The organism is Vibrio sp. Vb1554 (genome assembly GCF_033344235.1).
The window spans coordinates 1-57671 of sequence record NZ_JAWPOJ010000020.1 but is presented as its reverse complement, the minus strand read 5'-3'; the positions used below and the strand labels follow the sequence as shown (position 1 = coordinate 57671).

The 57671-nt window shown below is 45.4% G+C and carries 53 protein-coding genes (1 of these 53 running past the window's edge); 22 read left to right on the top strand and 31 right to left on the bottom strand.

Going from position 1 to position 57671, the window contains the following annotated elements; translation table 11 throughout:
- The 6 genes from R8N28_RS16565 to pgpA form a co-directional block, all read left to right on the top strand.
- Nucleotides 1–536, top strand: the 3' portion of a protein-coding gene (locus tag R8N28_RS16565; protein ID WP_005381574.1) for a riboflavin synthase. It extends 118 nt beyond the left edge of the window; the window shows 536 of its 654 coding nt (coding positions 119–654); the start codon falls outside the window, past its left edge; its stop codon occupies nt 534–536.
- Nucleotides 537–709: 173 nt separating this feature from the next.
- Entirely contained in the window at nt 710–1819 is a 1110-nt protein-coding gene (gene ribBA / locus R8N28_RS16560) for a bifunctional 3,4-dihydroxy-2-butanone-4-phosphate synthase/GTP cyclohydrolase II (protein ID WP_005381573.1), read from the top strand.
- 169 nt (nt 1820–1988) lie between these two features.
- Nucleotides 1989–2459: a 6,7-dimethyl-8-ribityllumazine synthase gene (gene ribE / locus R8N28_RS16555; RefSeq protein WP_005381572.1), complete on the top strand. Its 471-nt coding sequence runs from the start codon at nt 1989–1991 to the stop codon at nt 2457–2459.
- Nucleotides 2459–2926, top strand: a complete 468-nt coding sequence (gene nusB, locus R8N28_RS16550; RefSeq protein WP_005381571.1) for a transcription antitermination factor NusB — start codon at nt 2459–2461, stop codon at nt 2924–2926. Before ribE ends, nusB begins: the two co-directional genes overlap by 1 nt.
- A 78-nt stretch (nt 2927–3004) precedes the next feature.
- Nucleotides 3005–3970 carry a thiamine-phosphate kinase gene (gene thiL / locus R8N28_RS16545; protein ID WP_053350268.1) on the top strand — a complete coding sequence of 322 codons (966 nt, stop codon included), beginning with the start codon at nt 3005–3007 and terminating at the stop codon, nt 3968–3970.
- A 91-nt stretch (nt 3971–4061) separates the two neighbouring features.
- The gene (pgpA, locus tag R8N28_RS16540; protein ID WP_053350269.1) at nt 4062–4568 is read left to right on the top strand and encodes a phosphatidylglycerophosphatase A; all 507 of its coding nucleotides are present in this window, start codon (nt 4062–4064) and stop codon (nt 4566–4568) included.
- A gap of 47 nt (nt 4569–4615) precedes the next feature.
- Here pgpA and dxs read toward each other — a convergent pair whose 3' ends face one another.
- The 3 genes from dxs to xseB are packed head-to-tail and all read right to left on the bottom strand — an operon-like array spanning nt 4616 to nt 7650.
- Nucleotides 4616–6481 (bottom strand): 1-deoxy-D-xylulose-5-phosphate synthase, encoded by a 1866-nt coding sequence (gene dxs, locus R8N28_RS16535; RefSeq protein WP_005381568.1) that lies wholly within the window; start codon nt 6479–6481, stop codon nt 4616–4618.
- Between the two features lie 20 nt (nt 6482–6501).
- Nucleotides 6502–7386 (bottom strand): (2E,6E)-farnesyl diphosphate synthase, encoded by an 885-nt coding sequence (ispA, locus tag R8N28_RS16530; protein ID WP_065274231.1) that lies wholly within the window; start codon nt 7384–7386, stop codon nt 6502–6504.
- 21 nt (nt 7387–7407) lie between these two features.
- Nucleotides 7408–7650, bottom strand: coding sequence for an exodeoxyribonuclease VII small subunit (gene xseB / locus R8N28_RS16525; protein ID WP_005381566.1), 243 nt, complete (start codon nt 7648–7650; stop codon nt 7408–7410).
- Between the two features lie 263 nt (nt 7651–7913).
- Here xseB and pomA point away from each other — a divergent pair, with 263 nt between their 5' ends.
- The 7 genes from pomA to rlmM all read left to right on the top strand — a co-directional run bounded on the left by pomA (nt 7914) and on the right by rlmM (nt 14808).
- On the top strand, nt 7914–8675 hold the full coding sequence (gene pomA, locus R8N28_RS16520; protein ID WP_005381564.1) for a flagellar motor protein PomA: 762 nt from the start codon (nt 7914–7916) through the stop codon (nt 8673–8675).
- Nucleotides 8676–8689: 14 nt separating this feature from the next.
- Nucleotides 8690–9637, top strand: a complete 948-nt coding sequence (locus tag R8N28_RS16515) for a flagellar motor protein MotB (protein WP_042521210.1) — start codon at nt 8690–8692, stop codon at nt 9635–9637.
- A 211-nt stretch (nt 9638–9848) separates the two neighbouring features.
- Nucleotides 9849–11297 carry a tRNA uracil 4-sulfurtransferase ThiI gene (gene thiI / locus R8N28_RS16510; RefSeq protein WP_005383617.1) on the top strand — a complete coding sequence of 483 codons (1449 nt, stop codon included), beginning with the start codon at nt 9849–9851 and terminating at the stop codon, nt 11295–11297.
- Nucleotides 11298–11807: 510 nt separating this feature from the next.
- Complete coding sequence (locus tag R8N28_RS16505; protein ID WP_005383616.1) at nt 11808–12728, top strand: transcriptional regulator GcvA; 921 nt, start codon at nt 11808–11810, stop codon at nt 12726–12728.
- Nucleotides 12709–13332, top strand: a complete 624-nt coding sequence (locus R8N28_RS16500; protein WP_065274232.1) for an alpha/beta fold hydrolase — start codon at nt 12709–12711, stop codon at nt 13330–13332. The genes R8N28_RS16505 and R8N28_RS16500 overlap by 20 nt, the downstream gene beginning before the upstream one ends.
- Nucleotides 13322–13720, top strand: coding sequence for a DUF423 domain-containing protein (locus R8N28_RS16495; RefSeq protein WP_065274233.1), 399 nt, complete (start codon nt 13322–13324; stop codon nt 13718–13720). The genes R8N28_RS16500 and R8N28_RS16495 overlap by 11 nt, the downstream gene beginning before the upstream one ends.
- A complete protein-coding gene (rlmM, locus tag R8N28_RS16490) occupies nt 13717–14808 on the top strand; it encodes a 23S rRNA (cytidine(2498)-2'-O)-methyltransferase RlmM (protein WP_017820611.1) in 1092 nt (363 codons plus the stop codon). Before R8N28_RS16495 ends, rlmM begins: the two co-directional genes overlap by 4 nt.
- A gap of 109 nt (nt 14809–14917) precedes the next feature.
- Here the strand turns inward: rlmM and xni are convergent, their stop codons facing one another.
- The 5 genes from xni to queF form a co-directional block, all read right to left on the bottom strand.
- The gene (gene xni / locus R8N28_RS16485) at nt 14918–15700 is read right to left on the bottom strand and encodes a flap endonuclease Xni (RefSeq protein ID WP_005381982.1); all 783 of its coding nucleotides are present in this window, start codon (nt 15698–15700) and stop codon (nt 14918–14920) included.
- A 58-nt stretch (nt 15701–15758) separates the two neighbouring features.
- Nucleotides 15759–17135 carry a nucleotide 5'-monophosphate nucleosidase PpnN gene (gene ppnN / locus R8N28_RS16480; RefSeq protein WP_005383611.1) on the bottom strand — a complete coding sequence of 459 codons (1377 nt, stop codon included), beginning with the start codon at nt 17133–17135 and terminating at the stop codon, nt 15759–15761.
- A 291-nt stretch (nt 17136–17426) separates the two neighbouring features.
- The gene (locus tag R8N28_RS16475) at nt 17427–18992 is read right to left on the bottom strand and encodes a sensor domain-containing diguanylate cyclase (RefSeq protein ID WP_005381978.1); all 1566 of its coding nucleotides are present in this window, start codon (nt 18990–18992) and stop codon (nt 17427–17429) included.
- Nucleotides 18993–19090: 98 nt separating this feature from the next.
- Nucleotides 19091–21373 carry a tetratricopeptide repeat protein gene (locus R8N28_RS16470; protein ID WP_017635678.1) on the bottom strand — a complete coding sequence of 761 codons (2283 nt, stop codon included), beginning with the start codon at nt 21371–21373 and terminating at the stop codon, nt 19091–19093.
- A gap of 164 nt (nt 21374–21537) precedes the next feature.
- Entirely contained in the window at nt 21538–22383 is an 846-nt protein-coding gene (gene queF / locus R8N28_RS16465; protein ID WP_025768898.1) for an NADPH-dependent 7-cyano-7-deazaguanine reductase QueF, read from the bottom strand.
- Between the two features lie 108 nt (nt 22384–22491).
- Here queF and syd point away from each other — a divergent pair, with 108 nt between their 5' ends.
- Together syd and R8N28_RS16455 are read left to right on the top strand one after the other, a co-directional pair.
- Nucleotides 22492–23037: a SecY-interacting protein gene (gene syd / locus R8N28_RS16460; RefSeq protein ID WP_025768899.1), complete on the top strand. Its 546-nt coding sequence runs from the start codon at nt 22492–22494 to the stop codon at nt 23035–23037.
- 2 nt (nt 23038–23039) lie between these two features.
- The gene (locus R8N28_RS16455) at nt 23040–23816 is read left to right on the top strand and encodes a Zn-ribbon-containing protein (protein WP_065274234.1); all 777 of its coding nucleotides are present in this window, start codon (nt 23040–23042) and stop codon (nt 23814–23816) included.
- Nucleotides 23817–23927: 111 nt separating this feature from the next.
- Here R8N28_RS16455 and R8N28_RS16450 read toward each other — a convergent pair whose 3' ends face one another.
- The 3 genes from R8N28_RS16450 to metN are packed head-to-tail and all read right to left on the bottom strand — an operon-like array spanning nt 23928 to nt 26471.
- Nucleotides 23928–24737 carry a MetQ/NlpA family lipoprotein gene (locus R8N28_RS16450; protein ID WP_005381966.1) on the bottom strand — a complete coding sequence of 270 codons (810 nt, stop codon included), beginning with the start codon at nt 24735–24737 and terminating at the stop codon, nt 23928–23930.
- A gap of 32 nt (nt 24738–24769) precedes the next feature.
- Entirely contained in the window at nt 24770–25447 is a 678-nt protein-coding gene (locus R8N28_RS16445) for a methionine ABC transporter permease (protein WP_005383604.1), read from the bottom strand.
- Entirely contained in the window at nt 25437–26471 is a 1035-nt protein-coding gene (metN, locus tag R8N28_RS16440) for a methionine ABC transporter ATP-binding protein MetN (RefSeq protein ID WP_065274235.1), read from the bottom strand. Before metN ends, R8N28_RS16445 begins: the two co-directional genes overlap by 11 nt.
- 341 nt (nt 26472–26812) lie before the next feature.
- Here metN and gmhB point away from each other — a divergent pair, with 341 nt between their 5' ends.
- The 4 genes from gmhB (at nt 26813) to treC (ending at nt 31760) form a co-directional block, all read left to right on the top strand.
- Nucleotides 26813–27364, top strand: coding sequence for a D-glycero-beta-D-manno-heptose 1,7-bisphosphate 7-phosphatase (gene gmhB, locus R8N28_RS16435; protein WP_005381961.1), 552 nt, complete (start codon nt 26813–26815; stop codon nt 27362–27364).
- A 74-nt stretch (nt 27365–27438) separates the two neighbouring features.
- Complete coding sequence (gene treR / locus R8N28_RS16430; RefSeq protein WP_005381960.1) at nt 27439–28386, top strand: trehalose operon repressor TreR; 948 nt, start codon at nt 27439–27441, stop codon at nt 28384–28386.
- A gap of 176 nt (nt 28387–28562) precedes the next feature.
- The gene (treB, locus tag R8N28_RS16425) at nt 28563–29987 is read left to right on the top strand and encodes a PTS trehalose transporter subunit IIBC (protein WP_005383602.1); all 1425 of its coding nucleotides are present in this window, start codon (nt 28563–28565) and stop codon (nt 29985–29987) included.
- An 87-nt stretch (nt 29988–30074) separates the two neighbouring features.
- Nucleotides 30075–31760 carry an alpha,alpha-phosphotrehalase gene (treC, locus tag R8N28_RS16420; protein WP_065274236.1) on the top strand — a complete coding sequence of 562 codons (1686 nt, stop codon included), beginning with the start codon at nt 30075–30077 and terminating at the stop codon, nt 31758–31760.
- Between the two features lie 98 nt (nt 31761–31858).
- On the opposite strand, the gene R8N28_RS16415 is transcribed toward treC, so the two are convergent.
- The 3 genes from R8N28_RS16415 to R8N28_RS16405 form a co-directional block, all read right to left on the bottom strand.
- Nucleotides 31859–32758 (bottom strand): hypothetical protein, encoded by a 900-nt coding sequence (locus tag R8N28_RS16415; RefSeq protein WP_005381957.1) that lies wholly within the window; start codon nt 32756–32758, stop codon nt 31859–31861.
- Nucleotides 32759–32889: 131 nt separating this feature from the next.
- Nucleotides 32890–34410 (bottom strand): winged helix-turn-helix domain-containing protein, encoded by a 1521-nt coding sequence (locus tag R8N28_RS16410; RefSeq protein WP_065274237.1) that lies wholly within the window; start codon nt 34408–34410, stop codon nt 32890–32892.
- 90 nt (nt 34411–34500) lie between these two features.
- Nucleotides 34501–35103, bottom strand: a complete 603-nt coding sequence (locus R8N28_RS16405; protein ID WP_065274238.1) for a YitT family protein — start codon at nt 35101–35103, stop codon at nt 34501–34503.
- A 347-nt stretch (nt 35104–35450) separates the two neighbouring features.
- On the opposite strand from R8N28_RS16405, the gene glyA reads away from it, so the two are divergent.
- Entirely contained in the window at nt 35451–36701 is a 1251-nt protein-coding gene (gene glyA / locus R8N28_RS16400) for a serine hydroxymethyltransferase (protein ID WP_005381985.1), read from the top strand.
- Between the two features lie 461 nt (nt 36702–37162).
- Here glyA and lipA read toward each other — a convergent pair whose 3' ends face one another.
- From lipA to leuS, 12 genes are all read right to left on the bottom strand, one after another.
- Complete coding sequence (gene lipA, locus R8N28_RS16395; RefSeq protein WP_005391329.1) at nt 37163–38128, bottom strand: lipoyl synthase; 966 nt, start codon at nt 38126–38128, stop codon at nt 37163–37165.
- Nucleotides 38125–38787: a lipoyl(octanoyl) transferase LipB gene (gene lipB, locus R8N28_RS16390; protein ID WP_005384137.1), complete on the bottom strand. Its 663-nt coding sequence runs from the start codon at nt 38785–38787 to the stop codon at nt 38125–38127. Before lipB ends, lipA begins: the two co-directional genes overlap by 4 nt.
- Before the next feature lie 176 nt (nt 38788–38963).
- Complete coding sequence (gene ybeD, locus R8N28_RS16385; protein WP_005384135.1) at nt 38964–39242, bottom strand: DUF493 family protein YbeD; 279 nt, start codon at nt 39240–39242, stop codon at nt 38964–38966.
- Between the two features lie 139 nt (nt 39243–39381).
- Nucleotides 39382–40560 (bottom strand): serine hydrolase, encoded by a 1179-nt coding sequence (locus R8N28_RS16380; protein ID WP_005384132.1) that lies wholly within the window; start codon nt 40558–40560, stop codon nt 39382–39384.
- Nucleotides 40561–40651: 91 nt separating this feature from the next.
- Nucleotides 40652–41455, bottom strand: a complete 804-nt coding sequence (locus tag R8N28_RS16375) for a septal ring lytic transglycosylase RlpA family protein (RefSeq protein ID WP_017635670.1) — start codon at nt 41453–41455, stop codon at nt 40652–40654.
- A 2-nt stretch (nt 41456–41457) separates the two neighbouring features.
- Entirely contained in the window at nt 41458–42579 is a 1122-nt protein-coding gene (rodA, locus tag R8N28_RS16370; protein WP_005384128.1) for a rod shape-determining protein RodA, read from the bottom strand.
- Entirely contained in the window at nt 42579–44495 is a 1917-nt protein-coding gene (mrdA, locus tag R8N28_RS16365) for a penicillin-binding protein 2 (RefSeq protein WP_005384126.1), read from the bottom strand. The genes rodA and mrdA overlap by 1 nt, the downstream gene beginning before the upstream one ends.
- A gap of 29 nt (nt 44496–44524) precedes the next feature.
- Nucleotides 44525–44995 carry a 23S rRNA (pseudouridine(1915)-N(3))-methyltransferase RlmH gene (gene rlmH / locus R8N28_RS16360; RefSeq protein WP_017821762.1) on the bottom strand — a complete coding sequence of 157 codons (471 nt, stop codon included), beginning with the start codon at nt 44993–44995 and terminating at the stop codon, nt 44525–44527.
- Between the two features lie 4 nt (nt 44996–44999).
- Nucleotides 45000–45317, bottom strand: a complete 318-nt coding sequence (gene rsfS, locus R8N28_RS16355) for a ribosome silencing factor (RefSeq protein WP_005373015.1) — start codon at nt 45315–45317, stop codon at nt 45000–45002.
- 88 nt (nt 45318–45405) lie between these two features.
- On the bottom strand, nt 45406–46425 hold the full coding sequence (holA, locus tag R8N28_RS16350) for a DNA polymerase III subunit delta (RefSeq protein ID WP_065274240.1): 1020 nt from the start codon (nt 46423–46425) through the stop codon (nt 45406–45408).
- 5 nt (nt 46426–46430) lie between these two features.
- The gene (gene lptE, locus R8N28_RS16345) at nt 46431–46970 is read right to left on the bottom strand and encodes an LPS assembly lipoprotein LptE (protein WP_005384122.1); all 540 of its coding nucleotides are present in this window, start codon (nt 46968–46970) and stop codon (nt 46431–46433) included.
- Nucleotides 46971–47122: 152 nt separating this feature from the next.
- Nucleotides 47123–49696 (bottom strand): leucine--tRNA ligase, encoded by a 2574-nt coding sequence (gene leuS, locus R8N28_RS16340; protein WP_005384121.1) that lies wholly within the window; start codon nt 49694–49696, stop codon nt 47123–47125.
- Between the two features lie 153 nt (nt 49697–49849).
- On the opposite strand from leuS, the gene R8N28_RS16335 reads away from it, so the two are divergent.
- Nucleotides 49850–50320, top strand: a complete 471-nt coding sequence (locus tag R8N28_RS16335) for a zinc ribbon-containing protein (protein ID WP_005373024.1) — start codon at nt 49850–49852, stop codon at nt 50318–50320.
- An 84-nt stretch (nt 50321–50404) separates the two neighbouring features.
- On the opposite strand, the gene lnt is transcribed toward R8N28_RS16335, so the two are convergent.
- From lnt to miaB, 5 genes are all read right to left on the bottom strand, one after another.
- Entirely contained in the window at nt 50405–51922 is a 1518-nt protein-coding gene (gene lnt, locus R8N28_RS16330; protein ID WP_064376806.1) for an apolipoprotein N-acyltransferase, read from the bottom strand.
- A 33-nt stretch (nt 51923–51955) separates the two neighbouring features.
- Nucleotides 51956–52855, bottom strand: coding sequence for a CNNM family magnesium/cobalt transport protein CorC (corC, locus tag R8N28_RS16325; RefSeq protein ID WP_005384118.1), 900 nt, complete (start codon nt 52853–52855; stop codon nt 51956–51958).
- 105 nt (nt 52856–52960) lie between these two features.
- Nucleotides 52961–53425 carry an rRNA maturation RNase YbeY gene (ybeY, locus tag R8N28_RS16320; RefSeq protein ID WP_005373030.1) on the bottom strand — a complete coding sequence of 155 codons (465 nt, stop codon included), beginning with the start codon at nt 53423–53425 and terminating at the stop codon, nt 52961–52963.
- A gap of 2 nt (nt 53426–53427) precedes the next feature.
- Nucleotides 53428–54525 carry a PhoH family protein gene (locus R8N28_RS16315; protein WP_065274241.1) on the bottom strand — a complete coding sequence of 366 codons (1098 nt, stop codon included), beginning with the start codon at nt 54523–54525 and terminating at the stop codon, nt 53428–53430.
- 73 nt (nt 54526–54598) lie between these two features.
- Nucleotides 54599–56023: a tRNA (N6-isopentenyl adenosine(37)-C2)-methylthiotransferase MiaB gene (gene miaB / locus R8N28_RS16310; RefSeq protein ID WP_005373038.1), complete on the bottom strand. Its 1425-nt coding sequence runs from the start codon at nt 56021–56023 to the stop codon at nt 54599–54601.
- A 257-nt stretch (nt 56024–56280) separates the two neighbouring features.
- Between miaB and R8N28_RS16305 the strand changes: the two genes are divergently transcribed.
- Nucleotides 56281–57459, top strand: a complete 1179-nt coding sequence (locus R8N28_RS16305; protein ID WP_017821766.1) for a 2-octaprenyl-3-methyl-6-methoxy-1,4-benzoquinol hydroxylase — start codon at nt 56281–56283, stop codon at nt 57457–57459.
- Nucleotides 57460–57671: the final 212 nt, after the last annotated feature.

Sequence of the window (57671 nt, the reverse complement as noted above, 5' to 3'; positions counted from 1 at the left end):
ATAGCATTGCGACCAATGGTGTTTGCTTAACGGTAGTTGACTTCGGAAGCCACTATTACAGTGCTGATCTGTCATTAGAAACCTTGAAGAAAACGGGGTTTGCTGAATACCAAGTAGGCGATAAGGTGAATCTAGAAAAAGCCATGTTGCCAACAACGCGATTGGGTGGACATATCGTTTCTGGCCATGTCGATGGGGTTGGTGAAATTGTCGAACGCAATTCAGTTGGCCGTGCGATAGAGTTTTGGGTTGCAATGCCTGCGGAAATTAGCAAGTACGTTGCAGAGAAAGGCTCGATTACTGTTGATGGTATTAGCCTAACCGTCAACGACTTACGTAAAAATGCTTTTAAGCTGACGATCGTTCCTCATACGAGTGAAGAAACTACGATTGACCAGTTTCAAGTGGGGCGCAAAGTCAACTTGGAAGTTGATGTACTTGCGCGTTATATGGAGCGTTTACTGCAAGGACAACAAGAAGATAAGGCCGAGTCTCGTATCACGATGGACTTTTTACAGCAAAACGGTTTTGCATAAGTCTTGGGAGTGGCTGCGTGAGGCATGCGATAAAGAGCAGACTCACAGAACACCGCGAGATTCATTGACTTGCTTAATGCAAAGCTCAAACTATTGACCTAACTAGCATTCACTGCAACGTAATTTTTCATTGCTGTCGCAATAACAAATTTAGAATAACGGGATAACAGACTATGCCAATCAGTACGCCACAAGAAATTATTGATGATATTCGCGCAGGCAAAATGGTCATCCTAATGGATGATGAAGACCGCGAGAATGAAGGTGACTTGATCATGGCTGCCGAGCATATTACGCCGGAAGCCATCAACTTTATGGCAACCTATGGCCGTGGCCTGATTTGTTTAACCATGACCAAAGATCGTTGCGAAAGTCTAGGTCTGCCACCAATGGTGCAAGACAATAATGCGCAATACACCACCAACTTTACTGTTTCGATTGAGGCAGCAGAAGGGGTAACGACGGGTATTTCAGCCGCAGATCGCGCACGTACCGTTCAAGCAGCAGTCGCGCCAAACGCTAAAGCTGCGGATTTGGTGCAGCCTGGTCACATCTTCCCTCTCGCAGCTCAAGACGGCGGTGTACTGACTCGCGCAGGTCACACTGAAGCTGGCTGTGATTTGGCTCGTCTTGCTGGTTTAGAGCCAGCATCGGTGATTGTTGAGATCTTAAATGACGACGGCACCATGGCTCGTCGCCCAGATCTAGAGATCTTTGCAGAGAAGCACGGTATTAAATTGGGCACTATTGCCGACCTAATTGAGTACCGCAATAACACTGAGACAACGATTGAACGTGTGGCAGAGTGCAAGTTACCGACAGAGTTTGGCGAGTTCACGTTAGTCACGTACAAAGACACCATTGATAACCAAGTGCACTACGCAATGTGCAAGGGCGATTTGAAAGAAAAAGCGCCACTGGTTCGCGTTCATCTTCAAGACGTTTTTACCGACTTACTACGTAGCGATCGTAATGCAGAGCGCAGCTGGACACTAGATAAGGCAATGAAACGCATTGGTGAAGAGGGCGGTGTACTGGTTGTTCTTGGCCATGAAGAATCGACCGATCTACTTATTCATCGCGTGAAGATGTTCGAAGCGCAAGACAAAGGTGAAGCACCAACGCTTGCTAAAAAACAAGGCACGTCTCGCCGTGTTGGCGTTGGTTCACAGATTCTTGCGGATCTCGGTGTACATGATATGCGTCTTCTGTCATCGACCAACAAAAAGTACCACGCGTTAGGTGGTTTTGGTCTGAACGTTGTTGAGTACGTCTGCGAGTAACAACCGAACAATAAGTTCCTAGTCTTTGACGTGCTTAACTCGTCAATGGCTAGGAACCAGTGATTTGCCTCCAATTTCCATTAGATATTGCTCACAAATTTGTGCTAGAATCCGGCGATTCTCACTTGATGAACATATTTCACTTATAAATAGAGTTAAAGGAAAGCTTATGAAAGTGATCGAGGGTGGCTTCCCAGCGCCAAATGCAAAAATTGCTATCGTTATTTCTCGTTTCAACAGTTTTATTAACGAAAGCCTACTTTCTGGTGCGATCGATACACTAAAGCGTCACGGACAAGTAAGCGAAGACAACATCACGGTTGTGCGTTGTCCAGGTGCCGTAGAACTACCTCTAGTAGCTCAGCGTGTTGCTAAAACTGGCAAATTCGACGCTATTGTTTCTCTAGGGTCTGTTATTCGCGGTGGAACGCCTCACTTTGACTATGTTTGTAGTGAAATGAACAAAGGTCTAGCACAAGTGTCTATGGAATTCAGCATTCCAGTAGCATTTGGTGTTTTGACTGTTGATACGATCGATCAAGCGATTGAACGCGCAGGAACCAAGGCTGGTAATAAAGGTGCAGAGGCTGCACTAAGCGCACTTGAAATGATTAATGTACTATCTGAAATTGATTCCTAATGGGGGCCAGTGTGAAACCAGCCGCACGTCGTAACGCACGTCAATTCGCTCTACAGGCGATCTACTCATGGCAAATTACTAAAGAGAATGTTGCCAAGATTGAAGAACAGTTTTTGTCTGGCGACAAATACGATGAAGAAGAACTTCATGCATCTGAGCCAGCGCTTGCTGCTCCAGAGACAGACGTAGCTTACTTCCGTGAACTATTAAGCGGTGTTGTACTTAGCCACGCTGAGCTAGATAGCAAAATTCGTCCATACATCTCTCGTCCTATGCAGGATTTAGATATGATGGAACTTGCTCTTCTTCGCCTTGCTATGTACGAGATGACTCGTCGCGAAGATGTTCCTTACAAAGTTGTTATCAATGAAGCGATTGAACTTGCAAAAGTTTTCGCAGCAGAAGATAGCCACAAGTTTGTGAATGGTGTACTTGATAAAGCAGCACCTCACATTCGTAAGAAATAACGATTTCTTCAATGAAAAGGTCAGCACATGCTGACCTTTTTTGTATCAAAAGCTTTTACATCAAAAAGTAAGTGAATTATGTCTGGTGAATTTAATCTGATAGACAAATACTTCGTCGGTCGTCAGAGCCAACGTAAAGATGTCCATCTAGCCGCTGGTGATGATTGCGCTTTGGTCAAAGCGCCAGCTAATGTTCAGATTGCGATTAGCACGGATACATTGGTAGCTGGAACGCATTTCTTAGCCGACGCGAACCCAGCATGGGTCGCACACAAAGCATTGGCTTCTAACATCAGTGATTTGGCGGCGATGGGCGCAACGCCTGCGTGGGTGAGCTTTGCATTAACGATGCCTGAGCCAGATGAAGAATGGCTTGCACCTTTCTGTGATGCATTTTTCGAACTGGCTGATTACTATGGTATTCAGTTAATAGGCGGTGATACCACCAAAGGCCCATTGTGTCTGACACTGACGGTGCAAGGTTTTGTACCTGAAGACAAAGCGCTCACGCGATCCGGCGCCAAGCCTGGGGATTGGGTATACGTAACGGGAAACCTTGGCGATGCAAAAGCTGGCTTGGATGTGATTCTAGATGACTCTCTGCGCAGTAGAGCCGGCGCGGAAGCACTAGAGCGAGCTCATTACCTTAGTTCTCCTCGTGTGCTCGCTGGTCAGGCTCTGGTTGGCCTAGCCTCTTCGGCGATAGATATTTCAGATGGTTTAATCTCTGATATTAAGCACATTTTACAGCGATCTCAGGTTGGGGTGAGTATTGATGTCTCTCAGCTACCGATCTCTTCAGAATTAGTCCAGTTTTTAGATGATAAGATCAGCGCGCAGAAGTATGCTTTAGCAAGTGGCGAAGAATACGAGTTGTGTTTTACCGTGCCGGAGCAAAATCGAGGCTCGTTACAAAGCGCTTTGTCTCATACTGGCTGTAAGGTCACATGTATTGGTCAAATCCGACCAAATGGAACCTTCGAGCTGCATGATAACAATCAACCACTTGATTGGGACTTAAGTGGCTTCGACCACTTTAAATGATCTGAGCTAAGCTCTAGCCAAGAGCCTGTTACTATTGAGTAACTCGCAGGCATGACGATTGAAACCAAACTAGCAGTATAGGTTTAAGGATATGACCAACCCTCTTTCTCTGATTTCATTAAAGAACCCGTGGCATCTATTGGCGACGGGTTTTGGCAGTGGATTATCCCCGTTTATCCCTGGAACAATGGGCACACTGGCGGCCGTGCCTTTATTTTTGTTGTTGGCACAATTACCATTTACGGCGTATGTCATTGTTGTTCTGATTTCGTGTGTGATCGGCATTCAAATATGCCAAGTGACCTCTGCAGACATGAAAGTACATGATCATGGTTCAATCGTATGGGATGAGTTTGCGGGCTTTTGGATTACGATGAGCATTGTACCTGCACTGAATATTCCACTCACTGAATGGAAGTGGTTGATCACTGGCTTCATCTTGTTTCGTTTTTTCGATATGGTAAAACCTTGGCCAATTGGGTGGCTAGATAAGCGAGTTCACGGTGGGCTGGGTATTATGGTTGATGATATCGTGGCGGGAGTTATGGCCGGTGTTGCCCTGTTTCTAGTCGCAAAATATGCGGGCTGGATGAATTAAACGTTGACCGTAAAAAAAGGGATGCTATGAGCATCCCTTTTTACATTCTATTTTGCTAAATAATCCAAGATGGATTTTTCAATTCCTTTTGCATCGAGACCAAGCTCTTCATGCAGTTCATCTTGTGTTCCCTGATGAATAAACTCATCTGGTAAACCTAGGTTCAACACAGGTTTAATGATTTTATCTTTCATCATGAACTCAACGACACCAGCACCAGCACCACCCGCGATAACATTTTCTTCTAACGTCACGAGCACGTCATGATCTGCGGCTAGTTGACGAATCAATGCCTCATCGAGCGGCTTCACAAAGCGCATATCAGCAACAGTGGCGTTAAGGTATTCTGCCGCTTCTAGCGCGTTACCCAAGAAAGTACCAAAGCTCAGAATAGCAACTTTTTCACCTTGGCGAACCATGCGTCCTTTACCGATTTCTAAAGCCGTAAACTCAGTTTCGATTTCTACGCCCATTCCGCTACCACGAGGGTATCGAACCGCACTCGGGCCAGAATGCTTATGGCCAGTGTAAAGCATTTGTCGGCACTCGTTTTCGTCGCTTGGCGCCATGATCACCATGTTCGGAATACAGCGCATAAAGCTCAAATCGAACGCACCTTGGTGAGTTTGACCATCTGCGCCAACGAGACCTGCGCGGTCGATCGCAAACATCACTGGTAAGTCCATGATCGCGATGTCGTGGATCAATTGGTCATAACCACGTTGCAAGAAAGTCGAATAGATAGCAACGATTGGATGATCGCCCGCAATTGCCATGCCTGTTGCCAGTGTCACTGCGTGCTGCTCAGCAATCGCCACATCAAAGTATTGGTCTGGGTACTCTTTTGAGAAACGCACCATACCTGATCCTTCGCGCATTGCTGGCGTAATTGCCATTAGCTTAGGATCTTGGGCCGCCATGTCACATAAAAAGTCACCGAAGATCTTTGAGTAAGTTGGCTTACCGCCACTGCTCTTCGGCAGACAATTATGCGTTGGATCGAATTTAGGAACACCATGGTAGCCGATAGGATCTTTCTCGGCAGGCTCATAACCTTTGCCTTTCTTGGTCATGATGTGTAGGAACTGAGGACCTTTGAGCTCACGCATATTTTTCAGCGTTTTGACGAGTTCATTGACGTCGTGTCCATCAATCGGGCCAATGTAATTAAAGCCGAACTCTTCGAACAGAGTACCAGGCACTACCATGCCTTTTAGGTGCTCTTCCGTACGGCGAACCAACTCTTTAATAGGTGGGACACCAGACAGCACTTTCTTGCCGCCTTCACGGATAGAAGTGTACAAGCTGCCAGAAAGTACTTTCGCAAGGTGGTTATTCAGGGCGCCGACGTTTTCTGAAATCGACATTTCGTTGTCGTTCAAAATCACCAACATATCAGGATGAACGTCGCCAGCGTGGTTCATGGCTTCGAATGCCATGCCTGCTGTAATTGCGCCATCACCAATCACACTGACGATTTTGCGGCCTTTACCTTCTTTTTGTGCGCTGATGGCCATGCCAAGACCTGCACTAATCGATGTCGAAGAGTGGCCGACAGATAAGGTGTCATATTCACTTTCTTCACGCCAAGGGAAAGGGTGTAGACCATCCTTTTGGCGAATTGTTGGCATTTTATCGCGACGTCCGGTGAGGATTTTATGCGGGTAAGCCTGATGACCAACATCCCAGATCAATTTGTCGATAGGGGTGTTGTAAACATAATGCAGAGCGACAGTTAGCTCCACGGTGCCTAAGCCAGACGCTAAGTGTCCGCTAGATTGGCTCACTGAATTTAGCAGATACGTTCGCAGTTCATCACACAGATTTGGTAATGTTTCTTTCGGAAGAAGACGTAATTCTTCCGGTGTATTTGCTAACGCCAGTGTTGGGTACTTTGAAATATCAAGAGTCATATAAATGCGCGCTTATAGTGTTAATTTTTGCGCTCGATGACATATCGGGCGAACTCTTCGAGTAACTGAGTATTGTATGGGATAGCTTCCAATGCTTGAAGTGCTTCCTGTAACAGAGTGTGAGCTTTCTCTATGGCTCCCTCTAAACCCAGCAGGGAAGGATAAGTGCTCTTATTCAGACCTTGGTCGGAACCTTGAGGCTTACCCAGTGTTTCTGTGTCACTGATGATATCAAGAATATCGTCTTGAACCTGAAACGCCAAACCAATTGCTTTTGAGTAGCGCTCCAAGTGAGGTAGAACCTCGATACCTTTCTCACCAGCAGCTAATGCACCTAATTTTACCGCACAATCAATCAGAGCTCCGGTTTTTTTACGGTGTATCTCTTCCATTTCTTCAAGAGAAACTAGGCGATTTTCCGCGCCTAAATCTAAGGCTTGCCCTACACACATGCCGCTGGCACCAGAGGAATGCGCTAAGGCTTTGATCATGTTGATGCGTTGAGCTTCAGCCGCCGGGCTTAATTGACCATCAGCAATAATAGTGAAGGCAAGAGTTTGTAGTGCGTCACCTGTCAGTATTGCGGTTGCTTCATCAAACTTAATATGACAAGTTGGTTGACCTCGACGCAGTTCATCATCGTCCATGGCTGGCAGATCATCATGAATGAGTGAGTAGGCATGTATACATTCGATAGCAGCGGCGGGGGTGTCTAAGTCTTCAGGTTTACAGCCGAGCATTTGACCTGTGATGTAAACAAGAAAAGGGCGAACGCGTTTTCCACCTAGCAAAAGGCCGTATTTCATTGCTTGAATCAATGGCTGCTCTTGATATGGAAGCTGATCGAGCCACAAATTCAATTGCTGATTGTTTCTTTGTTGAAAAGACGTCAATGTCTGTTGCATCACATTGCTCACTACTGATTGTTATTCTGAATCTGGTTTGAAGTCACTCAGTGGTGCTTCATCATCTTCACTAAGAAGAATGCTCACGCGCTGTTCGGCGTCGCTTAATTTAGTTTGGCCTGCACGAGCTAAGGCAATGCCTCGTTCAAACTTACGCAGGGCATCATCTAGAGCAAGATCGCCATTTTCTAATTGATCAACCAAGCTATCAAGCTCTTCAATGGTTGCTTCAAAGGTCATGTTTTCTGGTTTCTTGACCGCCATCTTTTTTCTGCCTTAATCAAGCCTCGGGTAAGATGCACGAAAGTTACCTTAGCCTAGTAACTTGGTCAAATTTAACCTTATATAATTGTCACAAAATTAGCGTTCAACGAGTCTAAGCGGTGAAACCCCATATTTTGGTTGAGGTTGTTAGGTGTAATTTGTGATCCATTAGCTAAGATTTTTCTAAAAATTCTGCGCGAGTTGTCGATACAGGTAATAATCCGCCCAATGGCAGTATTTGAGTATAGCGTGAGGAGTGCTTTGTGGATTTAGCAACCCTATTAGGTTTGATTGGTGGTTTTGCATTCGTCATTATGGCGATGGTGCTTGGTGGCAGCATCGGCATGTTTGTCGATGTCACGTCGATCCTTATTGTCGTTGGTGGCTCAATATTCGTCGTGTTGATGAAGTTCACAATGGGACAGTTTTTTGGTGCGACAAAGATTGCTGGCAAAGCCTTCATGTTTAAAGCGGATGAACCCGAAGACCTGATCGCAAAAATTGTGGAAATGGCCGACGCGGCGCGTAAAGGTGGTTTTCTTGCTCTTGAAGAGATGGAAATAAACAACACATTCATGCAGAAAGGCATTGATCTACTGGTTGATGGCCATGATGCCGACGTTGTGAGAGCGGCACTCAAAAAAGACATCGCGCTTACAGATGAACGACATACGCAAGGTACTGGTGTATTTCGCGCCTTTGGCGACGTTGCTCCTGCGATGGGAATGATTGGTACCTTGGTTGGTCTTGTTGCGATGCTTTCAAACATGGATGACCCTAAAGCGATTGGACCAGCAATGGCCGTTGCACTCTTGACCACATTGTATGGCGCGATCCTGTCCAATATGGTGTTTTTCCCTATTGCGGATAAGCTTTCTCTTCGCCGTGACCAAGAAACGCTAAATCGCCGTTTGATCATGGATGGCGTATTAGCGATTCAAGATGGCCAAAACCCGCGAGTGATCGATAGTTACTTGAAGAACTACCTCAATGAAGGTAAACGTGCCCTTGAGATTGACGAGTAACTTGGAGAGTCGTGATGGATGATGAAGATAACAAATGCGATTGTCCGCCACCTGGCCTCCCGTTATGGATGGGGACATTTGCAGATTTGATGTCGCTACTAATGTGTTTCTTTGTTCTTCTGCTCTCGTTTTCTGAGATGGATGTACTGAAGTTCAAACAAATTGCAGGATCAATGAAATTTGCCTTCGGTGTGCAAAATCAGCTTGAAGTGAAAGACATTCCCAAAGGTACTAGCATTATTGCCCAAGAGTTTCGACCGGGTCGGCCGGAACCAACTCCGATTGATGTCATCATGCAGCAAACCATGGACATCACTCAGCAGACGCTCGAATTTCATGAAGGGGAGTCTGATCGAGCTGGTGGCACAAAACGTGATGAAGGCAAGTTAACGGGTGGGCAATCGCCAGAAACGTCAACTCAAAACAATGAATCTGCCGAAGCGGACATGCAGCAGCAGCAATCTAAAGAGATGTCGCAAGAGATGGAAACCTTGATGGAAAGCATCAAGAAAGCCTTAGAGCGAGAGATTGAACAAGGCGCCATTGAAGTTGAAAACCTCGGTCAGCAGATTGTTATACGTATGCGTGAAAAAGGTGCATTCCCAGAAGGTTCGGCCTTCTTGCAGCCTAAGTTTCGTCCTTTAGTTCGTCAGATTGCAGAGCTAGTAAAAGACGTGCCAGGCATTGTTCGAGTATCTGGCCATACAGACAATCGACCGCTAGACTCGGAACTTTATCGTTCTAACTGGGATCTCTCTTCTCAGCGTGCAGTATCAGTCGCGCAAGAGATGGAGAAAGTGAGAGGCTTCTCTCATCAACGTTTAAGAGTACGAGGCATGGCGGATACGGAACCCTTGTTACCGAATGATTCTGATGAAAATCGCGCGCTTAACCGACGGGTTGAAATCAGCATTATGCAAGGCGAGCCTCTCTACAGTGAAGAAGTGCCGGTAATTCAATAACTAGGCTTTAGTTTTAAGTCAGTAAAGAGATAAGAAAGCGAGCAGATTGCTCGCTTTTTTTGTTTTTCCAATCCGCTTGGGTGTATAATCTTGCGCCTTAAAAGTGAGCTCAGACTACTTTTTGTGACTGAAACGCGGTTTTACTGCGTATGAAGTATTGAAGTTGAGTGTCACTCTTTGTTGATTGCGAAACTAACCTGCGAATTAGACTATGAAATTTATTGTAAAGCCCCATCCAGAAATTTTTGTAAAAAGTGAATCTGTGCGTAAGCGCTTCACAAAGATTTTAGAGTGCAACATTCGTAACATCATTAAGAGCCGCACGGAGTCTGTCGCGGTATTTAACCGTCGTGATCACATTGAAGTGACCTCTGAGAGTAACGAATTCCACGCTGAAGTTCTTGAGGTTTTGACTCATACACCAGGCATTCACCACGTACTGGAAGTGAAGCAAACTGAATTTAAAGACTTGCACGATATCTTCGAGCAAGTGCTAGAACTCAACCGTGCTGCACTCGAAAATAAAACCTTTGTTGTACGTGCGAAGCGTCGTGGCAAGCATGACTTTACCTCCATTGAACTAGAGCGTTATGTAGGCGGTGGTTTAAATCAAGCGATTGAAAGCGCTAGTGTTAAGCTACGAAACCCAGACGTGACGATCAAGGTGGAAGTCTCGAACGACAAGCTAAACCAAGTATTGTCTCGTCATAAAGGCCTAGGTGGTTTCCCACTGGGTACGCAAGAAGACGTGTTAAGCCTGATCTCGGGTGGTTTCGACTCTGGTGTTTCAAGCTATCTTCATATCAAGCGTGGTTCAAAAGTACATTACTGCTTCTTTAACTTAGGTGGTCCAGCACACGAAATCGGCGTTAAGCAGGTTTCTCACTACCTATGGAACAAATACGGTTCTTCAGCAAAAGTACGTTTTATCTCAGTTGATTTCGAGCCTGTGGTTGCGGAAATCCTAGAGAAAGTCGATGACGGCCAAATGGGCGTGATCTTGAAGCGTATGTTTATGCGTGCAGCAGGCATGATCGCTCAGAAGATGAAGATCGAAGCATTGGTAACAGGTGAAGCGCTAGGTCAAGTATCGAGCCAAACGCTAACCAATCTACGCCACATCGATAACGTAACTGACACGCTGATTCTGCGTCCACTTATCAACTGGGATAAAGAAGACATCATCAATCTAGCACGTGAAATCGGCACAGAAGATTTCGCGAAGACAATGCCAGAATACTGTGGTGTTATCTCTAAGAAGCCAACCGTGAAAGCGGTGAAAGGCAAGCTAGAAGCTGAAGAAGAGAAATTCGACTTTAGTATCCTTGAGCAAGTGGTTCAAGAAGCTCGCATGATGGACATTCGTGATATTGCGAAAGAGTCTGAGCAAGCCGCACCAGAAGTAGAGCAAGTTCAAGCGGTAGAAGAGCACGCGGTTGTGCTAGATATTCGTAGTCCTGAAGAGGAAGACGATAACCCACTTGAAATCGAAGGTGTGGATGTGAAACATATCCCTTTCTACAAGCTGGGTACACAGTTTGGTGACTTAGACCAGTCTAAGACATACTTACTTTACTGTGACCGCGGCGTGATGAGCCGTCTGCAAGCGCTTTACTTGCAAGAGCAAGGCTTCAGCAACGTAAAAGTTTACCGTCCATAGCTGACTGTTAAAATACGTTAAAAGGCGCAAATTGATACATCAATTTGCGCCTTTTTTGTTTTTGATCGCGTTACAGACAACCATTACTTAGCATAATGTTGAGGCTTATCGCAAAGCCATACACTTTGTGTTGATATAACGATAATTAATCCGAAAGAAGAGTAATAAAGTGATATTGCTGCCAGATATGCGGATGAGATTTTTGATAGATAAAAAAACACCGCCTAATTTAGGCGGTGTAACAAATTTGACAGACAGGTCAAAAATAAATACAGGAAGTATATGTTTTGTCACAGGGAGTGTGGACAAAACATTATGGTAGAAATCTACCTAACTCGAAGTACGAGTTTGCAAACACAACATCGCAACAACGAAGCCAATTGATTTCCAAAGAAATCAAGCCGTTCAGGCCCGTGTTGCGGGGTGAAATATAGAATTTATCTGGCTGTTCGACAACGGACATTTTATAATGTTTCAGATTAAAAAAACTAATCCTATTAGAGGTCCCATATGTCTCGCAGATTGCCTCCATTAAATTCGCTTCGAGTCTTCGAAGCGGCTGCTCGTCATCTCAGTTTTACACGAGCAGCAGAAGAGTTATTTGTTACTCAAGCCGCGGTCAGTCACCAGATTAAAGCGCTTGAAGAGTTCTTATCATTGAAGCTCTTCCGTCGACGTAATCGTTCTTTGTTGTTAACAGAAGAAGGCCAAAGTTACTTTCTCGATATCAAAGATATTTTCACCTCGATTGCGGAAGCGACAGATAAGGTGTTGGAACGTAGCGAAAAAGGGGCATTGACGATTAGCCTACCGCCGAGTTTTGCTATCCAATGGCTTGTACCTCGTTTGGCCGATTTTAATGCTCAAGAGCCCGATATCGATGTTCGTATTAAAGCCGTAGATATGGATGAAGGCTCACTGACTGATGATGTTGATGTGGCGATCTACTATGGCCGTGGGAACTGGCCAGGTTTGCGAGCAGATAAATTGTACCAAGAGTTTTTGATCCCACTTTGTTCACCTTCATTACTTTTGGGTAACAAACCATTAGAATCTTTAAGTGACCTCAAATTACATACTTTGTTACACGATACTTCGCGTAAAGACTGGAAGCAGTTTGCTCGTCATTACAACATTGAAGGCATCAACGTAAACCACGGTCCTATTTTTAGTCACTCAACGATGGTGCTACAGGCTGCTGCACACGGTCAGGGGGTCGCGCTCGGTAACAACGTACTCGCCAAACCTGAAATGGAAGCCGGGCGACTCATTGCACCATTCGACGAGGTGTTGATATCTAAGAATGCATTCTATGTGGTGTGTCATGAACAGCAGGCAGATATGGGCCGAATCGCAACGTTTAGAGATTGGATGTTAGCAACCGCGAGAAAAGAACAAGAGGAAGTATTGGATGAATCACTGGATAGCTGAGGGACCTGAAAACGGACCGCTGTTTATTTTTGCTCACGGCGCAGGTGCGGGGATGGAGCATGATTTCATGACAGCTGTCGCCAAAGGATTAGTGGAGCAAGGTATTCGTGTAGTGCGTTTTAATTTCCCTTACATGGTGAAACGTTCGGAAGATGGCAAAAAGCGTCCGCCCGATCGCGCGCCAAAGTTGCTCGAAGCATACAGCGAAGTGATCGCTCACTTTACTTCTTCTCCCGTGGTTATTGGTGGTAAGTCAATGGGCGGTCGTATGTCGAGCTTGTTGGCTGAAAATGAGCTGGTGGCGGGCATTGCCTGTTTAGGGTTTCCATTTCACCCGCCAGGAAAGCCAGAGAAATACAAAGGCGAGCACTTAGCAACCATTGAGAAACCCACGCTGATTCTGCAAGGGGAACGAGACACCCTTGGTAAGCGTGAGGAATTCGATGATTTCGTCCTTTCGTCACAAGTAACGGTGAGCTTTTTGCCTGATGGTGACCACAGCTTCAAACCGCGCAAGATCTCAGGTCATACTGAAGTGGGTAACATTGCACTCGCGATAGAGAAGTTAGCGGCGTTTATAAAAGAGGTGTACAGTGAAAAGTAAGTGGTTACTCTCATTCTCTGCTCTGTCTGGGCTGATTTCGGTCGCTCTTGGAGCATTTGCTGCTCATGGGCTAAAAGCGATACTGACCCCTTATTTGCTCGGTGTATTTGAGACCGGAGTTCTGTATCAATTTATTCACACGTTGGCGATTGTGTTTTGTGCCATTCTGCTTCTGCTCAATTTGGGACAAAAAGCGCAAAAATATTTTTTCATTGCGGCGATTTGCTTTATTATCGGCATCTTTTGTTTTAGCGGCAGTCTTTACGCGCTGGCGCTGACGGGCATTAAGTGGTTTGGGCCAATTACTCCTGTAGGAGGGTTGCTGTTCATGATTGGTTGGTGTCTGTTCTTTTTTGCTGCGTTCAATATCAAAGAGGTCTCCAAGTGAAACAACTAATGCTCTATTGCCGTTCTGGCTTTGAGAAAGAGTGTGCTGGTGAAATTCAGGACAAAGCGACACAGTTGGAAGTGTATGGCTTCCCTCGTGTGAAGAGAAACTCAGGTTATGTTGTCTTCGAGTGTTACCAAGATGGAGATGCCGACAAACTTGCGAGAGGTTTAGACTTTAAGTCTTTAATTTTTGCTCGACAAATGTTTGCGGTAGCAGCTGAGTTTCAATCGTTGCCAAGTGATGACCGAATTAGTCCAATTTTGAATGAACTAGCAGACATCGAAGCATTCCCTCGTTGTGGTGATTTGAGAATTGAAACGCCAGATACAAATGAAGCGAAAGAGCTACTGAAATTCTGCCGTAAGTTTACCGTCCCAATGCGTCAAGCGTTGCGCGGCAAAGGCTTAATGCTGAACAAAGATAACGCGAAAAAACCAGTACTGCACATTTGCTTTGTTGAGCCTGGCCACTGTTACGTTGGTTACTCTTACACTGACAACAACTCACAGTTCTTCATGGGTATCCCTCGCCTTAAATTCCCAGCAGACGCCCCAAGTCGTTCAACACTTAAACTGGAAGAAGCATTTCATGTCTTTATTCCACGTGAAGAGTGGGATGAGCGTTTGGCACCAGGTATGTGGGGTGTGGATTTAGGTGCATGTCCAGGCGGTTGGACGTACCAATTAGTGAAGCGCTCAATGTTCGTTCACTGCGTTGATAACGGCATGATGGCAGACAGTTTGATGGAAACTGGCCAGATCAAACACCATATGGTGGATGGTTTTAAGTTCGAACCAGACCGCAAGAACGTAACATGGATTGTTTGTGACATGGTGGAAAAGCCAGCTCGTGTTGCTCACCTGATGGGACAGTGGCTGTTAAAAGGTTGGGCAAAAGAGGCTATCTTTAACCTTAAGCTGCCAATGAAAGGGCGTTATGACGAAGTGCTGCAAGACCTTGAAAATCTGAAGCAGTTCCTCATTGATAATAAGGTAAAGTTCAAGCTACAAGCTAAACATTTGTATCATGATCGTGAAGAGATCACGATTCATATCCAATGTCTGTCGAATATTTCACCTTACTAACTTTATTCCCCGAGTCTTTTGGGAATAGTGATTAGAATAGAAAAAGCGCCTTCAAATGGCGCTTTTTTAATATCTGCCGGATTTCATGGTGTGAAACTACCATCGGACACTACTCCGCTTTGTTTGGCCCTAAAAAGCGAATATCTTGCAAGTTAAAGCCTAGTTCTATATCGCACTTTAAAGCGGCGACGCGTTTACATAAACGAGCAGACTCAATGTGCTCATCCAATTTTTTACGGTATTTCGGTACGAGATCTTCACTAGCGTAGGCAGCTTCAATACTCTCAAACTGAGTGAGAATCTCTTTCGCTGCTTTCGGGCCAATTCCAGGTACGCCCGGAACCTGGCTAGAGCTTATCCCTGTCAATCCCCAGTAATCCGCTAGTTGACTTGGTTTTACGCCGAACTCTTTTTCGATAAATGGTTCATCTAACCAACGATGTTGGAAATAATCACGGATTTGTAGGGTAGGGGAAAGTAGCTGGCAGTAACCTTTGTCAGTCGAAACGATGGTGACTTTTTCACCATGGCTGGCCACTTTCGTTGCGAGTGTAGCAACCAAATCATCTGCTTCATCGCCTTCAGACAGCAATGAATCAATACCTTGCTCCCACCACGCTTGTTGAATCGCATCTAACCCTTGCAGTAGTGGCAGAGGCATTGGTTTTCGGTTTTGCTTATAGTCAGGGAGAATTTCAGCGCGCCAACCTCTGTCTTGTTCGTGGTGATCAAAAACTGCGATGATGTGTGTCGGGTTGGCCTCTGACAGAATGCGAGTGAGGGTTCTTTGCGTTGTGGTTATGGTTCTTGCTATGTCGGTTGGATCTGGTTGTGCTGAGTGCACTCGGCGGATCAGGTTTAGGGCATCAATGATAACAAGATGAATAGACATAATGACTTAGCAATAAAAAAGGGGCGTAATGCCCCTAGTGTAACGAATGCTAGCCTGACTATCGACCACCAATTTCCGGGTGAGCGATTCGATAACACGGTTCGTAGTCTGAACCGCCAGGTAATTTCATTCGGTGCTGTTCGACAAAGTCTTTTAGCAACTTATCGAGTTTTTTCATGAGGACTGCGTCGCCATGAATGGTGAAAGGCCCTCTACGTTCTATTTCTCGAATGCCTTCAGCCTTTACGTTACCTGCCACTATGCCAGAGAAGGCTTGACGCAAGTTGGCCGCTAAAACTTGCGGTTCTTGATCTAGGCTTAAATCCAATTGTTCCATCGACTCATGAGTAGGCTCGAATGGCAGTTGGAAGTTTGGCTCAATTTTCAATGACCAGTTAAAGCTGTACGCATCGCCTTTCTCTTTTCGGTGAAGGCGTACCGAGTCCATGGAGCGTTTCATAATACGAGCGACTTCTGCCGGGTCGTCAATGATGATCTCGTAGTGCTTTTGCCCTTCCTCACCAAGTGTGTCGCGAATGAACTCATCAATAGAGCGGAAGTACTCTTCACTCTCTTTTGGTCCTGTTAATACGATAGGCATTGGCTGATCGGCGTTATCCGGGTGCATCATGATGCCAAGAATGTACAGTAGCTCTTCCGCTGTGCCCGGGCCACCTGGGAAAATAACGATACCATGAGCCATACGGACGAAAGCTTCCAAGCGCTTTTCGATGTCGGGCATGATGACCAGCTCATTTACTATTGGGTTTGGTGGCTCGGCCGCAATAATCGAGGGTTCGGTTAAACCAAGATAACGTTGCTGAGTATAACGTTGCTTTGCGTGCCCAATTGCTGCACCTTTCATCGGCCCTTCCATTGCACCAGGGCCGCAACCTGTGCAGATGTTAAGTTCACGCAGGCCCAGTTCGTTACCCACTTCACGTGTGTACTGATACTCCACTCCATTGATAGAGTGACCACCCCAACATACGACAAGATTCGGTGCGATACCTGGAGTTAATGCTCTGGCATTACGAAGAATGCCGAACACGAGGTTCGTAATGTGAATTGGGTTAGTAAGGTTGAGCCGCTGGGCGTCTGCCAAATGCATGTTTACGTAAACGATATCACGCAATACGGAGAACAGATGCTCTTGGATACCTTTAATTATTTCGCCGTCAACAAAAGCGTGCTCTGGCGGATTAGTCAGCTCAAGCTTAATACCACGCTCACGACGCACGACGTTGACATCAAACGATTGGTATTTATCGAGCAGTTCTTTCGAGTTATCGGTATGGCTACCGGAGTTCAACACCGCTAATGTGCAATTACGGTACAGCTGATAAAGTTCACTCGAGGCTGTGTTCTTTAAGCGCTCTACTTCTAGTTGAGATAGCAAGTCCATGCTACCAGCGGGGCTTATATGGGTAATCATAACGCCTCCTTGTGTTGCATTAATTTGAGGGAAAGTACCAACTTACCTTTTTGGTGTTATACGTATGGTTTGATGAAAGGTAGTTGGCCGATTTGGTTTTATGGTTATCAACTCCCAAGCAACCTCAAGATGATACATTTGCCTTTTATAAATACATCATCTTGAAGTGACTTGGGTTTTTACAGCTTAGCAGACTAAAAGGGAAGAAATGTGATAACTCGTTGAAAATGGGTGGTTATAAAGCGTAGATTGCACCAAATTTGGTTTGTTTGCTCGCTTTTTGTACGAATCTTAGCTCCAGTTAAGCTGGTTTGTTCCACGTTTTTTAGCGTCCGCAAGCATCTTGCCAAGACGATCGAGCACATACTCTGGCGTATCGGACTCTTTGAAAGACGTCGATACAGCAGCTAAGGTAATCATGATATTTTGCTCACGGAACTTAAAGGGTAATTGGCTAATATCACGCTGGATATGCTTAATCAGATCCAGTGTGTATTCTTCAGATTGTTCCGGGACGAGTAGAATAAACTCCTCGCCACCAAAGCGAGCCACTGTTTCCGTTTCTGATACGCGCTTGTTAATAGTACGAGCGATGATCTTCAGCGCTTTATCGCCAGCCGTATAACCATAGCTATCATTCACCGCTTTGAAGTTGTCTACATCAAATAGCACAACACGAAGGTTTTGCTGAGAGCGAATCCAACGGCGATACTCTAGCTCTAGTCGATCGTTAAATGCAGTGCGGTTATAAACTTTAGTCAGCGGGTCGAGCAACATACGCTGAGCTTGGTCATCTAAGCGTCGACGATAATCTTGCGTAGTTTCAAATACCGCTTCGAGTTGGTTCTTACTGTAACTTAACCGCTCTTGCAGCGCTTGCTCTCGCTCTTCCGTCATTTTCAGTCGCTCTGTCAGCGACGCCATTTTTTCGAGAAGAGGCGTGATTTCTTTTTTCACAACCGCGATATCTTGAGCTTGATTAAGTGACTTTTGGCTTAATTCAACCAAGCTGTTCATTTCTGTGTTGAGCTCTTGGCGGTGTTCAAAGTAGGTATGATGCTGGTCGACGTTCTGATGAACGGTTTTTAGGTTACTTGCGAGAGAAGTGTTCAGCTGATCAAGGAATTGGCTTGACGCCTCGCGCTCGAACTTTGTTGCTTCGACAACCAATTTCAGCGTTGAGAGCGTAAGCTCAATGAGAGACTCGGCACTCACGCCAAGGAGCAACTTAGCGCGAATATCCAGCAATCTATCGCCTGATTCTCCCTCGAAATCCAGCTCTGTAATAGTATGTTGAAGGTCGCTGGCCAAGCATTCAAGTTGAGATCTGTCAGGATTGTTTTCAAATTCACTAAGATGTAGACGTGAATTAGACGTAATGATTTTCAGAGCGCGTTCGTAAATACTCAGTAGCTTAGTGGCTTGATCAGCTTTATTGCTGGCGTGAACTTCAGAGAAACTCATCAGGTTCCGTAGTTCACGTTTTAACTGCGCAGGTAAGCCCGTGACACGTTGCAGTGTTTCACCACTGTGCTTGATTTGTTCGTCAAGGTAACCGTTTTGTTTATCCATCGTCTTCGACTGCTGTTTGAGCATCCTCTCTAATACCGCTAAACGCGGGATAAGAGTGCTGATATCTTTTTGATGTTGCAGCTCTTGTTGGATTTCAAATAGGTAGTTGGATACCTGAGTGTTCGAACCCTGGCAAGCTGAAGACAATGATGCCACAACGCGTTTAAGAACTTGTTGTTCACGTTTGAATTTGAGTGAAGTATCACGATGAGTCAGTCTGAGTTGGTCAAGTTGACAACTCAGCTGATGCAGCTGCGACTGAATATCGGATTCCAAGATTCCCATGAAGTGACTACGGTTAAGTCCATGTACTACTGACAATTATCTGATAATAACAAAAAACTTTATAGCGTCATTAGTTATTACGTTCAACAGGCGTTTAATTATCCATTTTTTAATATTTTCTTGATGTCGTCCTCATTCTTGTAGGACGAATGGATCTTGATCAGGCCTTGGCTAATGGCATGTTGACAGGCAGTTCTTATGTTACCTGTTGCAAAGCTAGCAGCAGGCGCATTATCGATGGCTTTTAAGAACACCCAGTGGCTTTGCTTATCCTTCAAGCTGACTTCTCGTGCGATGTGAGTAGCAAGCAATAACAGATCGAGTAATTCCTCATCGTTAATTGCAGTGTAGGCTCGGGGTAAGAACGGATAATCGCTGATGCCCATACGAATAATACGATTGACGTTGTGCTGCTGTGCGAACTCATCCACCCAAGTCTGGAATTTTTCGAACATGACTTCGGCAGAAGCATCACGGTCAGCGTTCGGTTCTATGTAGAGTAAGTTCGCATCTGAGAAATGGTAAAGACGCGACGGTTTTTCTATTTTTTCCGCAAGGAAGTCGCCAAATGCCCGTTCTAGTTCTAGACCTGCCTTATAGCCGTTATGGACGTACATGCTTCGTAAGAATGGCAAATCGATCATAACAAAGCGTAGGCGATCATTAAGTGGTTCGTGGATCAATTCACCCATTTGCCATTGCTCGAAAGTTTCGCTCGACTTTTTCAATGAGCGAGAAAGCTTAACATTCAGCATACGCAAGTTACGTAAACGAGAGCGAGAGTGGGTGAAGAGGTCGTTACGCAGTTTTTCGATTTCACTTGCTTGGCGCTGCATAATGACACCACGGCGCATAATGAACAAAAACATGACCAAGACAGTAATAAACAATGCAAATGAGATTTTCTGGAATTTACGATGCTCTCTTTCCACTTGCTCTAAGCGTTCTGATTGACCGATGTAATGGATGGTTTGTTCGGCAAATTCTTTTTGCTGACGGAACGCATCCTCACTGATTTGGTTAAGCTGCTTTTGTTCTAGACGAACGAGGTTGGTGTATTTTTTATAAGCTTGCAGAGAAAGTTTGTATTCGCCTGCCTGCTCGTAACCCAACCCAAGTAAACGGTATGACTGCTGCTTAATGAAGTTGTTATTTTCAGGTGACTTTTCAGCAAGTGCTAACGCCAGCTTAGCATTAGTAATGACGTCTTTACTGTCATTTTGATGATAAGCCAGACCTGACTGAAGCAGGGCAGCCTTTGCTTCAAGCTTAGGAATATTGGTGTATTCTAAAAGCTCTTTAGAGCGGTCTAAGTACTGCTCTGCTAGCGCGTAGTTATAGAGTTGTAGGTAGGTAGCCGCCAAGCTTAAGCGAATTTTAATGATTCTATTGATGTTCTTACTGGTACTTTCATGGTCAAGCACGTTGAAGTAATGCACTAACGCAAGGTTAAACTTACCCTGATAAAAGTAGATGTCGCCCATTTGCTCTAGGACGTCCGCTAGGATCGGAGAGCTAGGGTAAGAGTCATAAAAATCTGCGGCTTGAGATAAGTATTCGATCGCTTTGTCGTACACTCGTCGCTCCTGGAAGAGCCTAGCCAAAAGGCGATTCACTTTTGCTAATCTTGCACCACTGTTACTTTCAATAGATTGCCAATAACCGTATAGCAGCTCTGACAAAGCCAAATTGTATTTCTTGCTATTGAGGTAAAACTCGCCGACGGCTGTGTAGTAGTCGATCAAGGCTAACTCAGAGCGGCTATCGTCAAGCATGGTCTTTGCTTCAGAGTACAAGTTTTCCGCTTTAATGATATCGCCACTATGTGAAGCGAGGAGTGCTCTTTGCATCACTAGTCGGTAGCGAACGCTGTCGGTGCGTTGTAATACGGCATCGGCTTCATCGAGCTGTTGTTCAATTTGGTTAAGCGTGTCTTCCGCTTTTGAGTAGTTTTCGTCGTACATCCAAATCATTTGGTTGCGCATCAGCTGGAGATCTAAGTCCATGTACGGCAATTGATATTCTTGCGCTAAGCGTTCCGCTTTATTTAGGTGCTCGATAGCCGAACGAACATTACCCATGGCGTAATCTGCCTGAGCGATAATCTTGTGCGCTTCGATGGTGCTGCTTGGTGTGCGAACGCTACGATCTGTTTCGTCGCGAGACATGGCTGAAGGGCTGTCACTTTCTTTGCGTTCTGTTAGCTCACGCTGTGACAAATAGTTGGTTGCCGCTTGTTTTGCTTGTGATGGTTCTATTTCCGCCAATTGTTGTGCTTCGTTGAGTAACGCGGACGATAAAATGGTTGCATGAAGTGGCTGTACAAACAGCAAGCAAAGAAAGCCAATCAATTTGAATAGACGCGAACTGTCCCAAAACATCCTTTCGTTCCCTCGAACTGTTTTTAGATATGGCGATAACGGCGAAAAGCCTCAATTAGCCGTTTAAATGCGGGTTGAAGCCATTTGATATAGTAACATGCTTGGACAATAAAAACGTCCGGCAACCCTTTAGATTGCCGAACTTATTTCTGTTGCCTATGCGCTTACTGACGAGCCATACGGTGATTGTGAGCTGGCTTATCTTGTTCCGTTGAGCGGTAAGGGTTGATATCCAAGCCTCCACGGCGCGTATAGCGGGCAAATACGGTCAGTTTGCTTGGTTGGCAGTATTTCATTAGATCCGTAAAAATACGCTCTACACACTGTTCGTGGAACTCATTGTGCTCGCGGAAAGACACTAAGTAACGTAACAGCTTCTCACGAGCTATTTTTGCGCCTTGGTAGCGAATTTCTACACTGCCCCAGTCGGGTTGGTTAGTGATCAAACAGTTTGATTTCAATAGGTGGCTATGTAGCACCTCTTCAACTTGTACTTCACCTGCTGCACCTTCAAGCAAATCGGCATCGAAATCGTAACTGGTGATGTTAATGTCTTGGTCATCAATACATTCACCGTCCATTGTTACGATAGGTTGATTGGTATAGTGGGTCACTGGATTCACCTCAACCAGCACCTTTTCACCTGCGCATTCAGAAAGGTCTTGTGTTAAACGCTCAGTCACTTCTTCCCAGCTTGCAAAGCGGGTTTGGTTATAGCTGTTTAAGTACAGTTTGAAAGACTTCGATTCAATCAAGTTTGCGCTGGTGGCTGGAATGTATACTTCGCCAACGGCCACTTGTGGTAAACCTTTACTATTTAACCAAGACAATTCGTACAGCGTCCAAATGTCGTGCCCCATGAAAGGCAGAGTATCGCCTAACTGGAGGTCATCTCGGTTCAGGCTGCGAGGGACTGGTTGCAGCAAGCTTGGGTCATACTGGTTCGCATACTCGGTCGTTTTACCTAGTGTTAAGCCAGCAAGCTCTTTAGCGTCAGAATATTTGCTCATACTTTGTGGTCGTTTTCGATTAGAATGGCGAGAATTTTACTGAATCCGCTGGTCAATTGCCATCCGGCAAGCACGGCTATCTGATAAATAAGGAATGAGGAGACCTTCATGACCCCAAACGTTACTCAGGCGCTACAAGAGTTCAGCCTGCGCTACCAACAAGCTTGGCAAGCTAAGCACAATGAGTTGCCAAGCAGTGAAGAGCTTGCAGAGCTTGTTTCTCCTTGTGTCGAAGAGAAGCGTGATGGAAAGGTGCTTTGGAAAGCGGTCGCACGTGATGAAATGGCCGATTTCACCAATGTGGAAAATGCGATTGAGTTGTCACTGCAAGATGATGTTAAAGCCTTTTATGGTTCTCAATACTGCGCTGATATGGAGGCAACTTGGCAAGGTAATTCGTTGACGCTGCTGCAAGTCTGGAGCGATGACGATTTCGTGCGTCTACAAGAAAATATTCTTGGTCATTTGGTGACGCAGCGCCGCTTGAAACTTAAACCAACAGTATTTATCGCAGCGACAGATGAGGAAATGGATGTGATTTCTATTTGTAACCTCACTGGCAATGTGATTCTAGAGCGTTTGGGCACCTCTAAACGTGATGTATTGGCAGATTCATTGGTTGAGTTCTTGAATAAGTTAGAGGCTGCCGTCTAAGTATGTATGTTGTTGAGTTGCAGTTTGAGTGTTTTGATAACACCACCGTCAGCGCGGTAGACAAAGCCATTAATGGCTTGATGGATGCTCTGCGTTACAACGGCCAAGTATTAGGTCGTGAATTCCCGATAGTGATGGGAGAAGGTGAATTTTTCGTTCGTGTTGTTTGCCCAGAACAAGACAGCTTGCATCCACGTTATCACTCAGATTTCGTCAAAGTGTGCATGAACCGTTTGTCGGATGCGTCTTTGCTTGCACCGAAAATGCGTATGCTGGGGCGTGATTTGAATTCAGAACAAGCAGCCGAAGAAGAGACACCTAGCTGGCAAGTGTTGTACACGACTTATGTTCATACGTGTTCGCCTTTGCGAAGTGGTGAAACCCTGTTGCCAATTCCTTTGTATCGTAATGAGCCAACACTTAATGGAGACCATAAAGCCGTCATTAAGTGGCAGACTGAGTGGCAAGCGTGTGATGAAATCCAAATGGCAGGGGGCTGCCGAGCGGAACATGCGGCGCTGCACGAAATTTGCGATGTGGATAGTGTGCTGTTTCGCCGAGGTTGGGACTTACGTGGCCGTATCGATTACATCACGAAGATCCCTACGTACTATTACCAGTATCGTGTCGGTGGTCAGTCGCTGGAGAGCGAGAAAGCGCGCAAGTGTCCAAAATGCGATGGCGAGTGGCTACTCGATGAGCCACTACATGACATATTTCATTTTAAGTGTGATGACTGCCGAATCGTGTCGAATATCTCTTGGGACCATCTTAAGTAGCGAATTGAAGCTACTTAAATGGGTAGATAGACAAATAGAAAGGGCTGATGTTTTCACATCAGCCCTTTTGTGTTTAGAACGTTGTTTTCAGTCATGTTTTGAAAAGTGGGATTACCAACCTTTCACAACACCGCCTTTGAACAGTTCTTTTGCCGCTTCGTAAACTTCTTCCGTTTGGTAAGCTTTTACGAAGTTTTGTACGTTTTGCGCATTAACATTTTCTTCGCGAGCGACAATTAGGTTTACGTATGGTGAGTCTTTATCTTCAACGAACACGCCGTCACGCTCTGGCGATAGGTCGATAGAGCTTGCGTAAGTGGTGTTGATGATAGATAGCGTTACGTCATCCAGTGAACGTGGAAGCTGTGGGGCTTCTAGTTCAATGATTTCGATATTTTTAGGGTTGCCTACGATGTCACGTACTGTAGCGAGTAGACCAACGCCATCACGTAGCGTAATTAAACCTTGCTGCTCAAGAAGCAGTAGTGAGCGACCTAGGTTAGTTGGGTCGTTTGGTACTGCGATGCGTGCGCCATCTTGAATTTCATCAATTGATTTTACTTGCTTTGAGTAACCAGCAATAGGGTAAACGAATGAGTTACCCGCGATAGCCAGTTTGTAGCCGCGGTCTTTCACTTGTTGGTCTAGGTATGGTTTGTGCTGGAACGCATTCGCGTCTACTGAACCATCATCCAGAGCGGCGTTTGGTGTTACGTAATCGGTAAATGTTACTAGCTCAACGTCTAGGTTGTATTTCTCTTTTGCTACTTTAGCGGCAACTTCGGCTACTTGTGCTTCAGCACCAGCAATAACGCCAACTTTTACTTTGTTTACGTCTACTTCTTTGTCGCCGCAACCCGCTAGAGCAAGAGCAGAGGCGGCCGTTGCTACAGTCAAAAGACCTTTAAGGCTAAATTTCATCTTTATCTCCTTATAATTTGTATTTTTGATGCTTATCTGTGGTCTACACGGCGCACCACTGCGTCGCCGATAGACTGAATAATCTGTACTAGAACAATCAACATCACGACAGTCACGGCCATGATAGTTACATCGTAGCGGTGGAAACCGTAACGAATGGCTACGTCACCTAGGCCGCCGCCGCCTACCGTACCCGCCATAGCTGAGTAGCTAACGAGAGTGACCAAGGTAATCGTTACTGAGTTAACAATAGTCGGCATTGCTTCAGGTAGTAGAACTTTTGTGATGATCTGTGTTGGAGTCGCCCCCATTGACTGCGCTGCTTCCACCAAGCCTGTCGGTACTTCTAATAAAGCGCCTTCAATAAGACGAGCGACAAAAGGAATGGCGCCAATAGTCAGTGGGACGATTGCTGCGGTTGTACCGATAAAGGTTCCAACCAGCATTTTTGTCACTGGAATAATCGCAACCATCAGTACGAGGAATGGCACTGAGCGACCAATGTTAACGATAGCGCCTAAGCCGCTATTTAGTTTGGTGTTTTCAAGTAGGCCGCCTTTCTTAGTAATATGGAGGATTACGCCTAATGGAATACCCACAGCAAAGCCGACTAATCCGGCAACCGCAACCATGTAAAGCGTTTCCCACGTTGCACCTAAAAGTAGTTTGCTGTTTAAACTCAGCCATTCAGAAATCGTATTAAAGGACATAACCAAGTACCTCTACTTTTACGTTGTGCTTGCGCAGGTATTCAAGAGCTGCGTTGTCATCTTCTTCGTTACCAAATAGCTCTGCGACCATCATGCCGAATTTCACGCCACCAGCGTAATCAAGGTCGGAACTCAAAATACTCACATCAATATTGTATTTACGAGAAATTTGCGACATTAACGGTGCATCGACGGTTGCGCCAGTAAACTCTAAGCGAACCAACGGGTAGCTGCCATCAACACGCTCTGTTTGCAGACGTGCTTGGTAATCTTCAGGAATGGAAAGATCCAGTGTTGAGCGAATGAATTGGTGCGCCAGCTCCGTTTTAGGGTGCGCAAAAATATCGCCAACGGTGCCTTTTTCCACCAGCTCACCACCACCGATGATTGCTACTTCGTGACAGATACTTTTTACGACTTCCATTTCGTGAGTGATAAGTAAAATCGTGATGTTGAGTTTGCGGTTGATCTCTTTCAATAACTCAAGGATAGATTGAGTTGTTGCCGGATCTAGTGCGCTAGTGGCCTCATCACAAAGCAGCACGCTAGGATCGGATGCCAATGCACGAGCAATTGCCACACGCTGTTTTTGGCCGCCACTTAAGTTAGATGGGTAGCTCTCGTGTTTGTCGGCTAAGCCTACAAGCTTTAGCAACTCAGTTACTTTTGTTGTGATTTGCGATTTGTCTTTACCTGCCAGTTCTAGGGGTAATGCCACATTATCAAACACAGTACGAGACGAAAGCAGGTTAAAGTGCTGGAAGATCATGCCAATGTTACGGCGTGTTTCGACTAGTTGTTTTTTACTGAGTTTGGTTAGATCCACACCATCAACGATGATGGAACCAGAGGTCGGTGCTTCTAGCATGTTGACACAGCGGATCAGCGTACTTTTACCAGCACCTGATGAACCGATAACACCAAAGATGGTGCCTTTGTCGATGTGTAGGTTAATGTCTTTCAGGGCAAGGATTTCCTTACTGCCTTGGTAGAACACTTTATTGACGTTTTTTATTTCTATCATGTTTCAACCTGCCCAAAGATACGGGGAACTTCGCTGTCAAAAACGGCCTTTGACAGAACTTAATGTTGAGCTTTATCTCAATTTTCAGTTGATGCTATGGGTTAAGCAGAATGAAGTCAATAGATATTTTTACGTCTAGACGTCTAAATGTATGGATGTTCTGTTTTGAAACGAAGATGTATAGATAACAAGCAGGAGGTAGACGGCGGGGCACCCTCAGATTTACCGATTCTTGCCCAACAAATCAACCGTTTTGTCGAGGCCTAGAATGAATTAGATAGTGTTGAAGTTTATAAGGTATGTAATAATCTGATTAAACCGAGTTAATAGAGAAATACGTTTTGGCAAAACCTGCTGTTTTTATCGATCGTGATGGCGTAATAAACGTTGACCACGGCTACGTTCATGACGAACATGATTTTGAGTACATTGATGGTGTATTTGAAGCGACGAAAGCGCTAAAAGATAAAGGCTACCTTCTAGTGTTAGTGACGAATCAATCGGGCATCGCACGCGGTAAATTCAGTGAAGACCGTTTCTTGTCTCTGACTCAATGGATGGATTGGAACTTTGCTGATAATGGTGTTGAGTTCGATGGTATCTATTACTGTCCACATCATCCAGAACATGGCATTGGCGAGTACAAGCAAGATTGTGAGTGCCGTAAGCCAAAACCAGGCATGTTCATTTCTGCGCGTGACTTCTTGAAGATCGACATGGAGAAATCTGTGATGATCGGCGATAAAGCTGAAGACATGATGGCAGCAGAAGCGGCAGGCGTTGGCACTAAGATTTTGGTTCGCACTGGTAAGCCAGTAACAGAACAGGGCGAAGCCATTGCAACGGTAGTATTAGATAGCATTGCAGATGTGCCTGCGTACTTAAACAAGTAATCTGCATTACTGACTGAGTTAAGGGAAGCCACTGCTTCCCTTTTGTTTGATTCCTTCTTTTAGTCTGAACACTTATGAGCAAAAAACTCACCATTCTTGATATCGCAAAATTGGCAGGCGTGGGCAAATCGACAGTAAGCCGTGTGCTTACTAACGATCCAAAAGTGAAACCGCAAACGCGTGAGAAGGTAGAGCAAATCATTCGTGAATCAGGCTACGTCCCATCAAAGTCGGCGCAGTCGATGCGTGGTGGCAGTCAAAAGGTTATTGGGGTTATCATCTCCCGTTTAGATTCACCATCAGAAAATCGCGCCGTTGGTACCATGCTCAATGCTTTGTATTCCGCTGGTTATGATGCGGTGATCATGGAGAGCCAATTCGATCGCGATAAAACCAATGAGCATTTGGATGTGCTTAAACGTCGCAACGTCGATGGGGTGATCGTGTTTGGCTTTACTGGATGTGATGAGCGAGCATTGGCGGAGTGGGGGAATCGTATCGTCGTGATCGCGATGGACACGCAAATGGTTTCCTCGATCAACTACGATAACCAAGGTGTGATAGACATGGCTTTGTCTCACCTTGAGCAGCAATCTTTATCTCGCATTGCTTATATTGGTGTTGATCCTGAAGACAAAACCACTGGCTTAGCTCGTCTAAATGCTTATAAAGCTTGGTGTCAACGCAAGCAAATTGCACCTTGTTTCCAAACGGGTAAGTTGAGCCATGAAAGTGCTTATCAGTTGGTAGACAAAGTCCTTCAATCTGATACTCAGGCCATCGTGTGCGCCAGTGACACCATCGCGTTGGGCGTGATTAAGCGTCTTCAAGAGTTAGGCCGTGAAGACGTGGTTGTGACAGGTGTTGGTGGTAATGAATTGCTCTCTTTCCTTTTCCCTAAAGTATTTAGTGTCGACCCAGGTTATACCCTTGCAGGTGAGAAGTCCGCTAACATGCTGATCAATCAATTAAATGGTGATGAGGAAGTGGTTCACTTTACTCAACAGCCTATCGTTTGTTAATCCACACTAAAACGATCTGCTCTAAAATTATACTGTGATCATTCTCAATTAATGGGACTGTTCCCATTTTGTTTTTTGTCTTCGAATGGCAATATTAAAATTAAGAAATGGGAATGTTCCCATTTATAAAAACAAAATGATGAATCGAATGTATCCAATACAGGGTGGACAAAGTTATGAGTAAGATTGCGCGTAAAGACGTGGAGCGTCTTATTGAGCTGGTCGGGGGGCCGGACAATATTGCCAGTGTAAGTCACTGTTTAACTCGCTTGCGTTTTGTTCTAAATGATACGGACAAAGCAGATACGAAACAGTTAGAAACATTACCGATGGTGAAGGGCTGTTTTACCAACGCAGGCCAGTTCCAAGTGGTTATCGGTACTGAAGTGGATGAAGTTTACAAGGTACTGATCGGACTGACGGGTAAAAGTGAAGCCAGCAAAGACGAAGCGAAGAACGCTGCTCGTCAAAACATGAATATCGTTGAGCGTGGTATTTCCCACCTTGCAGAAATCTTTGTACCACTGCTACCAGCGATCATCACCGGTGGTCTGATCCTTGGTTTCCGTAACGTGATTGGCGACATCAAGATGTTTGATGGTCAAACGCTAACGGAAATCAGCCAGTTTTGGGCAACTGTACACTCTTTCTTATGGCTGATTGGTGAGGCGATCTTCTTCTTCCTACCAGTTGGCGTATGTTGGTCGACAGTGAAAAAGCTCGGCGGTACTCCGATTCTGGGTATCACGCTTGGTGTAACATTGGTTTCGCCGCAGTTGATGAACGCCTACCTGATTGGTAAGCAAGTACCCGAAGTGTGGGATTTTGGCTTATTCGCCATCGAAAAAGTGGGCTATCAGGCGCAAGTGATTCCAGCAATGCTTGCTGGTATGGCTCTGGCGTTTATTGAAACCAACTTAAAACGCATCATTCCGTCTTACCTTTACCTAGTGGTCGTGCCGTTTGTCTCTATCATCGTGTCTGTGATTCTTGCGCACTCTATCATTGGCCCATTCGGTCGTATGTTGGGTGATGGTGTTGCTTTCGCAGCAAAAGCAGCCATGACAGGTGACTTCGCAATGATTGGCTCAACCATCTTCGGCTTCCTATACGCGCCATTGGTCATTACTGGTATTCACCACACAACCAACGCGGTTGACCTTCAATTAATGCAAGAGCTAGGCGGCACGCCAATTTGGCCTCTGATTGCGCTTTCAAATATTGCTCAAGCGTCTGCGGTTGTCGGCATCATTATCATCAGTAAAAAACATGGCGAGCGTGATATCTCAGTACCTGCGGCTATCTCTGCTTACCTTGGTGTGACCGAGCCGGCGATGTACGGCATCAACTTGAAATACAAGTTCCCAATGCTGAGCGCGATGATCGGTAGTGCGTGTGCTGCTGCTATTTGTGGTAGTGCGGGCGTAATGGCGAACGGTATCGGTGTGGGCGGTTTGCCGGGCATCTTGTCTATCCAACCGCAGTTCTGGGGCATTTTTGCTTTGGCTATGTTAGTCGCAATGCTAGTACCTGCTGCATTAACGTTAATTCTTTATAAGCGTGCACAAGCCAAAGGTGAGCTTGAGCCTGCAAACGCGTAATTCTATTTGAGGCAGTGACTTGGCTGCCTCCTCCTATTTTTCTTTTCAAATTTTAAGTTTCCGATTACTGGTAAGTGAGTGTTAGAAATGGCTATGACCAAGCATGATGAGAGCTGGTGGAAAACCGCAACCATCTATCAAATTTACCCAAAAAGCTTTTGTGACAGTGGCAGTAAAGGCACGGGCGACATCAAAGGGATCATTTCTAAGCTGGATTATCTTAAGCATCTTGGTGTGGATGCGATTTGGCTGACGCCGGTTTACCAATCGCCAATGATCGACAACGGTTATGACATATCCGATTACTACTCGATCAACCCTGAGTTCGGCACTATGGAAGATTTCGATACTTTGCTAGCAGAAGCGCATCAGTTGGGTATTCGTATCATCATGGACATTGTAGTGAACCACACGTCGACAGAACACAAGTGGTTCCAATCCGCACTGGGTGATAAAAACAGCCCATACCGTGATTACTACATCTGGAAAGATCCGGTAGATGGTGTAGAACCAAACAACTGGCAATCTAAGTTTGGTGGTAACGCTTGGGCGCTGGATGAAAAAACAGGCCAGTACTATTTGCACCTTTTTGCTAAAGAGCAAGCGGACTTAAACTGGGAAAACCCAGTAGTGCGTGAAGAAGTGAAAGAAGTCATCAACTTCTGGGCAGACAAAGGTGTCGATGGTTTCCGTCTCGACGTTATCAACCTGATTTCCAAGCAGCAAGATTTTCCAAGTGACGATATTGGTGATGGTCGTCGTTTCTACACGGATGGTCCACGTGTGCACGAATACCTTCAAGAGATTAGCGAATCTGTGTTTCAAAAATACGGCAGCGTGACGGTGGGTGAAATGTCTTCCACTACGCTAGAGCACTGCCAGCAATATTCTTCGCTAGACGGCAAAGAGCTATCCATGGTGTTCAACTTCCATCATCTGAAAGTCGATTATCCAAATGGTGAAAAATGGACCAAAGCGCCGTTTGATTTCATTCAGTTAAAACAGATCTTCAATCATTGGCAAACGGGCTTAAATGGCAAAGGGTGGGGGGCGCTGTTCTGGTGTAACCACGACCAACCACGCGTTGTGAGCCGATTAGGTAACGACGAGCAATACCGTGTTGAATCTGCCAAGATGCTTGCGGCATCGGTACACATGATGCAAGGTACGCCTTATGTCTACCAGGGGGAAGAGATCGGCATGACCAACCCGGGTTATACCGAAATCAGCCAATATCGTGATGTTGAAAGTACTAACATGTACGACATCATGGTCAACCGTGATGGTGTATCTCATGACGATATGATGGCGATCTTGGCACAGAAGTCGCGTGATAACTCACGTACACCAATGCAATGGAACAGTGCAAAACACGCGGGCTTTACTGAGGGCACGCCGTGGCTTGAAGTGGCGCAGAATTACTCTGAAATCAATGCTGAAGCTGCGGTTGCCGATTTGAACTCGGTGTTCTACTTTTACAAGCGTCTGATTGAACTGCGTAAACAGGTTCCAGTCATCACCGATGGCCGTTACGAGGACCTGCTGCCAGAGCACAAACGTATTTTCGCTTACGCTCGTCAGAACGATAAGCAAACGCTGCTGTGTATCAATAACTACTACGCAGAAGAGGTGGAATGCGTTCTGCCAGAACGTTTTGATATGAGTAAAGCGAAAAACTTGCTATCTAACTATCAAAACTCAGCGAGCGCAGTCGCGTCAAACCATCAAGTGTTACGACCTTACGAAACTCGTATTTTATTGATAGAAGAATAAACTCGGGTGTCATCACCCCTAAGATTGATGTTCGAGATGAAGGCTTTGGTGTGCTCCCCAAAGCCTTCTTTTATTGAGATATCTCTAAAAATGCGAGCTTATTTTGTTTCAATCGCTGTTAGCTGCACTTTCTCTTCGTTGATTTGTACTTGTTGTACTTTTAGTAGTTCAATTTGTTCAATCAGACCTAAGCTCGGATTAAACCAACGTTCTGCCGAAGTAGCGAACTCCATTGAGTCCATGTCATCACAGTTCAGGTTGTAGATGTTCTCTTCCATCAGGTATGCCGCTTCAATTTTCTTGCCTGAGATCGAGAACGCTTTACGCACGCCAGTCTCTCGGATTTGCTGTTGCCAAACCACTTGGCAAGATGCTGTCATAGGAAGGTTTTGTACCCACTCATGATCTTCAAAACGGTCTAGAAGGTTGTGAACTGCGTAGCCTGTAAGAGTGGTTTGCAGAGACATAGTTTCTTCACCGATGTCAATATTCGGGCTTTTCTCTTTTACGTCGTCACCGTTTAGGCGGAAAATCGGACCGCTGTGCATAAGCATGGCAATAAACTGATGACCAATGAAATAAGCGTCAGTGATTTCATGGAGTGCACCATCTGATCCTGCAAAGTAAAGCGTATTGCTCTCTTCGTCGTCGTTGTACTGCTCGTCTGAATAGTAGAACTGTTCGGCGCCGTAGTTCACCAAGTCATTAACCAACTGGACCATTGCCTCGCTGTTTGGGATTTGTGCCAATGCTGCCAATATTTGCTCGCGACCCATCGCTTGGAAGCTCAGTTTCATGTCGCCTTCTGGTTGGCCATCCAAGCTAAATGCGTAGTTTAGCTGTGTGCTTGGCGTGGGAGCGAAGATTGAGTTGTGAATCGAGACGTCGAAACTTTCTTGAGGCACTTTGTTTGGATTCGCACTGCCAGAAGACGAACCTCCGCCACAGCCGTAAAGAGCCAGAGTTGCTGCTGCGATAAGCGTCATTTTGTTTAGCATGGTTTACATTCCTGATTGATAAGGCCGCTTCATGTTGGGCCGTTGCTTGAATGCGAGCATGCTAAGTTCAGTGAGAGAAAAAGGGCAAAAAACAAAAGATAACAGGGGTTAATGAAAGCTTAATTTTATATTTAGGTCTTTGTTTTATTTGGAGTTATTTCGTTGGCCACATTAGTGCAATACTCGTTAATGAGCGCTTTCCATCGGCTTATGATTTCTTGATCGGTCACACTAACATGCAACGTTTTCCACGGTTGGAGGCAAGTCTCTTTTGATTCAGATTGAGAAAGACGCTCAAACAAGGTTTCGGAAGGTAAAACGCGCAGCAGCGCCACCAGTGATTCCATGTAGTTGAGACGGAACTGTTCAAGTTTGTTCTGCTTGTAAGCAATGTGAGACACAAAGGTATAAATCAGTGCGTTTTGGATACGTGAGTCGCCATCTGGTGTCGTTAACAGAGCTTTTGCCCTGTCTAAGTTACCTAATTTGAAATGCAATAGACCTAACCAGAGGCTCAGCTCATCTGGCAAAACATCAAACGACGATTGTACTTGAGTTAAATACGCTTCCAGCTTTTGATGTTCGTGCTCGTATAAGGCGAGATGTCTTGCCGTTGTTATAGCCGCAAACTCATCAGATTGTCGGAGAGGTTGGCTAGAAAAGGCATTCTCGAATAACATTTTTTTGTGAAGATCCGAAAGCTGCCACGTACTTGCCGAAGGTGCAGGCAGATTGAAGTATTGCGCGACATCCGAGTGCATTTGGAAAATATCCGATTGTAGGTCAGATAAACGCAGTGTGTACTCATTGCGAAACGCCAGCTTGCCCGTCGCAGGATAAATAAGGTTCATCTGCGCTTTCAAGATGCCTTGCTCTGCGCCGTCTTTTAACTCGATATTGAGCTCGTAGTCGCTGGTCTGCATGTTTCGTGCGCCAGGGAAATATGGCGTATGACCGATAGGATCAAGAAAGTAACTGGGAGCATCTTGGTTGGCGATGTCGGTGTATGGATATTCGACCTGTTGTTGCAGCAAGATGGCTTTGACCAGTATGCGGTATTTTCGCGCCTGAGAGCCGATTGAATCGACACGGTTGAGTAGTAGCTCGACTTTGGGAATCAGTAGTTGATGACGTGTTTGTTGTGTTGAGATTTCTTGGCGTTGCCATAACAAGCTTGCGAGTGTCATGCTACATACCGCAAGTATGGCACATAAGCTGTAAGCAAAAATCAGCTTGAAGTTCTTATTACTCGCCACCTGGGTTGAGATAACGCGCCGATGGTTTTTCGCTGGTGGCACTAAACGAATATTGGCAGGGTTAAGAAAGTAGCCTTTGCGGGGGTAAGTGACTAAAAGCTTAGCGGCATCGTATTCGGGTAAGTACTGCTGTAGCAGTGCACGTAAGGTGCTAATGCGGTTCGTGAGCACATTCTTAGAGATGAACTTGCTCTGCCAAATGGTTTCAATAATGGTGTCAGCAGAGAGTGGGTGGCCAACGCTTGTTAACAGCAGTTCTAATAATTCAACGGTGCGAGGTTCAAGATCAATCGCGATAGCATCTTGATGAAGGCTCTGTGTCTTCGGGTTATAGATCAGCTCTCCAATCGCAATACAACTGTGAGTCTGTTTAGCTTGTTGCAGAAAGTCGCGCATACCGTACCGATCTATTTGGAAATCGCGAAGTATTATATAGCGATTGGAGCGCGAAATCTTATAAATCGCGCTTCAATCATTATCAAAAATTTATGAACCGTAGGTCACGGAATAGCGGTGCGGTTTGTGGTTCATCGCTAACACGACATTGAGTGCAAACGCCCCCAAAATTGAAAGGCCAATCACTTCTGGTGTGACAAAGAAGAATGAAGCAAACAGGATACATGCATCGATTGCCATTTGGCTTTTGCCAACTGAAATGCCAAATTTGTCTTGGATAAACAAACACAGCACGTTAAAGCCACCTAAGCTGGAGCGATGTCTGAATAGGATCAGCATACCGAGCCCCATTAAAAGCCCGCCTGCGACGGCGCAATAAACTTCATTTACCGATTCGAGCGAGATTAGCAAATAAAGATGATCGGCAAAGATAGAAACCAACGCGCCAGAAGTGGCACTATTAATGGCGAAATGACGGCCGAAGCGTTTCCATGCTAGTAAGTAAAAAGGACTGTTTGCTAAAAAGTACAGCACACCAAAGGTAAAAGGTGTAAATTGGCTAATAAGCAGAGCCAATCCAGTCGTGCCTCCCGTTAGAAGGTTCGCGGATTGGAGAAAGAAAACGCCTTGAGCTACTAAAAAGGTACCCGTGAGAATCGCTATCCAGTCTTCTTTTAATGAGTGTTTTTCCATCAATGTTGCAGTCATTAGTGATAAATAAGGCGTGCATAGTAGTAAAAAGATGATCTTTTCGGTAGCTAGAGGGTAAAATTTACGGTAAACCTATGTAATTGCTGTTTTACAGGGTGTAAAGCACAAATTTGACAGGCAATAGATTGTCGTTATGCGATTGCAATGCTGGCATGATAAACATTGCTTGTCATCATGAAAAAACTGCATGAGAAAAATTGTAAATTTCTCTTTATGACCTAAATCAAATTATGTAGAATGCGCGCCATTAGGGTGACGAAAACGTTTGCGTCGGGTCATTCAACAGTTTTTTTGCAACTTTCAGTACTAATCTGAGTCAGGAGATACAGATGCTTAAGCGTGATATGAACATCGCAGATTACGATGCGGAACTGTTCGCAGCTATCCAGGAAGAAACTCTTCGCCAGGAAGAACACATTGAACTTATCGCTTCTGAAAACTACACAAGCCCACGTGTAATGGAAGCGCAAGGTTCTCAGCTAACGAACAAATACGCTGAAGGCTACCCAGGTAAGCGTTACTACGGCGGTTGTGAGTACGTAGATAAAGCTGAAGCACTAGCAATTGAGCGTGCATGCCAACTATTTGGTTGTGAGTACGCTAACGTACAGCCTCACTCAGGTTCTCAAGCAAACAGCGCAGTTTACATGGCGCTTCTTAACCCTGGCGATACAGTTTTAGGCATGAGCCTAGCACACGGTGGTCACCTAACTCACGGTTCACCAGTAAACTTCTCGGGTAAGCACTACAACGTTATCCCTTACGGTATCGATGAAGCTGGTCAAATCAACTACGACGAGATGGAACAGCTAGCACTTGAACACAAACCTAAGATGATCATCGGTGGTTTCTCTGCTTACTCGCAAATCGTTGATTGGAAACGCATGCGTGAAATCGCTGACAAAGCAGGTGCTTACTTATTTGTTGATATGGCGCACGTAGCTGGTCTTATCGCTGCCGGTGAATACCCAACACCAGTACCGCATGCTCACGTGGTAACAACAACGACGCACAAAACACTAGCAGGTCCTCGCGGTGGTCTTATCTTGTCAAATGCTGGCGAAGATATGTACAAGAAACTGAACTCAGCAGTGTTCCCAGGTGGTCAAGGTGGCCCTCTAATGCACGTTATCGCTGGTAAAGCAGTAGCGTTCAAAGAAGCGATGGAGCCAGAGTTCAAAGCTTATCAAGCTCGCGTAGTGAAAAACGCAAAAGCAATGGTTGGTCAGTTCCAAGAGCGTGGCTACAAAATCGTATCTAATGGTACAGAAAACCACTTGTTCCTTGTTGACCTAATCGACAAAGATATCACTGGTAAAGACGCAGACGCGGCACTAGGTGCAGCAAACATCACTGTAAACAAGAACTCAGTACCAAATGACCCACGCAGCCCATTCGTAACGTCTGGTATCCGTGTAGGTACGCCAGCGATCACTCGCCGTGGCTTCACTGAAGAAGATGCAAAAGAGCTAGCAAACTGGATGTGTGACGTTCTAGATAACATCGGCAACGAAGAAGTTATCGAAGCGACAAAACAGAAAGTGCTAGAAATTTGTAAGCGTCTACCAGTTTACGCCTAACTGCTTTTCATAGAGTGAGTCGATTTCGGTGTCGAACATACTCATTTGCTCGCGCAAACTCCGTGTGTTCTTCTAGAACTCGACTCATCTATTTTGAACATTGATATACTAAAGGTCCTCATTTGAGGGCCTTTTTGTTTGTCTGGCGTTTGGAATGAGATATAGCGAGAGTGTGTGATAAGGGGATGGCTACCAACACTGTCCCTTTTCAATATATCCAAACCACGTCATTCCGATGAGCCTAGGCGAGATCAGGAATCTTGTTGAGGCGCACTCTTTTACTCAGAGTTTCTCTAAAAATCATCAGTACTCTGAAAACTGATTCTGAATCACGCTCGTTCCTCGCTGTTCAGAATGACAGTGGTAGAATGGCTTTTTATCATCATTTGTCAGATACAAAAAAGGTTGGCACTGAGCCAACCTTTTCTCTTCAAAACAAGCTTTTCAAAACAAGCGAGAGCTTATTTAATCTCGATACCTTGAGCTTGCATATCGGCATGGTAAGAAGAGCGCACAAATGGACCACACGCTGCATGCGTGAAGCCAAGTTCTAGTGCAACTTCTTTTAGCTCGTCAAACTCTGATGGTGGAACGTAACGTTCTACTGGCAAGTGGTGACGGCTTGGCGCTAAATACTGGCCTAGAGTCAGCATCGTTACGCCGTGTGCGCGTAGATCTTTCAGTACTTCGATGATTTCTTCTTTGGTTTCACCAAGACCCATCATCAAACCAGACTTGGTCGGTACATCGGGATGCTGCTCTTTGAACTTCTTAAGAAGCTCAAGTGACCATTTGTAGTTCGCACCTGGGCGAGCTTTACGGTAAAGACGTGGCGCGGTTTCTAAGTTGTGGTTGAAGACATCTGGCGGATTGTCTTTCATTAGATCAAGCGCTACATCCATGCGACCACGGAAGTCAGGAACCAGTGTTTCAATCTTAATATGCGGGTTTAACGCACGGATCTCGCGGTTACAATCGGCAAAGTGTTGTGCACCGCCGTCACGCAGATCGTCACGGTCAACAGAAGTGATTACTACGTATTTCAGCTTCATATCGGCAATGGTTTTCGCCAGTTTTTGAGGCTCTTCTGCTTCCGGTGGTAATGGGCGGCCATGAGCAACGTCACAGAAAGGACAACGACGAGTACAAATAGCACCTAAGATCATGAAGGTTGCTGTACCGTGGTTAAAACATTCCGCTAGGTTCGGGCAAGATGCTTCTTCACATACGGAGTGAAGTTTATTCTTACGCATCGCCGCTTTGATGTCTTGAATTCGTTGGCTGTCGGCTGGTAGCTTGATCTTCATCCAATCAGGCTTACGTAGCACTTCTTTCTGCTCTGTAGGCATGTTCTTTACGGGAATCAATGCCATTTTATCGGCGTCACGATATTTAACGCCTTTTTCCATCTGGATTGGTTTGCTCATGCTTTATTACCTTGAGAAGGTGCTTCTGTGCTGAATTCTACTTGCTCATAATCGAGCAAAGTAACGAGTTCTTCTATTAATTGTTTTTCTACGGCTTCTACATTGTCTGGGCCGCCAAATTGGCTGACCTGAACCATTTCCATACCTTCATAACCACAAGGGTTAATACGCAGAAACGGTGTTAAATCCATATTTACGTTCAAGGCTAAACCATGAAACGAGCATCCTTTACGAATGCGTAAACCGAGAGAGCATATTTTCTTACCGGCAACGTAGACACCTGGTGCGTCAGGTCGTGCGGCTGAGTCAATATTGTATGCTTTTAGCGTGTTGATCACGAGGTTCTCGATTGTGGTAACGAGATCTCGTACACCTAATTTTTTGCGGCGTAGGTTGATCAAGAAGTAGGCGACCAACTGACCAGGGCCATGATACGTAACCTGGCCTCCGCGATCACTTTGTACAACAGGAATATCGCCAGTGTTAATCAAGTGCTCAGCTTTACCTGCCTGTCCTTGCGTAAATACTGGGTTATGTTCTACCAACCAGACTTCATCACGGGTTTCTTCTGTGCGTTGGTCGGTGAACTCATGCATCGCCTTCCATACAGGCTCATAGTCTTGGCGGCCAAGTCGTTTTACAACAAGTTGGTGTTGCATGGGAATTCCTGTTGCTAATATATAAAGTTTTTGGATTATAAACCGGATAACCCTGATGCTCTACCGCTGCGTAACAGATTTTTAACTGAAAGCGATGTAAAGCCTCGTTATCTCTTTGATAAATAAAAAGAAAGCAGCCAAGGCTGCTTTCAAAAAAAATTTAATCTATCAAAAAATTATAGAACCATGCGTACGATGTCAATTTCACCTAACTCTTTGTACAGTGTCTCAACCTGCTCGATAGAGGTTGCAGTAATGTTGATTGACACAGAGTGGTAGTTGCCCTTAGCACTTGGTTTAACGGTCGGGCTGTAGTCACCTGGAGCATGGCGCTGAATAACTTCAAGAACAAGCTCTGGAAGTTCAGGCTTTGCATGACCCATTACCTTGTAAGTAAATGAACAAGGGAACTCAAGCAGGTCTTTTAATTTTGCATCAGAGTTGATGGTTAGCATATCGATAACTCCAGTAGATATTCGTTGCGGTGCGAAATAGTACAGTCAAATTAGGGGGAACTCAAGACGAGGAGCTCAAACTTAAAAAGCCGCCCATTCAGGCGGCTTTGCGAATAAGTTTGCTACTCTAACGTTCTTTTTAGAAGAAGCTCTTGAATAACAATACGATGTAATCCCACATGCGGCTAAATAGACTACCTTGCTCTACGGTTTCTAGTGCCATTAGTGGGTACTCGGCAATATCTTCACCATCGATCTGATAGTATAGCTTACCAACTACATCACCTTTATTAATTGGGGCTTCTAGCTCTTTTTCAAGGACGAAGCTTGCTTTTAAGTTTTTCGCTTCACCACGCGGTAGTGTTACGTAAGTATCTTGGTCAAGACCCAGTGCTACGGTGTCTTTGTTACCCATCCACACTTTTTCTTCTACGAACGTTTCACCTGCTTTGTGCGGTGCCACTGTTTCGAAGAAACGGAAGCCGTAGCTTAGCAGCTTTTTGCTTTCTGACTTACGAGCATTGGCATCTTTAGTGCCCATAACGACCGCAACCAAGCGCATTTGACCTTCAGTTGCTGAACTTACTAGGCTGTAACCCGCATTACTTGTGTGACCCGTTTTGATGCCGTCAACGTTCATGCTCTTATCCCAAAGTAGACCGTTACGGTTGTATTGGGTGATGCCGTTGTAAGTAAATTTCTTCTCTGAGTACACTCGGTACTCATTTGGTACGTCACGGATAAGTGCTTTACCTAGCAGTGCCATGTCGTATGGTGTTGAGTACAATTCTGCGTTATCTAAGCCATGAACGTTGGCAAAGTGCGAGTTAGTCATACCCAATGTGTTGGCCCAAGCGTTCATTAGGTCAACAAATGCATCTTCTGAACCTGCAATATGTTCTGCCATCGCAACACAGGCATCGTTACCTGACTGGACGATGATACCTCGGTTCAGGTCACGTACTTTAACTGTTGTGCCTACTTCAATGAACATCTTTGATGAATCAGGGAAGTTTTTCGCCCACGCATTTTTACTGATGGTGACATCATCATCTTCTGAGATATTACCACGCGCTAGCTCTTGGCCGATTACATAGCTGGTCATCATCTTAGTCAGACTAGCTGGAGACAATTTTGTGTTCATCTCTTTCTCTGCTAGTACTTTACCTGAATGGTAATCCATCAGCACGTAGCCCTTCGCCGCGATTTGAGGGGCATCTGGAACAACGATAGGTGATGCAAGAGCAGATTGAGCGAAAGTTGCAGAAAGGGCAACCGAAGAAACGAGAATAGATTTCACAAACTTATTTTTATTCATGGTAATTCAAATTTTTGGGTTAACTGCAGACATCTTATCAGAATCCCTAGTTATGTAAGAGGGGGATCAAAGAGAAATTCATGACACGAGGTCATTTGGCAGTGTTGTGTTTTTTAATAAATGCAGACGAATAGCCGAGCAACTTTACTTTATCTAATGTGGCTTGCGTCAGGGAATAGTCAGTAAATGGCCCTAACAACAAGCGATAAGACTCTTTCGCACTCTCTAGGAAAGTTTCTGTATCCAATTTTTGACCAAGCTCGGTACCTAAAGTTCGCGCGCGTTCTTCATTTTTTGATGATGCCACTTGAATAACGTACCTAGGGTGCGCTTCTAATGACTTTTTATCCGTGGGCTGATTGATACTGATCACTTCAATTTCCACGTTCGCGGTGCCTGTTTTTATGACATCTAACTTGTGCGCGGCGGCATAGCTTAAATCAATGATACGGCCATCGTGAAAAGGACCTCGGTCATTAACTCGTACTATGGTGGTTTTGCCGTTGTCAGTATTGGTAACTTTTACGTAACTTGGTAACGGTAGCGTTTTATGCGCTGCCGTCATTGAGTACATGTCATAGATTTCGCCATTAGAAGTCAAATGACCTTGGAATTTTTTCCCATACCAAGATGCTCGGCCTTTTTCTTTAAAGCCTTTCGCATTGCGAACTATTTTGTAGTCTTTGCCACGCAAGTGGTAATCTTTGTTCCCACCTAGGCTGTACGGTTCATATTTAGGATGCGCATCCTCGATGTGTTCGACTGAAAGCGGTGTATCCGGTGCAACATCGGATTCGAGTTCGTAACGGCCTTCTTGTTCTTTTTGGCTAGTTGATGAACAGCCTGCCAAAATAAGAGCAGAGAAAACCAAGGAATATAAAGCGCGTTTTTGCATGTCTAGGTCGCCTTAGAGAATGCTTTTCGGTGCGTATGAATCGACATCAGAATACCAAAACCAGCCATCAAGGTTACCATTGATGTGCCGCCATAACTGATGAGTGGCAACGGTACACCTACTACAGGTAGGATGCCACTTACCATGCCAATATTTACAAAAATATACACGAAGAAGCTGAGTACAATACTGCCTGCCATCATTCGTCCAAATGCGGTTTGCGCTTGGCTGGCGAGATATAAACCTCGTCCAATAATAAATAGATAGATGGCTAAAAGGCAAAGGAAGCCAATCATACCCCATTCTTCAGCAATTACTGCAAAGATAAAGTCAGTGTGTCGTTCAGGAAGAAATTCTAGTTGTGACTGCGTACCTTGCAACCAACCTTTGCCGGAAATACCGCCGGAGCCAATCGCAATTTTACTCTGAATAATGTGGTAGCCCGCTCCTAGCGGATCAGACTCCGGGTTAAATAGAGTACGAACTCGCACTTTTTGATACTCTCGCATCAAGAAAAACCACAGAATTGGAATGAAACCACCTAATGCAATCGCAGCACCAGCAATTATTTTCCAGCTAATGCCTGCGAGGAAGATAACAAAAATACCGGAAGCCGCGATCAGGATTGAGGTACCTAAGTCAGGCTGTTTTGCAATGAGAATGGTTGGTAAGCAGACCATAATCAGTGCAACAATGAGTGTTCTTAGCGTTGGTGGGAGGGGCTGTCTACCAACATAGCGAGCCACCATTAATGGCACCGCGAGCTTCAATAGCTCTGACGGTTGAAAGCGCACAAAACCGAGGTTAAGCCAACGCTGCGCGCCTTTCGATGCTTCACCGAAAAACAGCACGCCGAAAAGCAGTATAACGCCACCAACGAACATCAAAGGTGCCAAGCTTTCGTAAGTTCGTGGAGAAAGCTGTGCAAGGACGAGCATCACAACGAGTGAAAGCACCATTCGCATGGCTTGGCGATCCATCATCAGTAAACTTTGGCCACTGGCGCTGTACATGATCACCAGGCCAAACCCCATCAGGGCCAGTATGCCAAGTAGGAGTGGTAAGTCGATATGGAAGCGTTCAAACAGGGCGCGATTTTTACCTGTAGAGGGATCCATCTTCATTACTGTTTTACCTCTTTCTTCGCATTGTTTTCAGGCTCAATTTCTTCTGGACCAAGAACGACTCGGTCAAAAATTTTCCTTACTACTGGGGCACCGTTACTAGAACCACCACCGGCATTTTCTAGTACTACAGTGACGACCACTTTAGGATCATCAAATGGTGCAAAGCCAGTAAATAACGCATGGTCACGTAAGTGCTCGGCGATCTCATCGGCGTTGTACTCTTCGTTTTCACCCAGACCGAAGACCTGTGCAGTACCTGATTTACCCGCTGTTTCATAATTCATTTTGTAGAATGAGCGGCGAGCTGTCCCACGCGTGCCATGGTTTACCCGACGCATGCCTTCTTTCGCCATATCCCAGTACTTTTTAGGCACATTCTTGATTGGTGGGTAAGTCACGTATTCTGTCGTTTGTTGCTCTTCGAAGTCGTTACCATTTTCTATCGTCGCTTTGAGCAAGTGAGGTGCGATCACTTCTCCCTCGTTTACTAATACGGAGGTTGCTTTGGCGATTTGCATTGGTGTTGCTGTCCAATATCCTTGGCCGATACCCACAGGGATCGTATCACCTTTATACCATGGGGTTTTATGGCGAGACATTTTCCAGTCACGAGTCGGCATATTCGCCTTACTTTCTTCGTAGATATCAATGCCAGTGTAATCACCAAAACCGAACATCATCATCCAATTCGAAATACGGTCAATACCCATGTCATAAGCGATTTGATAGTAGAAGGTATCAACAGACTCTTCGATCGACTTAATGATATCGACGCGTCCGTGCCCCCAACGCAACCAGTCACGGAATGGGCGAGTGTTGGAGTTTGGTATGCGCCAATAACCAGGATCATTTCGCGTGGTGTTAGGTGTGACGACACCTTCTTGCAGCGCGGCTACCGCCATAAATGGTTTGATGGTAGACGCAGGGGGGTAAATGCCAAGTGTAGTGCGGTTGACCAAAGGACGGTTTTTATCGTTCAAAAGGGCGCGATAGTCTTTACCTGAGATTCCGTGCACGAACGAGTTAGGATCGTAGCTAGGGCTCGAAACCATAGCCAGTACGCCGTTGTCTCTAGGATCGATCACTACAGCACTGCCTCGGCGGCCGTCCAATAATTGGTGTACGTACAACTGCAAGTTGATATCAAGGTTTAAAACGATGTCTTTTCCGGGTACAGGTGGAACGTACTTTAAGGTGCGAATTACTCGGCCGCGGCTGTTTACCTCGACTTCTTGATATCCGGCTGTACCGTGTAAGAGGTCTTCGTAGTATTTTTCAATACCCAGCTTACCAATGTCGCGAGTGGCTTGATAGTTTGCGTCTTTTTCTTCTCGGATCAGGCGCTGCATGTCGCGATCATTGATTCGAGAAACATACCCAATCACGTGGGTTAAGACTTCGCTGAAAGGGTAGTAGCGCTTTAAGGTCGCACTTATTTCCACACCTGGAAAGCGGTACTGATTGACGGAGAATACCGCTACTTGTTTTTCGTTCAGTTGGGTAAGCAGTGGGACCGATTTAAATCGACGAGTCCGTTTACGCTCGTGGTGGAAACGTTCAATCTGGTCTGGTGTAATTTCCAGAATAGTTTGTAACTCTTGGATGGTTGCATCAATGTCTTTAATTTTTTCTGGGGTCAGTTCTAAGTTAAAGACGGGACGGTTCTCTGCCAGTAAAACGCCATTTCGGTCATAAATTAGACCTCGGTTAGGCGCGATAGGCACTACTTTGATGCGGTTATCGTTCGAGCGGGTTTGATAGTCTTGAAACTGGTTCACCTGAATGTTGTACATGTTGGCAACCAGAGCTCCCATCAAGACAACAATGCCGATAAAAGCAACAATAGCGCGGCTGGCAAACAGACGCGCTTCGGCTTGATAATCTCGGATTTGACTGCGGCGTTTACGAATCATTAACGCTTGGCTCTAAAGTTAAACAACGATTATTCGCGATGATAAGGGTGGTTAGCGGTGATGCTCCACGCTCGGTATAAGCTTTCTGCCATTACGATACGCACTAGAGGGTGGGGTAGCGTTAAGGCAGATAATGACCAGCTTTGGTCTGCTGCAGCTTTGCATGCAGGAGCGAGTCCTTCAGGACCGCCGATTAATATTGATACATCACGGCCATCTAATTTCCAAGCTTCTAACTGCTCAGCGAGTTGAGGAGTGTCCCATTTTTTACCTGGGATATCTAACGTGACGATACGGTTGCCTTTTGGTACCGCCGCGAGCATCGCTTCCCCTTCTTTTTGCAGGATGCGAGCGATATCGGCATTCTTACCACGCTTGCCAGCAGAGATTTCAATCAACTCCAACGGCATATCATGCGGGAAACGGCGACGATATTCTTGAAAGCCTTCCTCAACCCATTTTGGCATTTTTGTGCCAACAGCAATTAGTTGAATTTTCAAAAGATTAACCCCAGAGTTTTTCTAGCTGGTAGAGTTCGCGGTGCTCTTCTTGCATCACGTGAAGCATGGCGTCGCCCATATCTAGGACTACCCATTCACCTTCGTTTTCACCTTCCATTCCTAGTGGCTCAAGACCGGCTTTTTTCACTTCTGTTGCAACATGGTCAGCGATGGATGAAACGTGGCGTTTGGATGTACCAGTACAGATGATCATGTAATCTGTCACGCTTGATTTATCTTCCACATTTAGGACGATAATGTCTTCCGCTTTCATGTCGTCGGCTTTATCAGCTAAAAAGTCTTTCAGTTCTTCGCGAAGCACTCGGTTTTCCTCGGTTTGTCTCTTATCTCTACAGTGTTTTACATTCTTGCTTGCAAAACAGGTCGCGCACTATATCACGCTTTGATTTTTAAATTGCCAGCTTAATATCAGGAGAGCAGGTTTCTAAGCTCAACTGATGAATAGTTGGCCATACAGACTCGTCATACTGAGTTTTGGCTTTTATCTCGGCTTGAGCCAATAAGGAGAGCAATGCACAAATACGACCCGCTGATAAGCGGGCCAGTGCTGCGTTATAGAGTGGACGCTTGTTTTGCCAAACTCGATATTTCTCAAATACCTGGTTCATTCCCATTTGAGTTAAGTCTTGATGCATATTTAAAAGTTGGCTCAACTCTTTTTGTACACTTCGAATCAAGATCACGGTCTCAACCCCTTCCGCCTCAAGTTGGCGAAGAATACGTTGTGCACGGTTTGCTTTACCTGCCAGTAAGGCGTCGATCCAGTTAAAGGTAGTGAAGTGATTATGGCGACTTAGGGCTTCCTCTAAACGTATGATGGTCAGCTCACCATCCGGATAGAGTAGGGCCAATTTCTCTAAGCTTTGTGTCAATGCAAATAGGTTACCTTCATGCCATTGAGCCAACATTTGCAGTGATTGCTGATCGGGTTTTAGTCCCAACGTGCGGCAACGTGTCTGAATGAACATAGGTAGGCGTTGAAGGTCTGGCGACAAGCAGCTTACCCAATCGCCTTTTGAGCTTAATGCTTTGAACCATTTCGCATTTTCTTGGGCTTTGGTCAGTTTGCTACCAACAATGACGAGCATGATGTCATCATGAAGCATATCACACAGTGTTTGCAGCTCTTTGCTGACGGCGGTTGTCACGCCACTTTCAGGAATTTCAAGCTCAATCAATTGACGGTTTGAAAACAGGCTCATCGCTTGGAAACAGTCGTAAACTTGGTTCCAGTCGATGCTAGCATCCACAGCAAAACGGTGTTTTTCCTCAAAACCTTGTTGAAACGCTGCCTTTTGGATGGCTTGGCGGCTTTCTTGAATCAGTAACGGCTCATTACCAAAGATTAAGTAAACCTGTTTAACTTGTTTACTTAAATGATCCGTTAGCTTATCGGCATAAATTCGCATAGTGACTAAGAGTTTTTGTTCGCTGGCTCTGAGATTTGTCCTGCTTCATATTCGGCACGAATACGGCCCAACTGGCGCATCATCTGTTTTGCAGCTTGCAAGCGCATCTCGTCTTCAATTACGTCACGCTCAACAGATTTTGCAAGTGCGGTCAACGGGTTGTCTAGGTAGTTGCGGTTTACTGTTGTCGTAAAGTTTTTAGAACCATAGCCAGGAATTGTCACACGGTATTTTACTACGTATGTCAGCTCTTTTTCTGCTGCACGGCTATTTTGATAAAGCGATAGTGTACGCTCATCGATTGTCGCTTCCGTCAAATGAAGGTTGGGTACCGTCGATGAGGGTTGAACAAGTTCAACTTTGTTCAGTTCGAGTTGAGAGCGAACATAGCGAGTTAATTCACTGTATTCATCGTAGCTGGAGAAAGACATAGTGTGCAGCTCTTCCGGTACGGAATACTCGCCGCGAAGGTGAAAACCACAGGCAGAAAGAAGCCCCGCTAATACCAATACCACTGGTAGTTTAATCAAAGAGAAAAAGCGCATTGATTGTATTCATCCTAAATTGAAGGGGTTATTTACCTTAAACCACTCATGTGAATGGTTTGAGGTAAATAAACAGGGTAGCGAACTACCCTGTTTAATGACTCTTGGTTAACAAATAAGTTCGCTAAACAGAGACAAATTGCAAGCTGTGATTAGTTTGCAACGATGTTCAGCAGTTTACCTGGAACGTAAATAACTTTACGAATAGTCAGGCCATCAGTGAACTTAACCACGTTTTCGTCGTTTAGACCAAGCTGTTCGATATCGTCTTTAGAGATATCCGCTGGGACTGTTAGCTTCGCACGTAGCTTACCGTTAACTTGAACAACGATAGTTTTTTCGTCTTCAACTAGCGCTTTTTCGTCAAACGTCGGCCATGCCGCGTTATCAATGTCTGTTTCACCTAGTGCTGCCCATAGCTCGTATGAGATATGCGGAGTGATAGGGTAAAGCATGACAACAATAGCTTTCAGTGCTTCGTCAAGGATTGCACGATCTTGCGCAGATTCTTGAGGCGCTTTCGCTAGTTTGTTCATCAGCTCCATGATCGCTGCGATCGCGGTGTTGAATGTTTGACGACGAGCGATATCGTCCGTCACTTTCGCGATAGTTTTGTGAACGTCGCGGCGAAGTGCTTTTTGATCACCAGAAAGCGCTGAGGTATCTACTGCTTCTGCTGCGCCTTTCGCTGTGTGCTCTTTAACTAGTTTCCAAACACGTTTTAGGAAGCGGTTCGCACCTTCTACGCCAGACTCTTGCCATTCAAGTGTCATGTCCGCTGGAGACGCGAACATCATGAATAGACGTACTGTGTCAGCGCCGTACTTGTCTACCATTTCTTGAGGGTCGATACCGTTGTTCTTAGACTTAGACATCTTGATCATGCCTGAGTGCGTTACATCACGACCTTCAGTGTCTTTAGCAGAAGTAATGCGGCCTTTACCATCACGTTCAACGGCTACGTCTGTTGGAGCTACCCACTCTTTGCCGCCTTTCTCGTTCTCGAAGTAGAACGCATCAGCCAGTACCATGCCTTGACACAGTAGTTGCTTGAACGGTTCGTCAGAAGTTACGTAACCCGCATCGCGCAGTAGTTTGTGGAAGAAGCGTGAGTACAGTAGGTGCATACAAGCGTGCTCGATACCACCGATGTACTGATCTACTGGTAGCCAGTAGTTTGCTTTTTCTGGGTCTAGGATGTCGTCCGCTTGTGGTGAACAGTAACGCGCGTAGTACCAAGAAGATTCCATGAACGTATCGAACGTATCTGTCTCACGTAGAGCAGGTTCGCCGTTAAAGGTTGTCTTCGCCCACTCTTTGTCTGCTTTGATTGGGCTGGTTACGCCGTCCATTACCACGTCTTCTGGAAGAATCACTGGTAGTTGGTCAGCAGGTACTGGGTGAACTTCACCGTCTTCAGTCGTTACCATTGGGATTGGTGCGCCCCAGTAACGTTGACGAGATACACCCCAGTCGCGTAGACGGAAGTTTACAGTCTTAGTGCCTTTGCCTTCTGCTTCTAGCTTCGCTGCAATTGCATCGAACGCCGCTTGGAATTCTAGGCCGTCGAATTCACCAGAATCGAACAGTACGCCTTTCTCTGTGTATGCCGCTTCAGAAATGTCTAGCTCGCTGCCATCAGCAGGCTTGATAACAGGCACGATGTCTAGACCGTACTTCGTTGCGAACTCGTAGTCACGTTGGTCGTGTGCAGGTACTGCCATTACCGCGCCTGTACCGTAGTCCATCAGTACAAAGTTTGCTACGTATACTGGTACTTCGCGGCCGTTCAATGGATGAATCGCAGTAAGGCCAGTTGCCATACCTTTCTTCTCCATTGTCGCTAGCTCAGCTTCTGCAACCTTGTTGTTCTTACATTCGTCGATAAACGCTGCAAGCTCTGGATTGTTCTCTGCTGCAAGAGCTGCAAGAGGGTGGCCGGCTGCGATACCCACGTAAGTCACACCCATTAGCGTATCTGGACGTGTTGTGTAAACTTCTAGGTCTTGTTGACCCTTAACTTCAAACTTCAGTTCAACACCTTCAGAACGACCAATCCAGTTGCGCTGCATGGTCTTCACCATTTCAGGCCAACCTTCAAGCTTGTCTAAGTCGTCTAGTAGCTCTTGAGCGTACTCAGTGATTTTGATGAACCATTGAGGGATTTCTTTTTGCTCTACAGGCGTATCACAACGCCAGCAACAACCGTCTTCAACCTGCTCGTTTGCAAGAACAGTTTGGTCGTTAGGACACCAGTTAACAGAAGAAGTCTTTTTGTAAACTAAACCTTTCTCGTAAAGTTTAGTGAAGAACTCTTGTTCCCAGCGGTAGTACTCCGGTGTACATGTTGCGAATTCACGGTTCCAATCGTAACCAAAGCCTAGAAGCTTAAGTTGGTTCTTCATGTATTCGATGTTTTCGTAAGTCCAAGGTGCTGGCGCAGTTTTGTTTTTTACTGCTGCGTTTTCTGCAGGTAGACCGAATGCGTCCCAACCGATAGGTTGCATCACGTTTTTGCCTTGTAGGCGTTGGAAACGAGATACTACATCACCGATAGTGTAGTTGCGCACGTGACCCATGTGCAGTCGACCACTTGGGTATGGGAACATGGACAGACAGTAGAATTTTTCTTTATTTGGGTCTTCACTTACAACAAAGGTTTTGTTGTCATCCCAGTGCTTTTGAACTTTTTGTTCAATATCTTGTGGGTTGTATTGTTCTTGCATCGATGGTATCCGTTATCTTGGAATTTGTGAGTTCGGTTAGAACAGACTTAAATAGATCGTCATAGAATACCTAAAGCTAGGGATCACAACAATAGCCAATCTGTACCCATGCGCCCTTAAGTGACGCAGGTAGGAGAAAGATGGAGGTCAGTTATGCCTAAACGTAAAACAGGTTATGAGGAAATGCTCGAGGATGTGATTGAAACCTTGAAGCACAGTCCGGAAGAAGTTAACAAAGCGATTGAGACGTCGGGCAAAGTGGTGGATGCTGCTAATGACTTGACCAAAGATGAATTGGCTTTAATCAAAGCGTACCTTAAAGCAGACTTAAAAGAGTTTTCAGAGAGTTACGAGGATAGCAAAAGCGGCCCGTTTTACTTAACGATTGCGGACTCGATATGGCAAGGGCTGTTAGAGATTACTGACCGAACTAAAGTTGAGTGGGTTGAGTTGTTCGATGACTTAGAGCATCAAGGGCTATATGAAGCAGGAGAGGTGATAGGCTTAGGCACTTTAGTCTGTGATGAGTGTGGTCACAAGACAACGTATAACCACCCAACTGTAATCATTCCGTGTATTAAATGTGGTCACAAAGGCTTTACTCGTCAGTCATTAAAGCCATAAATGGCGCGTAACGACAGTATAATGCTATGAATAAAAAAGAGGCTTAGTCGCCTCTTTTTTGTCTTTTCTACTTTCAAGCTGTTATCAGCTCTGTTTTCTTCTTAAGCCGAGCGCCAGCGCTAAACTTAACCCAACCCAAATATACAATGGCCAAGTACCAAGGACTCGATATGGCGTTTGTCCATTGGTTGGGGTGAGCTCTGCGCGCAGTACTGCAGTTTCAAACTGCGGTACTTGCTCAACGATTTTACCTTTGTGATCGGTTACCGCTGTTAATCCGTTGTTAGTCGAGCGGATGAGCGGTTTACCTAACTCTAAGGCACGCATACGGGCGATCTCCATATGCTGAAGAGGACCGATAGAGTGACCAAACCATGCATCATTTGAAAGCGTTAGAATGAAGTCTGTTTCGTCAGTCACATTTTGACGCACTTGCTCATTAAAGATGATCTCATAGCAAAGCGCTGGTGCCATGTGCATGCCATTCGCAACGATGTTTGGCTGCACAAAAGCCCCACGGCTAAACGACGACATCGGTAGGTTAAAGAATGGCGCTAATGGGCGCAAAATATCTTCAAATGGTACAAACTCACCAAATGGTAGTAGGTGATGCTTATGGTAACGTTCGCTTAAATCGAAGCTGTAGTCACCGTATGGTGTGATGCCTAGGGACAGAATACTGTTGTAGAACTGTCGATCTTCAGCTTGGTTGACGACACCGGTGATGATTGCGCTGTTATTCATTTTTGCAGCGCTGTCGATATTGCTCAAAAATGAAGGCACTTCAATTTCAAAAGCGGGAATTGCTGCTTCTGGCCAAACGATAATGTCAGCGTCCCAGTTTTCACGAGTTAAGTCAGCGTACTTCATGATGGTTGGCCAACGTTGACTTGGTAGCCACTTTAGGTTTTGGTCTACGTTACCTTGAATTAGTGCGAGCTTAGTCGTGTCTTCTGGTCGGGGTGTTACCCAATCGTAGTTGCGAATCCCAAAGCCAGTACTGAGTAGCACCGCAGGGATAATCACCATCAGCCACTGCTTATGAATCCAGGCATAGGCTAACGCCCCTGCGCTGATAAGGATAAATAGAGTAAGCAGTTCTACGCCGCCAATTGGTGCAAAGCTTGCGAGTGGAGCATCTATCTGGCTATAGCCTAGCCATAACCAAGGGAAGCCAGTCATCACCCAACCACGCAACCAATCACTGATCAGCCATAAAGCAGGTGCAGCGAGAAGTGCTTTTGTGAGCGTAAATTGAGGAAACAGCTTGTTGTTGAGCCAAGCAAATAAGCCTGAATAAACAGCCAAGTAGGCAACAAGCAAGCCCATTAAAAATAAATTGGCAATGAGCGGCATACCGCCAAAACCGGAGATACTGACGTAAACCCAGCTAACGCCAGTTGCAAATTGACCTAACCCCCAAGCATAACCAATCCATAGTGCGCGTTTCGGAGTTTGGTTAGCAAGAAGAATCAGTAGAATTGCTGGGCTAAGAATGGCAATAGGCCACAGCTGGTAAGGAGCGAAAGCGAGTGTAGTAGAGGCGCCAACAAAAGCGGCCACTGAGGGCCGCTTAAGGCGATGAAAGAGTTCATTCATCATTGTAATTTTCTGAGATTCCCAATGGGTATCGCGTTACTCTTGAGTGGCTTCAACCAGGGTTTCTTCGTCTGGGATCGTCACTTGGAGTTGAATGACACGACGGTTATCGGCAGCGGTGACTTTGAAGTTGTAGCCTTCAATTTCAACCAGTTCACCACGAGAAGGTAAGTGACCAAAGGCAGTCATGACCATACCACCAACGGTATCAACTTCCTCATCGCTGAAGTTGGTTCCGAATGTCTCATTAAACTCTTCGATGGTTGTCAGCGCTCTGACAGCAAACGTATGCTTGCTTAGTTTACGAATGTCCGTCTCTTCACTTTCATCGAATTCATCTTCAATATCCCCGACGATTTCCTCAAGGATATCTTCAATGGTCACAAGACCAGAAACACCACCGAATTCATCGACAACAATGGCCATATGATAACGTTCTTCACGGAATTCTTTCAGCAGTCGATCAACGCGTTTACTTTCCGGTACTACAACCGCTGGTCGAATGACTTCTTCGATATCAAATGGATTGCTGCCTGAGCCTAAGTATTTAAGTAAGTCCTTCGCTAGAAGTATGCCTTCCACATGGTCTTTATCTTCGCTGATCACAGGGTAGCGAGAGTGTTGAGCATCGGTAATCAAAGCAACCAAGGTATCAAGGTCGTGAGTACGCTCAACGGTAACCATTTGCGAACGCGGGATCATAATGTCACGCACACGCATTTCGGAGATTTCCATAACACCTTCGAGCATATCGCGAGTGTCATGGTCAATCAGGTCGTTAACTTCAGAGTCGCGGATAACATCCACAAGCTCTTGGCGATCTTTTGGTTCGCCCTGAAATAGTTGACCTAGACGTTCAAAGAAGGACTTTCTACTCGGACCTTCTGCCTTTTCTTTCTTATCTTCGTTAGAAGAGGGAGAATTATCTTCGTTCATTGTTTCTCAATTAAGTAACGCTATCAGAAGTGTGATAGCACACATAGAGAGGCGAACACGAGAGTCATTTAAGTGGTTCGCCTTTCCCTGTCGAGTGGCCAATAGCTACTCTTTTTCAGCAATGTAAGGATCTTCATAACCCATACCTTGCATGATTTCGGTTTCGAGGGACTCCATCTCTTCGGCTTCGTCATCCTCTATATGATCATAACCTAGCAGATGCAAGCTGCCATGTACAACCATATGCGCCCAATGTGCTAGCAGAGGCTTGCTCTGTTCAACCGCCTCTTTTTCAACAACTTGGCGGCAAATAATCAAATCACCAAGTAAGTCTATTTCCATACCAGGAGGTGCTTCAAATGGAAACGACAACACATTAGTTGGTTTATCTTTGCCGCGATACTCATGGTTGAGCGTATGACTTTCTTGTTCATCAACAATACGAATGGTGACTTCGGCTTGTGGCTGGAAGAGAGGAATTGTCTTATCTAGCCACAATTGGAAATCTTGCTGCGAAGGCAGACCTTCTTCATTTTCGACTGCCAGCTGCAGATCAAGTTCAATCGCCATGATTATTCCTTAGTTGAAGCAACTTGTGCATTCAGTTCGGCTTTTGCTGCTTCTAGTAACTTCGCATCGCGTTCTTCACGACGGCGTTTCTCGAACTCTTTACGCTCTTTCTGGTCTTGTGCTTCCCACTTCTCGTACGCGTTAACGATACGAGCAACCACAGGGTGACGTACAACGTCGTCGGCTAAGAAGAAGTTAAAGCTGATGTCGTCAACTTCGCTTAATACTTCAATAGCATGACGAAGACCCGATTTTGCACCACGAGGTAAGTCGATTTGCGTGACATCACCAGTGATAACTGCGCGAGAGTTAAAACCAATACGCGTTAGGAACATCTTCATCTGTTCAACTGTGGTGTTCTGACTCTCATCAAGAATGATAAAGGCGTCGTTTAGAGTACGACCACGCATGTAAGCAAGAGGGGCAACCTCAATCACGTTACGTTCAATCAGCTTCTCTACGCGCTCAAAGCCCAGCATTTCAAATAGGGCGTCGTATAGCGGACGTAGGTATGGGTCGACTTTCTGGCTTAAATCACCAGGTAGGAAGCCCAATTTCTCACCAGCTTCAACCGCTGGACGAGTAAGTAGAATACGGCGGATCTCTTGGCGCTCTAGTGCGTCAACAGCTGCTGCTACAGCAAGGTAGGTTTTACCTGTACCAGCCGGGCCAATACCAAAAGAAATATCATGCGTGACCATGTTAACCAAGTACTGCGCTTGGTTTGGCGTACGTGGTTTGATCACACCTTTCTTGGTTTTGACGAAGACTTCTTTACCGTGCTCGATATTAGACTCAGTATTCTGCTCAAGAACACCAGACTCTTTGATCGCTAGGTGGATTTGCTCAGGCTCAATATCTGGGATCTCACCTCGTACAGGTGCGGTATCAACATATAGAGTTTTCAGGATATCCAGCGCAGCTGATGCGGTATTAGGTTTACCGACAATCGTAAAGTGGTCACTACGGTGGTTAATTTCAACGCCTAGACGACGTTCTAAATGCTTGATGTTGTCATCGAATGGACCGCACAGGCTAGCTAGTCGGCGGTTGTCTGAAGGTTCTAGGTTAATTTCTAGAGTTACGATTTTATTGCTCAATGTTGCCTCTCATTTTTTGCCACTTAGTGAGAGCCTGATAACGACCAGGCTCTCCATGGCTATTTATACGAGCTTACGGCGTAAAAGTAGCTACACCCAGCTCATCTTCGCGACGTGTTTTCGCCATCATCTGCGTTGGGGAAATCACACTACGAAGATCCATGTCTTTTTCAGTACGTACTAGCTCACCACGCAGTGAGTTTGCAAATACGTCTACGATCTTCACATCAACGAACTGACCAATTAGGTCTGCACTACCTTCAAAGTTTACTACACGGTTGTTTTCTGTACGAGCGCGTAGTTCCATTAGGTTTTTCTTCGAAGGACCTTCAACTAGAACACGTTGTTCTGTGCCAAGCATTAAGCGAGAGTAACGCATCGCTTGAGCATTGATAGTTTGCTGTAGTTCGTAAAGGCGCTCTTTCTTCACTTGTTCTGACACATCACAAGGGTAATCCGCTGCTGGCGTACCTGGACGTGGAGAGAAAATAAAGCTGAAGCTCATGTCAAAGTCTACATCTTTGATTAGCTTCATGGTGTCTTGGAAGTCTTTGTCTGTCTCACCAGGGAAACCAACAATAAAGTCTGAACTGATTTGAATATCAGGACGAGCTTTACGCAGTTTACGGATGATCGATTTGTATTCGATAGCGGTGTGAGGGCGTTTCATCATCGTTAGGATACGGTCACTACCACTTTGCACAGGTAAGTGCAGGAAGCTCACAAGTTCTGGGGTATCTTCGTATACTGCGATGATGTCGTCTGTGAATTCTAACGGGTGGCTCGTCGTGAAACGAATACGGTCGATACCATCGATAGACGCAACCAAACGAAGCAGTTCTGCAAATGAACAGATCTCACCATCGTGCATAGGACCACGGTACGCGTTTACGTTTTGCCCCAGAAGGTTTACTTCACGTACGCCTTGTTCAGCAAGTTGGGCGATTTCGAACAGTACGTCATCCATTGGACGGCTTACTTCTTCACCACGAGTGTACGGTACGACACAGTAAGTACAGTACTTAGAGCAGCCTTCCATAATAGAAACGAATGCTGTCGCACCTTCTGCGCGAGGTTCAGGTAGGCGGTCGAATTTTTCGATCTCTGGGAACGAAATGTCCATAACTGGTGCATCATCGGACTGAGATTGTTTGATCATCTCAGGTAGGCGGTGCAAAGTTTGTGGGCCAAAAATAACGTCAACGTATGGTGCACGTTCACGAATATGGTCACCTTCTTGCGTTGCTACACAACCACCTACACCGATAACTACGCCAGGTTTTTTATCTTTTAGTGTTTTCCAGCGGCCTAACTGGTGGAAAACTTTCTCTTGCGCTTTTTCACGGATCGAACAGGTGTTAAGTAGAAGTACGTCTGCTTCCTCTGGCTCTTCCGTCAGCTCGTAGCCGTTTGCAGCATTAAGCAGGTCGGCCATTTTTGATGAATCGTATTCGTTCATCTGGCAGCCCCAGGTTTTAATTAGCAGTTTCTTACTCATCTCACTTTCGCTCGTTCAGTTGTACTTAAATCGGAGAGCTATTGCTCAAATTATAGCCGCCATCACGGCGGTAAGCGGCGTATTGTACTGCTTTAAAAAGCACCTGACTAGTGATCTAGCTAATTCTCTGCAAAGCCTGATGAAATCTAGTTTTTCGCCCTATGCAGAACAAGGTTTTTTGTTAAACAATTTTGTAAAAATAGCCATGGAAAGTACAATAAAAAACGCCAATTAATCAGCACGATGAAGAGTGAAAAATGAACAAGTATGACATCGCCGTGATCGGTGGCGGTATGGTTGGGGCAGCCGTCGCTGTTGGATTTGCCAAGCAGGGCAGAAGCGTTGTCTTGGTTGAAGGTACAAAACCTAAAGTTTTTGATGCCGCTCAGGCGATGGATATTCGTGTATCTGCAATCTCGCACCAGTCGGTGGAGTTACTTGATTCACTCGGAGCATGGTCAGAGATCAAGAGCATGCGAGTTTGTCCTTATCGTCGCTTAGAAACTTGGGAGCACCCAGAGTGCCGTACTCGTTTTCACTCTGATGAATTGTCATTGGATCAGCTAGGTTACATCGTTGAAAATCGCCTAATCCAATTAGGTCTTTGGCAAGTCTTCTCTCAGTATGAAAATCTAACCGTGATGTGTCCTGAGCGATTAAAAGCCATTGAGTTTGCAGATGTAAACCTTGTGACACTAGAAAGTGGGGAGCAGTTTGAAGCTAACTGGGTGATTGGTGCTGATGGTGCAAACTCTAAAGTTCGTCAATTGGCTGGAATTGGTGTAACTGCGTGGGACTACCGACAACACTGCATGTTGATTAACGTGAAAACAGAATTGCCTCAGCAAGATATTACTTGGCAACAATTTACACCTTCAGGCCCACGTTCATTTTTACCTCTGTGCTCTTTGAGTAACGACGATGGTCAAGTAGTAGGCCAAGGTTCTTTGGTTTGGTATGACTCGCCTAAACGTATTAAACAACTGTGTGCGATGGGTAAACCTCAACTAAGGGAAGAAATCTTACGTCATTTCCCTGCTGAATTAGGCGATATTGAAGTTTTACAGTTTGGCTCATTCCCACTCACTCGTCGTCATGCGCAAAGCTACTCAAGCAAAAATTGCGTGTTAGTGGGTGACTCTGCTCATACGATCAATCCGCTTGCAGGGCAAGGGGTAAACTTAGGCTTCAAAGATGTAGACGTTCTCCTTTCGGTAACAGAACACCAAGAAAAGCTGGAAGATACCTTACTCGCGAAATACGAACGCGCACGTCGACCTGACAACTTACTCATGCAGACGGGCATGGACTTTTTCTATAAAGGTTTTAGCAACGATCTTGGGCCATTGAAGTTCGTACGTAATGCTGCATTGAAGCTTGCTGAAAACTCAGGGCCAATTAAGGCTCAAGTACTGAAATACGCGTTAGGTATGTAGTAAGCTACTCAAATCACAGATAGAAAAAAAGCGAGCCATGAGCTCGCTTTTTTAATTCGGCAAATCTAATGATTTCCCGAGTCCAGAACCAAAAAAAAGAAAAAACCCAGCAAAGTCATGCTGGGTTTTCCGATAATGGTGCGGAAGGAGAGACTTGAACTCTCACACCTTGCGGCGCCAGAACCTAAATCTGGTGCGTCTACCAATTCCGC

Excerpts from the sequence above, each read along its gene's own strand:
- ribBA (WP_005381573.1), top strand. The coding sequence starts at position 710 with ATGCCAATCAGTACGCCACAAGAAATTATTGATGATATTCGCGCAGGC.
- ribE (WP_005381572.1), top strand. The coding sequence starts at position 1,989 with ATGAAAGTGATCGAGGGTGGCTTCCCAGCGCCAAATGCAAAAATTGCT.
- nusB (WP_005381571.1), top strand. The coding sequence starts at position 2,459 with ATGGGGGCCAGTGTGAAACCAGCCGCACGTCGTAACGCACGTCAATTC.
- thiL (WP_053350268.1), top strand. The coding sequence starts at position 3,005 with ATGTCTGGTGAATTTAATCTGATAGACAAATACTTCGTCGGTCGTCAG.
- pgpA (WP_053350269.1), top strand. The coding sequence starts at position 4,062 with ATGACCAACCCTCTTTCTCTGATTTCATTAAAGAACCCGTGGCATCTA.
- dxs (WP_005381568.1), bottom strand. The coding sequence starts at position 6,481 with ATGACTCTTGATATTTCAAAGTACCCAACACTGGCGTTAGCAAATACA.
- ispA (WP_065274231.1), bottom strand. The coding sequence starts at position 7,386 with ATGCAACAGACATTGACGTCTTTTCAACAAAGAAACAATCAGCAATTG.
- xseB (WP_005381566.1), bottom strand. The coding sequence starts at position 7,650 with ATGGCGGTCAAGAAACCAGAAAACATGACCTTTGAAGCAACCATTGAA.
- R8N28_RS16515 (WP_042521210.1), top strand. The coding sequence starts at position 8,690 with ATGGATGATGAAGATAACAAATGCGATTGTCCGCCACCTGGCCTCCCG.
- thiI (WP_005383617.1), top strand. The coding sequence starts at position 9,849 with ATGAAATTTATTGTAAAGCCCCATCCAGAAATTTTTGTAAAAAGTGAA.
- R8N28_RS16505 (WP_005383616.1), top strand. The coding sequence starts at position 11,808 with ATGTCTCGCAGATTGCCTCCATTAAATTCGCTTCGAGTCTTCGAAGCG.
- R8N28_RS16500 (WP_065274232.1), top strand. The coding sequence starts at position 12,709 with ATGAATCACTGGATAGCTGAGGGACCTGAAAACGGACCGCTGTTTATT.
- xni (WP_005381982.1), bottom strand. The coding sequence starts at position 15,700 with ATGTCTATTCATCTTGTTATCATTGATGCCCTAAACCTGATCCGCCGA.
- ppnN (WP_005383611.1), bottom strand. The coding sequence starts at position 17,135 with ATGATTACCCATATAAGCCCCGCTGGTAGCATGGACTTGCTATCTCAA.
- R8N28_RS16475 (WP_005381978.1), bottom strand. The coding sequence starts at position 18,992 with ATGGGAATCTTGGAATCCGATATTCAGTCGCAGCTGCATCAGCTGAGT.
- R8N28_RS16470 (WP_017635678.1), bottom strand. The coding sequence starts at position 21,373 with ATGTTTTGGGACAGTTCGCGTCTATTCAAATTGATTGGCTTTCTTTGC.
- queF (WP_025768898.1), bottom strand. The coding sequence starts at position 22,383 with ATGAGCAAATATTCTGACGCTAAAGAGCTTGCTGGCTTAACACTAGGT.
- syd (WP_025768899.1), top strand. The coding sequence starts at position 22,492 with ATGACCCCAAACGTTACTCAGGCGCTACAAGAGTTCAGCCTGCGCTAC.
- R8N28_RS16455 (WP_065274234.1), top strand. The coding sequence starts at position 23,040 with ATGTATGTTGTTGAGTTGCAGTTTGAGTGTTTTGATAACACCACCGTC.
- R8N28_RS16450 (WP_005381966.1), bottom strand. The coding sequence starts at position 24,737 with ATGAAATTTAGCCTTAAAGGTCTTTTGACTGTAGCAACGGCCGCCTCT.
- R8N28_RS16445 (WP_005383604.1), bottom strand. The coding sequence starts at position 25,447 with ATGTCCTTTAATACGATTTCTGAATGGCTGAGTTTAAACAGCAAACTA.
- metN (WP_065274235.1), bottom strand. The coding sequence starts at position 26,471 with ATGATAGAAATAAAAAACGTCAATAAAGTGTTCTACCAAGGCAGTAAG.
- treR (WP_005381960.1), top strand. The coding sequence starts at position 27,439 with ATGAGCAAAAAACTCACCATTCTTGATATCGCAAAATTGGCAGGCGTG.
- treB (WP_005383602.1), top strand. The coding sequence starts at position 28,563 with ATGAGTAAGATTGCGCGTAAAGACGTGGAGCGTCTTATTGAGCTGGTC.
- treC (WP_065274236.1), top strand. The coding sequence starts at position 30,075 with ATGGCTATGACCAAGCATGATGAGAGCTGGTGGAAAACCGCAACCATC.
- R8N28_RS16415 (WP_005381957.1), bottom strand. The coding sequence starts at position 32,758 with ATGCTAAACAAAATGACGCTTATCGCAGCAGCAACTCTGGCTCTTTAC.
- R8N28_RS16410 (WP_065274237.1), bottom strand. The coding sequence starts at position 34,410 with ATGCGCGACTTTCTGCAACAAGCTAAACAGACTCACAGTTGTATTGCG.
- R8N28_RS16405 (WP_065274238.1), bottom strand. The coding sequence starts at position 35,103 with ATGGAAAAACACTCATTAAAAGAAGACTGGATAGCGATTCTCACGGGT.
- glyA (WP_005381985.1), top strand. The coding sequence starts at position 35,451 with ATGCTTAAGCGTGATATGAACATCGCAGATTACGATGCGGAACTGTTC.
- lipA (WP_005391329.1), bottom strand. The coding sequence starts at position 38,128 with ATGAGCAAACCAATCCAGATGGAAAAAGGCGTTAAATATCGTGACGCC.
- lipB (WP_005384137.1), bottom strand. The coding sequence starts at position 38,787 with ATGCAACACCAACTTGTTGTAAAACGACTTGGCCGCCAAGACTATGAG.
- ybeD (WP_005384135.1), bottom strand. The coding sequence starts at position 39,242 with ATGCTAACCATCAACTCTGATGCAAAATTAAAAGACCTGCTTGAGTTC.
- R8N28_RS16380 (WP_005384132.1), bottom strand. The coding sequence starts at position 40,560 with ATGAATAAAAATAAGTTTGTGAAATCTATTCTCGTTTCTTCGGTTGCC.
- R8N28_RS16375 (WP_017635670.1), bottom strand. The coding sequence starts at position 41,455 with ATGCAAAAACGCGCTTTATATTCCTTGGTTTTCTCTGCTCTTATTTTG.
- rodA (WP_005384128.1), bottom strand. The coding sequence starts at position 42,579 with ATGAAGATGGATCCCTCTACAGGTAAAAATCGCGCCCTGTTTGAACGC.
- mrdA (WP_005384126.1), bottom strand. The coding sequence starts at position 44,495 with ATGATTCGTAAACGCCGCAGTCAAATCCGAGATTATCAAGCCGAAGCG.
- holA (WP_065274240.1), bottom strand. The coding sequence starts at position 46,425 with ATGCGAATTTATGCCGATAAGCTAACGGATCATTTAAGTAAACAAGTT.
- lptE (WP_005384122.1), bottom strand. The coding sequence starts at position 46,970 with ATGCGCTTTTTCTCTTTGATTAAACTACCAGTGGTATTGGTATTAGCG.
- leuS (WP_005384121.1), bottom strand. The coding sequence starts at position 49,696 with ATGCAAGAACAATACAACCCACAAGATATTGAACAAAAAGTTCAAAAG.
- R8N28_RS16335 (WP_005373024.1), top strand. The coding sequence starts at position 49,850 with ATGCCTAAACGTAAAACAGGTTATGAGGAAATGCTCGAGGATGTGATT.
- lnt (WP_064376806.1), bottom strand. The coding sequence starts at position 51,922 with ATGATGAATGAACTCTTTCATCGCCTTAAGCGGCCCTCAGTGGCCGCT.
- corC (WP_005384118.1), bottom strand. The coding sequence starts at position 52,855 with ATGAACGAAGATAATTCTCCCTCTTCTAACGAAGATAAGAAAGAAAAG.
- ybeY (WP_005373030.1), bottom strand. The coding sequence starts at position 53,425 with ATGGCGATTGAACTTGATCTGCAGCTGGCAGTCGAAAATGAAGAAGGT.
- miaB (WP_005373038.1), bottom strand. The coding sequence starts at position 56,023 with ATGAGTAAGAAACTGCTAATTAAAACCTGGGGCTGCCAGATGAACGAA.
- R8N28_RS16305 (WP_017821766.1), top strand. The coding sequence starts at position 56,281 with ATGAACAAGTATGACATCGCCGTGATCGGTGGCGGTATGGTTGGGGCA.